The 56,047-nt window shown below is 70.8% G+C and carries 54 protein-coding genes and 1 riboswitch (1 of these 55 cut by a window edge); of the genes, 24 read left to right on the plus strand and 30 right to left on the minus strand.

The features are described from left to right. Window positions 1-142: 142 nt before the first annotated feature. Together ACIRB1_RS11595 and ACIRB1_RS11600 are read right to left on the minus strand one after the other, a co-directional pair. Window positions 143-1,231 (minus strand): BMP family ABC transporter substrate-binding protein, encoded by a 1,089-nt coding sequence (locus ACIRB1_RS11595; RefSeq protein ID WP_352182130.1) that lies wholly within the window; start codon window positions 1,229-1,231, stop codon window positions 143-145. 245 nt (window positions 1,232-1,476) lie between these two features. Next, the gene (locus ACIRB1_RS11600; RefSeq protein ID WP_352182129.1) at window positions 1,477-2,706 is read right to left on the minus strand and encodes an amidohydrolase; all 1,230 of its coding nucleotides are present in this window, start codon (window positions 2,704-2,706) and stop codon (window positions 1,477-1,479) included. A gap of 288 nt (window positions 2,707-2,994) precedes the next feature. Here ACIRB1_RS11600 and ACIRB1_RS11605 point away from each other — a divergent pair, with 288 nt between their 5' ends. Next, window positions 2,995-3,663, plus strand: coding sequence for a class I SAM-dependent methyltransferase (locus ACIRB1_RS11605; RefSeq protein WP_403465392.1), 669 nt, complete (start codon window positions 2,995-2,997; stop codon window positions 3,661-3,663). A 5-nt stretch (window positions 3,664-3,668) separates the two neighbouring features. Here the strand turns inward: ACIRB1_RS11605 and ACIRB1_RS11610 are convergent, their stop codons facing one another. From ACIRB1_RS11610 to ACIRB1_RS11625, 4 genes are read right to left on the minus strand one after another with little or no spacing between them, the layout of a single operon-like run. After that, window positions 3,669-4,757 carry a hypothetical protein gene (locus tag ACIRB1_RS11610; protein ID WP_403465393.1) on the minus strand — a complete coding sequence of 363 codons (1,089 nt, stop codon included), beginning with the start codon at window positions 4,755-4,757 and terminating at the stop codon, window positions 3,669-3,671. Between the two features lie 48 nt (window positions 4,758-4,805). Then, window positions 4,806-5,744, minus strand: a complete 939-nt coding sequence (locus tag ACIRB1_RS11615) for an N-acetylneuraminate synthase family protein (RefSeq protein WP_352182126.1) — start codon at window positions 5,742-5,744, stop codon at window positions 4,806-4,808. 14 nt (window positions 5,745-5,758) lie between these two features. Beyond that, window positions 5,759-7,060 (minus strand): N-acylneuraminate cytidylyltransferase, encoded by a 1,302-nt coding sequence (locus ACIRB1_RS11620; RefSeq protein WP_352182125.1) that lies wholly within the window; start codon window positions 7,058-7,060, stop codon window positions 5,759-5,761. Window positions 7,061-7,092: 32 nt separating this feature from the next. After that, window positions 7,093-8,421 carry a DUF6716 putative glycosyltransferase gene (locus ACIRB1_RS11625; protein ID WP_403465394.1) on the minus strand — a complete coding sequence of 443 codons (1,329 nt, stop codon included), beginning with the start codon at window positions 8,419-8,421 and terminating at the stop codon, window positions 7,093-7,095. Window positions 8,422-8,619: 198 nt separating this feature from the next. Between ACIRB1_RS11625 and ACIRB1_RS11630 the strand changes: the two genes are divergently transcribed. The 3 genes from ACIRB1_RS11630 to ACIRB1_RS11640 all read left to right on the plus strand — a co-directional run bounded on the left by ACIRB1_RS11630 (window position 8,620) and on the right by ACIRB1_RS11640 (window position 12,259). Next, entirely contained in the window at window positions 8,620-9,600 is a 981-nt protein-coding gene (locus ACIRB1_RS11630; RefSeq protein ID WP_352182162.1) for a glycosyltransferase family 2 protein, read from the plus strand. Then, window positions 9,600-10,940, plus strand: a complete 1,341-nt coding sequence (locus ACIRB1_RS11635) for a polysialyltransferase family glycosyltransferase (protein WP_403465395.1) — start codon at window positions 9,600-9,602, stop codon at window positions 10,938-10,940. The genes ACIRB1_RS11630 and ACIRB1_RS11635 overlap by 1 nt, the downstream gene beginning before the upstream one ends. Window positions 10,941-11,083: 143 nt before the next feature. After that, window positions 11,084-12,259, plus strand: a complete 1,176-nt coding sequence (locus ACIRB1_RS11640; protein WP_403465396.1) for an acyltransferase family protein — start codon at window positions 11,084-11,086, stop codon at window positions 12,257-12,259. 80 nt (window positions 12,260-12,339) lie between these two features. Here ACIRB1_RS11640 and ACIRB1_RS11645 read toward each other — a convergent pair whose 3' ends face one another. From ACIRB1_RS11645 to ACIRB1_RS11655, 3 genes are all read right to left on the minus strand, one after another. After that, window positions 12,340-13,689, minus strand: a complete 1,350-nt coding sequence (locus ACIRB1_RS11645) for a polysialyltransferase family glycosyltransferase (protein ID WP_352182121.1) — start codon at window positions 13,687-13,689, stop codon at window positions 12,340-12,342. Continuing rightward, window positions 13,686-14,672 carry a glycosyltransferase family 2 protein gene (locus ACIRB1_RS11650; protein WP_403465397.1) on the minus strand — a complete coding sequence of 329 codons (987 nt, stop codon included), beginning with the start codon at window positions 14,670-14,672 and terminating at the stop codon, window positions 13,686-13,688. Before ACIRB1_RS11650 ends, ACIRB1_RS11645 begins: the two co-directional genes overlap by 4 nt. Before the next feature lie 122 nt (window positions 14,673-14,794). Continuing rightward, window positions 14,795-15,445: a TetR/AcrR family transcriptional regulator C-terminal domain-containing protein gene (locus ACIRB1_RS11655; protein WP_403465398.1), complete on the minus strand. Its 651-nt coding sequence runs from the start codon at window positions 15,443-15,445 to the stop codon at window positions 14,795-14,797. A 72-nt stretch (window positions 15,446-15,517) separates the two neighbouring features. Here ACIRB1_RS11655 and ACIRB1_RS11660 point away from each other — a divergent pair, with 72 nt between their 5' ends. Then, window positions 15,518-16,930 (plus strand): FAD-dependent oxidoreductase, encoded by a 1,413-nt coding sequence (locus ACIRB1_RS11660; RefSeq protein ID WP_403465399.1) that lies wholly within the window; start codon window positions 15,518-15,520, stop codon window positions 16,928-16,930. Window positions 16,931-16,966: 36 nt separating this feature from the next. Here ACIRB1_RS11660 and leuE read toward each other — a convergent pair whose 3' ends face one another. Further along, entirely contained in the window at window positions 16,967-17,623 is a 657-nt protein-coding gene (gene leuE / locus ACIRB1_RS11665; protein WP_403465400.1) for a leucine efflux protein LeuE, read from the minus strand. A 214-nt stretch (window positions 17,624-17,837) separates the two neighbouring features. On the opposite strand from leuE, the gene ACIRB1_RS11670 reads away from it, so the two are divergent. Then, window positions 17,838-18,650: a L,D-transpeptidase family protein gene (locus ACIRB1_RS11670; RefSeq protein ID WP_352182112.1), complete on the plus strand. Its 813-nt coding sequence runs from the start codon at window positions 17,838-17,840 to the stop codon at window positions 18,648-18,650. A gap of 194 nt (window positions 18,651-18,844) precedes the next feature. Here ACIRB1_RS11670 and ACIRB1_RS11675 read toward each other — a convergent pair whose 3' ends face one another. The 8 genes from ACIRB1_RS11675 to ACIRB1_RS11710 form a co-directional block, all read right to left on the minus strand. Further along, window positions 18,845-20,011 carry a hypothetical protein gene (locus ACIRB1_RS11675; protein WP_403465401.1) on the minus strand — a complete coding sequence of 389 codons (1,167 nt, stop codon included), beginning with the start codon at window positions 20,009-20,011 and terminating at the stop codon, window positions 18,845-18,847. Further along, window positions 20,011-20,673 carry an RNA polymerase sigma factor gene (locus ACIRB1_RS11680; protein ID WP_403465402.1) on the minus strand — a complete coding sequence of 221 codons (663 nt, stop codon included), beginning with the start codon at window positions 20,671-20,673 and terminating at the stop codon, window positions 20,011-20,013. The genes ACIRB1_RS11675 and ACIRB1_RS11680 overlap by 1 nt, the downstream gene beginning before the upstream one ends. Before the next feature lie 262 nt (window positions 20,674-20,935). Beyond that, window positions 20,936-21,166, minus strand: a complete 231-nt coding sequence (locus tag ACIRB1_RS11685; RefSeq protein WP_403465403.1) for a hypothetical protein — start codon at window positions 21,164-21,166, stop codon at window positions 20,936-20,938. Continuing rightward, window positions 21,159-21,794, minus strand: a complete 636-nt coding sequence (locus tag ACIRB1_RS11690) for an RNA polymerase sigma factor (protein WP_352182108.1) — start codon at window positions 21,792-21,794, stop codon at window positions 21,159-21,161. The genes ACIRB1_RS11685 and ACIRB1_RS11690 overlap by 8 nt, the downstream gene beginning before the upstream one ends. Window positions 21,795-21,985: 191 nt before the next feature. Then, window positions 21,986-23,461 (minus strand): MFS transporter, encoded by a 1,476-nt coding sequence (locus ACIRB1_RS11695; RefSeq protein WP_403465404.1) that lies wholly within the window; start codon window positions 23,459-23,461, stop codon window positions 21,986-21,988. Between the two features lie 130 nt (window positions 23,462-23,591). Beyond that, window positions 23,592-23,996, minus strand: coding sequence for a hypothetical protein (locus ACIRB1_RS11700; RefSeq protein WP_403465405.1), 405 nt, complete (start codon window positions 23,994-23,996; stop codon window positions 23,592-23,594). A gap of 112 nt (window positions 23,997-24,108) precedes the next feature. Then, window positions 24,109-24,678 carry a hypothetical protein gene (locus tag ACIRB1_RS11705; protein WP_403465406.1) on the minus strand — a complete coding sequence of 190 codons (570 nt, stop codon included), beginning with the start codon at window positions 24,676-24,678 and terminating at the stop codon, window positions 24,109-24,111. 189 nt (window positions 24,679-24,867) lie between these two features. Continuing rightward, entirely contained in the window at window positions 24,868-26,496 is a 1,629-nt protein-coding gene (locus tag ACIRB1_RS11710) for a glycoside hydrolase family 20 protein (protein WP_403465776.1), read from the minus strand. Window positions 26,497-26,628: 132 nt separating this feature from the next. Between ACIRB1_RS11710 and ACIRB1_RS11715 the strand changes: the two genes are divergently transcribed. The 9 genes from ACIRB1_RS11715 (at window position 26,629) to ACIRB1_RS11755 (ending at window position 33,342) form a co-directional block, all read left to right on the plus strand. Then, complete coding sequence (locus ACIRB1_RS11715) at window positions 26,629-27,255, plus strand: 2-oxo-4-hydroxy-4-carboxy-5-ureidoimidazoline decarboxylase (RefSeq protein WP_403465407.1); 627 nt, start codon at window positions 26,629-26,631, stop codon at window positions 27,253-27,255. Window positions 27,256-27,512: 257 nt separating this feature from the next. Next, a complete protein-coding gene (gene sdhC, locus ACIRB1_RS11720; protein WP_078652359.1) occupies window positions 27,513-27,893 on the plus strand; it encodes a succinate dehydrogenase, cytochrome b556 subunit in 381 nt (126 codons plus the stop codon). 5 nt (window positions 27,894-27,898) lie between these two features. After that, complete coding sequence (locus tag ACIRB1_RS11725; protein WP_266771770.1) at window positions 27,899-28,378, plus strand: succinate dehydrogenase hydrophobic membrane anchor subunit; 480 nt, start codon at window positions 27,899-27,901, stop codon at window positions 28,376-28,378. A gap of 24 nt (window positions 28,379-28,402) precedes the next feature. Then, a complete protein-coding gene (gene sdhA, locus ACIRB1_RS11730; protein WP_352182103.1) occupies window positions 28,403-30,157 on the plus strand; it encodes a succinate dehydrogenase flavoprotein subunit in 1,755 nt (584 codons plus the stop codon). Then, window positions 30,157-30,936, plus strand: coding sequence for a succinate dehydrogenase iron-sulfur subunit (locus ACIRB1_RS11735; protein WP_328829524.1), 780 nt, complete (start codon window positions 30,157-30,159; stop codon window positions 30,934-30,936). Before sdhA ends, ACIRB1_RS11735 begins: the two co-directional genes overlap by 1 nt. 167 nt (window positions 30,937-31,103) lie before the next feature. Continuing rightward, a complete protein-coding gene (locus tag ACIRB1_RS11740) occupies window positions 31,104-31,514 on the plus strand; it encodes a VOC family protein (RefSeq protein ID WP_403465408.1) in 411 nt (136 codons plus the stop codon). A 96-nt stretch (window positions 31,515-31,610) separates the two neighbouring features. Beyond that, on the plus strand, window positions 31,611-32,018 hold the full coding sequence (locus ACIRB1_RS11745; RefSeq protein WP_352182101.1) for a hypothetical protein: 408 nt from the start codon (window positions 31,611-31,613) through the stop codon (window positions 32,016-32,018). Then, window positions 32,015-32,536, plus strand: coding sequence for a thiol-disulfide oxidoreductase DCC family protein (locus ACIRB1_RS11750; protein ID WP_403465409.1), 522 nt, complete (start codon window positions 32,015-32,017; stop codon window positions 32,534-32,536). Before ACIRB1_RS11745 ends, ACIRB1_RS11750 begins: the two co-directional genes overlap by 4 nt. Window positions 32,537-32,547: 11 nt before the next feature. Continuing rightward, the gene (locus ACIRB1_RS11755; protein ID WP_352182100.1) at window positions 32,548-33,342 is read left to right on the plus strand and encodes a TetR family transcriptional regulator; all 795 of its coding nucleotides are present in this window, start codon (window positions 32,548-32,550) and stop codon (window positions 33,340-33,342) included. Window positions 33,343-33,408: 66 nt separating this feature from the next. Here the strand turns inward: ACIRB1_RS11755 and ACIRB1_RS11760 are convergent, their stop codons facing one another. After that, a complete protein-coding gene (locus ACIRB1_RS11760; RefSeq protein WP_403465777.1) occupies window positions 33,409-35,811 on the minus strand; it encodes an MMPL family transporter in 2,403 nt (800 codons plus the stop codon). A gap of 196 nt (window positions 35,812-36,007) precedes the next feature. On the opposite strand from ACIRB1_RS11760, the gene ACIRB1_RS11765 reads away from it, so the two are divergent. Both ACIRB1_RS11765 and ACIRB1_RS11770 read left to right on the plus strand, forming a co-directional pair. Beyond that, on the plus strand, window positions 36,008-36,694 hold the full coding sequence (locus ACIRB1_RS11765; protein ID WP_352182099.1) for a response regulator transcription factor: 687 nt from the start codon (window positions 36,008-36,010) through the stop codon (window positions 36,692-36,694). Further along, window positions 36,691-38,145: an ATP-binding protein gene (locus tag ACIRB1_RS11770; protein ID WP_403465410.1), complete on the plus strand. Its 1,455-nt coding sequence runs from the start codon at window positions 36,691-36,693 to the stop codon at window positions 38,143-38,145. Before ACIRB1_RS11765 ends, ACIRB1_RS11770 begins: the two co-directional genes overlap by 4 nt. 25 nt (window positions 38,146-38,170) lie before the next feature. Here the strand turns inward: ACIRB1_RS11770 and ACIRB1_RS11775 are convergent, their stop codons facing one another. From ACIRB1_RS11775 to ACIRB1_RS11790, 4 genes are all read right to left on the minus strand, one after another. Next, on the minus strand, window positions 38,171-38,575 hold the full coding sequence (locus tag ACIRB1_RS11775; protein WP_352182097.1) for an ATP-binding protein: 405 nt from the start codon (window positions 38,573-38,575) through the stop codon (window positions 38,171-38,173). A 128-nt stretch (window positions 38,576-38,703) separates the two neighbouring features. Continuing rightward, window positions 38,704-40,260 (minus strand): ABC transporter substrate-binding protein, encoded by a 1,557-nt coding sequence (locus ACIRB1_RS11780; RefSeq protein ID WP_352182096.1) that lies wholly within the window; start codon window positions 40,258-40,260, stop codon window positions 38,704-38,706. A 196-nt stretch (window positions 40,261-40,456) separates the two neighbouring features. Further along, entirely contained in the window at window positions 40,457-41,764 is a 1,308-nt protein-coding gene (locus tag ACIRB1_RS11785; protein ID WP_403465411.1) for a metallophosphoesterase, read from the minus strand. Window positions 41,765-41,768: 4 nt separating this feature from the next. Then, a complete protein-coding gene (locus ACIRB1_RS11790; protein ID WP_352182094.1) occupies window positions 41,769-42,008 on the minus strand; it encodes an SCO4848 family membrane protein in 240 nt (79 codons plus the stop codon). 91 nt (window positions 42,009-42,099) lie between these two features. On the opposite strand from ACIRB1_RS11790, the gene ACIRB1_RS11795 reads away from it, so the two are divergent. Beyond that, window positions 42,100-43,386, plus strand: coding sequence for a D-alanyl-D-alanine carboxypeptidase family protein (locus tag ACIRB1_RS11795; protein ID WP_403465412.1), 1,287 nt, complete (start codon window positions 42,100-42,102; stop codon window positions 43,384-43,386). On the opposite strand, the gene ACIRB1_RS11800 is transcribed toward ACIRB1_RS11795, so the two are convergent. Next, a complete protein-coding gene (locus ACIRB1_RS11800) occupies window positions 43,337-44,287 on the minus strand; it encodes a YihY/virulence factor BrkB family protein (RefSeq protein WP_403465413.1) in 951 nt (316 codons plus the stop codon). The two genes, ACIRB1_RS11795 and ACIRB1_RS11800, sit on opposite strands and share 50 nt — an antisense overlap. 275 nt (window positions 44,288-44,562) lie before the next feature. On the opposite strand from ACIRB1_RS11800, the gene ACIRB1_RS11805 reads away from it, so the two are divergent. Further along, on the plus strand, window positions 44,563-45,318 hold the full coding sequence (locus tag ACIRB1_RS11805) for a decaprenylphospho-beta-D-erythro-pentofuranosid-2-ulose 2-reductase (RefSeq protein WP_403465414.1): 756 nt from the start codon (window positions 44,563-44,565) through the stop codon (window positions 45,316-45,318). Between the two features lie 34 nt (window positions 45,319-45,352). Here ACIRB1_RS11805 and ACIRB1_RS11810 read toward each other — a convergent pair whose 3' ends face one another. The 3 genes from ACIRB1_RS11810 to ACIRB1_RS11820 form a co-directional block, all read right to left on the minus strand. Next, the gene (locus ACIRB1_RS11810) at window positions 45,353-45,934 is read right to left on the minus strand and encodes a 2'-5' RNA ligase family protein (protein WP_352182090.1); all 582 of its coding nucleotides are present in this window, start codon (window positions 45,932-45,934) and stop codon (window positions 45,353-45,355) included. Between the two features lie 163 nt (window positions 45,935-46,097). After that, window positions 46,098-47,111: a tryptophan--tRNA ligase gene (gene trpS, locus ACIRB1_RS11815; RefSeq protein WP_352182089.1), complete on the minus strand. Its 1,014-nt coding sequence runs from the start codon at window positions 47,109-47,111 to the stop codon at window positions 46,098-46,100. A 129-nt stretch (window positions 47,112-47,240) separates the two neighbouring features. Beyond that, window positions 47,241-48,695, minus strand: a complete 1,455-nt coding sequence (locus tag ACIRB1_RS11820) for a glycine hydroxymethyltransferase (protein ID WP_403465415.1) — start codon at window positions 48,693-48,695, stop codon at window positions 47,241-47,243. 31 nt (window positions 48,696-48,726) lie between these two features. Next, window positions 48,727-48,816: riboswitch (ZMP/ZTP riboswitch) on the minus strand. A gap of 91 nt (window positions 48,817-48,907) precedes the next feature. On the opposite strand from ACIRB1_RS11820, the gene rocD reads away from it, so the two are divergent. Both rocD and ACIRB1_RS11830 read left to right on the plus strand, forming a co-directional pair. Then, window positions 48,908-50,113, plus strand: a complete 1,206-nt coding sequence (gene rocD, locus ACIRB1_RS11825) for an ornithine--oxo-acid transaminase (RefSeq protein WP_403465416.1) — start codon at window positions 48,908-48,910, stop codon at window positions 50,111-50,113. Between the two features lie 180 nt (window positions 50,114-50,293). Beyond that, window positions 50,294-51,145 carry a hypothetical protein gene (locus tag ACIRB1_RS11830; protein WP_403465778.1) on the plus strand — a complete coding sequence of 284 codons (852 nt, stop codon included), beginning with the start codon at window positions 50,294-50,296 and terminating at the stop codon, window positions 51,143-51,145. Window positions 51,146-51,272: 127 nt separating this feature from the next. Here ACIRB1_RS11830 and ACIRB1_RS11835 read toward each other — a convergent pair whose 3' ends face one another. Continuing rightward, window positions 51,273-52,658 (minus strand): PLP-dependent aminotransferase family protein, encoded by a 1,386-nt coding sequence (locus ACIRB1_RS11835; protein WP_352182086.1) that lies wholly within the window; start codon window positions 52,656-52,658, stop codon window positions 51,273-51,275. Window positions 52,659-52,705: 47 nt separating this feature from the next. Here ACIRB1_RS11835 and ACIRB1_RS11840 point away from each other — a divergent pair, with 47 nt between their 5' ends. Genes ACIRB1_RS11840 through ACIRB1_RS11850 form a run of 3 tightly spaced genes read left to right on the plus strand, consistent with a single transcriptional unit; the run spans window position 52,706 to window position 54,128 of the window. Continuing rightward, window positions 52,706-53,230: a carboxymuconolactone decarboxylase family protein gene (locus ACIRB1_RS11840; protein ID WP_403465417.1), complete on the plus strand. Its 525-nt coding sequence runs from the start codon at window positions 52,706-52,708 to the stop codon at window positions 53,228-53,230. Then, window positions 53,227-53,406 carry a hypothetical protein gene (locus ACIRB1_RS11845; protein WP_352182084.1) on the plus strand — a complete coding sequence of 60 codons (180 nt, stop codon included), beginning with the start codon at window positions 53,227-53,229 and terminating at the stop codon, window positions 53,404-53,406. Before ACIRB1_RS11840 ends, ACIRB1_RS11845 begins: the two co-directional genes overlap by 4 nt. Beyond that, window positions 53,403-54,128, plus strand: a complete 726-nt coding sequence (locus ACIRB1_RS11850; protein ID WP_352182083.1) for an isocitrate lyase/phosphoenolpyruvate mutase family protein — start codon at window positions 53,403-53,405, stop codon at window positions 54,126-54,128. Before ACIRB1_RS11845 ends, ACIRB1_RS11850 begins: the two co-directional genes overlap by 4 nt. Window positions 54,129-54,134: 6 nt before the next feature. Here the strand turns inward: ACIRB1_RS11850 and ACIRB1_RS11855 are convergent, their stop codons facing one another. Both ACIRB1_RS11855 and ACIRB1_RS11860 read right to left on the minus strand, forming a co-directional pair. Then, the gene (locus ACIRB1_RS11855; protein WP_403465418.1) at window positions 54,135-55,091 is read right to left on the minus strand and encodes an ABC transporter substrate-binding protein; all 957 of its coding nucleotides are present in this window, start codon (window positions 55,089-55,091) and stop codon (window positions 54,135-54,137) included. 1 nt (window position 55,092) lies between these two features. Continuing rightward, window positions 55,093-56,047, minus strand: the end of a protein-coding gene (locus tag ACIRB1_RS11860) for an ABC transporter permease (protein WP_403465419.1). The gene runs 1,001 nt beyond the window's last position; 955 of the gene's 1,956 nt are visible here — the last part of the coding sequence; its start codon lies off the right edge, out of view — the gene reads right to left on this strand; its stop codon occupies window positions 55,093-55,095.

The raw sequence follows: 56,047 nt of genomic DNA on the forward strand, positions 1-56,047 counted from the left end.
AAAACACTCGGCTGGAAAACCCCAGCCGAGCGCCTGCGTGATCTACTGACAGCCGCGTAAGCCATCAGGTGTTGCGAGGACCCCAAGAATCCGCCTCACGGCCCGGGGCTCCCTTGTCAGCGTGCGGAGACCGACGTCATCGTCACTTGGTCGTGGTGGCGACCGTGACCTTGCCGTCGATGATGTCCTGCTTCGCCTTGTCCACCGCGGCGACGGCGTCCGTCATGGCCTTGTACTTCGGGTTGGTGTCGGAGAAGCCGACGCCCTCATTGTCCAGGCCGTAGCGGATCACGCCGGTCTTGGGCTTGCCCTCGTACACCGACTTCACCAGGTCGTAGACGGCTCCGCCGACGTTCTTGAGCGCCGAGCCGAGGATGGAGTCCTTGTACTTGGCCAGCGCCTTCTGCTCGTACTGGTCGGAGTCCACGCCGATGGCCCATACCTTCTTGGCGGAGGCCTCGGAGATGACGCCCTGGCCGGACAGACCGGCTGCGGCGTAGATGACGTCCGCACCCGCGTCGATCTGGCCGCTGGCCGCGTCCTTCCCCTTGTCCGGGCTGGCGAAGCCACCTTGCTCCGCAGTCTGGGTGAGGTACTGCGACTCGATCTTGATGCTGGGGTTGACCGACTTGGCGCCCTGGTCGAACCCTGCCTCGAACTTGTGGATCAGGGGTACGTTCACGCCGCCGATGAAGCCGATGTGGTTCTTCTTCGTCGCCTTGGCCGCGGCCACACCCGCGAGGTAGGAGGACTGCTCCTCGTGGAAGACGAGGTCGGCGACATTGGCGGCCTTGATCTGCTCGTCGTCGACGATGCCGAACGTAGTATTCGGGAACTTCGCCGCCGCCTCCTTGACGGCCGGCGCGTAGGCGAAGCCGACACCGATCACCGGGTTGTAGCCGGCCGTGGCGAGGCTCTCCAGGCGCTGCACCTTGTCCGCGTCGGACTCGTTGTCCTGCGGCTCGATGTCGCGGCCGGTGAGCTTGAAGTCCTTCTCGGCCTTCTGGAGACCGGCGTACGCGGCGTCGTTGAAGGACTGGTCGCCCTTGCCGCCGACGTCGTAGGCGAGGCCGATGCCCTTGCCGGTGTACTTGCCGGACGAGGACGACGAGGTGTCGCTCGCCTTGTCGGCGCTTTTGCTGGAGCTACCGCAGGCGGTGGCCGCGAGGGCGATGACCGTGACGGCCACCGCAGCTTGGGAGAACTTCGTCCTCCGAGATGTCTGACGCACAGCAAGCACTCCTTCGTCCCCACGGCACCGTCACCGGACCGCTTCCCCAAGCCGCCGCCTCTGTGGCGATTTCCGCGCACAGTAACGCGCGTAGACGAGGAGGGGAACGGGGTTTCTCCGTGCCGTTACCGGATCGTGCCGCCGACGCGTTACGTTCACGCGCCGGTGGTTACACCCGGGTGACACAAGGGGACGTAAAGGCACCGAACGGGCACCCTTGCGTCCCCCGGGTCACGGCGTGCCGGTCAGATCGCGCCGTCGATCAGGGCGGCGGCGGTGAACAGTTCCACGCCGACCGTGATCGCCGACTCGTCGACGTCGAAGTCGCCCTGGTGGAGGTCCCGTACGGTGCGCTCCCCCGGCGTGCGGACGCCGAGCCGGGCCATGGCGCCGGGCACGTGCTCCAGGTACCAGGAGAAGTCCTCGCCGCCCAGGCTCTGCTCGGTGTCCTCGACGGAGAGGGGGCCGCGGCGGGCGGTCATGGCGTCCCGGAGCAGTTCGGTGACGAGCGCGTCATTGACGACGGGCGGCACCCCGCGGACGTACTCGATCACGGACTTGGCGCGGTACAGCCCGGCGACCTCGTCGATCGCCGCGTGCACGACGTCGGGTGCCTGCCGCCAGGCGGCGAGATCGAGACACCGCACGGTGCCCGACAGTTCCGCGTGCTGCGGGATGACGTTGGGCGCGTGGCCGGACTCGATGCGCCCCCAGGTCACCGACACCCCACTGCGCGCGTCCATGCGGCGGGAGACGATCGCGGGCACGTCGGTGGCGACGCGGGCGGCGGCGGTGACGAGGTCGGTGGTCAGGTGCGGCCGGGCGGTGTGGCCGCCGGGGCCGTCCAGGGAGACCTCGATGCGGTCGCAGGCCGAGGTGATGGGGCCGATGCGCAGCCCGATCCGCCCGCTGTCCACCTTGGGGTCGCAGTGCACGGCGATGATCCGCCCCACCCCGTCGAGCACCCCGCACGCGATGGCGTCGGCGGCGCCGCCGGGCAGGACCTCCTCGGCGGGCTGGAAGAGGAGGCGGACGGCCCGCGGGAGCAGGCCCTGCTCGTGCAGCCGGGCGAGGACGAGGCCGGCGCCGAGCACGACGGTGGTGTGCACGTCGTGGCCGCAGGCATGGGCGCGGTCGGGCACGGTGGAGCGGTACGCGCAGTCGCTCTTCGTGTCCGGGACGGGCAGGGCGTCGATGTCGGCGCGCAGCGCGAGCATGGGTACGGCGGGGTCGCGGGGGCCGATGTCACAGACGAGGCCGGTGCCGACGGCGAGGACGCGCGGTTCGAGACCGGCGGCCTCCAGCCGTGCCTTGATCGCTGCGGTGGTCCGGAACTCCTGGTTGCCCAGCTCGGGGTGCATGTGCAGGTCGCGGCGGAACGCGACGAGTTCGGCACGCAGGAGCTCCGGCAGGGTGCCCGGGAGCACGTTCCCGACGGGTTCGACCTCGGACTCTGCCTCGGACTCTGCTGACATCAATTGCTTCACCCTCTGAAGGGTAGGGCGCCCGGGTGGTCAACTGACCCTCGATCAACAAAAGTTCAACCCGTTAGTCGAAGAAAATCTGACCGCCGGCCGCATAGCCGCCTGTGGAGGTGGGTAAACTCCCCGCTCCTTCTGGGATACCACGGCTCGCCACAGCCCGGCTCGACCCGTCCGCATCCCGGAATCCGTACTGCCGTACAACAGTGGCAACACCGCTACGCAGTGTGAGATTCCCGGACCCGCGTGTCCGTGGTGGTTGCCTTGGTAGGGTCCGCCGACGTGACCGACCCGAACGCGGACTTCATAGAGGCCACCCGCTCCTCCTACGACGCGATCGCGCCCGCGTACAGCGCCGAGCATCCGGACGGCCTGGGCGACGGCCCCGTCGAGACCGGCCTGCTGAACGCCTTCGCCGAACTGGTCCGTACGGCGGCGGACGAGCCTCGGGTGGCGGACATCGGCAGCGGCCCCGGCTATGTGACCGCCCGCCTGAACGCCCTCGGCCTCCAGGCCTTCGGCATCGACATCTCCCCGCACATGGTGGCCCTGGCCCGCGAGGCGCATCCCCGGCTCCGGTTCCAGGTCGGCTCGATGACCGCTCTGGACGTCCCGGACGCGAGCCTGGCCGGCGTGTTCGCGCTCTACTCCACGATCCACATCCCGGACGCCGACCTGCCCGGCGTCCTCACGGAGTTCCACCGGGTGCTGCGCCCGGGCGGCTACGCCCTGCTCGCGTTCCAGGCCTCGGACGGCGAACACATCCACATGGCGGAGCGCTACGGCCAGGACATCTCGCTGGACTACTACTTCCGCACCCCGGCCGAGGTGGCGACGTACCTCACGGAAGCGGGCCTGAGCGTGTACGCCCAGGCCCGGATCGAGCGGCAGGGCCGGCAGAAGTGGGGCCGGGCCTTCACCCTGGCCCACAAGCCCCCGGCCGCCGGCTGAACCGCCTACGCCGCCGTCACCGCCGACAGCCGGTGCACGTCCCGCGCCGTCCCCGTGACCCCGGACAGGAAGCCCTGCGCGCGGGGTGAGGCGTTCTCGGTCAGCCAGGCGGGGTCGATGTCGCACACGGCGACCCGGACCTCGGTGCCCATCAGTGCCAGCGGCAGGGTGTGCACCACGGTCGAGGGGAAGCTGAGGATCGTACGGCCGATGGGGCCCCTGCGGGCGATCAGTTCCAGGGGCAGGTCCGGGCGGACGATCTCCAGGCCCGTCTCGACCGCCAACCGGTGGAGTTTCTCGGTGCTTTCGCGGCGGTGGGCGAAGTAGCGGGTCGCGCCGTGGGTCTTGGCGAGGGCGGAGACCGCCTCCAGGTAGCGGTCGTTGTCGACTACTCCCGTTTCCACCAGGGACGTTCCGACCATGTCCGCGCCCTTGGTGATGCGGGGCGGCCCGAAGGTGGCGCGGGTCCAGGCGAACTCGTTCGGGGTGATCGTGACGCCCTCGGGGGTGGTCTCGATCGGCATCGAGGAGAAGACCTCGACCGTGCGCCGGGTGCTCGGGGTGAGGCGGCGGCGGGCCGCCGAGGAGACCGGGGCGAAGATCAGGTCGCGGGGGCCGGGGCGGCCGCCCTTGCGGTGCCAGCGCACCAGGCGTTCGCCGCTGGCCAGTTGGGCGACGAACTCCATCGTCGCGGTGCCGTCGTCGACCACCACCAGCTCGCGTGCCCTGGTGATGGTCAGCAGGAGCTGTACGTAGCGGGAGAACGGGTCTCCCATGACGATCCGGTCCGCCCTGCGCAGGAGCCGGGTCAGGCCGCCGATGGTCTGGAAGGGGGCCGCGGGTCCGCCCCGCGCCTCCTCCCAGCGCACGGTGTGGCCCTCGTCGCGGGCGAGGTCGGCCATGCGGCGCAGCTGGCCGCGGGTCATCGGGTCGGTCGGCGACAGGACCACGAGGGTGAGCCCCCCGCCGGGTGCCTCCTCGGCCCTGGGCGCACGGAGGTGCGCCCACTCCAGCACGTTCAGCAGCTGTACCGGACTCTCCACGAACGCGAGAGTGTGGGGGGTGAGGCCGGCGGTGCCGGCATGAGGGCTCATTGTCGTACGACCGTCCCGTGACCGTAAGTGGCGCTTAATGGCTCAGACTCAGACCGAGACCGGCTCGCCCGCGGCCGCGGCGATCTCCGCCTCGGCGACCACACCGGTGACGCGGCGCAGCTTCTTCATCGGGCCGAGCTCCGACTCGTAGACCTTCTTGACGCCGTCGCCGAGGGAGGCCTCGATGGTGCGGATGTCGCGGACGAGGCGGGTCAGGCCCTGCGGCTCGACGGAGGCGGCCTGGTCCGAGCCCCACATGGCGCGGTCGAGGGTGATGTGACGCTCGACGAAGGTGGCGCCGAGCGCGACCGCGGCGAGGGTGGTCTGGAGGCCCGTCTCGTGACCGGAGTAGCCGATCGGGACGTTCGGGTACTCGGCCTGGAGGGTGTTGATGACGCGGAGGTTGAGCTCCTCGGCCTGCGCCGGGTAGGTCGACGTGGCGTGGCACATCAGGATGTTGTCCGAGCCGAGGACCTCGACCGCGTGGCGGATCTGCTTCGGGGTCGACATGCCGGTGGAGAGGATGACCGTACGGCCGGTGGCGCGCAGCGCGCGGAGCAGCTCGTCGTCCGTGAGGGACGCGGAGGCGACCTTGTGGGCCGGGACGTCGAACTTCTCCAGGAATGCGACGGCCTCGGTGTCCCACGGGGAGGCGAACCAGTCGATGTTCTTCGACTTGGCGTACTCGTCGATCTGGCGGTACTCGTCCTCACCGAACTCCACGCGGTGGCGGTAGTCGATGTAGGTCATGCGGCCCCAGGGGGTGTCGCGCTCGATGTCCCACTGGTCGCGCGGGGTGCAGATCTCCGGGGTGCGCTTCTGGAACTTGACGGCGTCGCAGCCGGCCTCGGCGGCGGCGTCGATCAACTTGAAGGCGTTCTCCAGCTCACCGTTGTGGTTGATGCCGATCTCGCCCACGACGTAGACGGGCTGGCCGGGGCCTGCGGTCTTCGAACCGAACTGGCGCAGACGGGAGTTGATGCTCATGACAGCGGGTTTCCTTACTTGGTGAGGGAATCGAGAGAGGGGCCGAGGATCCAGCTGGCGATCTCTCGGACAGCGCCGTCGCCACCGGCCACGGTGGTGACCGCTCGTGCGGCGCCGCGTACGACGTCGTGGGCGCTCGCGACCGCCACGGGCCAGCCCACGAGGGCGAAGCACGGGAGGTCGTTGACGTCGTTGCCGACGTAGAGCACGCGCTCCGGCGCGATGCCCTGCTCCTCGCACCACTGCTTGAGTGCGAGGTCCTTCCGGTCGATGCCGTGCAGGACCGGGAGTTGGAGCTTCCGGGCCCGGGCGGCGACGACCGGGTTCTGCTCCGAGGACAGGATGAGCATCTTCAGGCCGCTTCTGCGCAGCGCAGCGATGCCGAGTCCGTCGCCGCGGTGCACGGAGACGAACTCCCGTCCGTCGGAATCGATCAGCACCCTGTCGTCGGTCTGGGTGCCGTCGAAGTCGAGTACGACCGCGTCGATGTCGTCGGCGGTCGGGAGCGAGCCGGGGCGGTCCGCGTCGAACAGCGGGGCCAACGCCCGTGCCCTGGCCAGCTCGTGGGGGTCGTCGATCTCCAACACCCGCGCGGGGTCGGTCCGGACGAGTTCCGTGCGGCCGAAGAAGCGGTGGCCGACCTTGCGGAAGCCGGCCGCGTCCATGCCGTAGACGGCGCCGGTCTCCAGGAAGTCCTGGGGGCGGTCCTGGCGGCGCGGCCGGAACGACTTGTCGTGGTTGACGCCGTAACCGCCGCTGGCCACGGTCGAGTTGGCGACCTTGGTGGCGCCCCCGACCTCTTCGCTGCGGGCGGGTTCGACGACCGCCGTGGCCTCGTCGTCGGCGTCGCGCCAGACGAAGCCGTGGAAGGGGGCGACGGTGTGCGCGGTGTCGGCGCCGTTCGCGACGATCGCGTTGACGATGCCGTCGACGTCCTCGCGGACGATGAAGGGGCTGGTGCACTGCACGAGCAGGACCACGTCGACGGCCGCGCCGTGCAGCGCCTCGTGGGCGTCCATGGCGTGCAGGACGGCGGCCTCGGAGGTCGCGGTGTCACCGGCGATGGCGGCGGGCCGCAGCACGACCTCGGCGCCGGCCTGGCGGGCGGCGGCGGCGATGGCCTGGTCGTCGGTGGAGACCACGACATCGGTCACCAGCCGGCTGGCACGGCACTCGCGCACCGCGCGGGCCACCAGTGGCACTCCGCCGACGGGGGCGAGGTTCTTGGCGGGGACGCCCTTGGAGCCGCCGCGCGCGGGGATCACCGCGAGCACCCGGCGCACCGAAGCGCCTTGGCCCGCTTGCGGGTTGGACATGGGCTCTACTCCTTGAGCGGAAGTCTCGGCGTTCACAGCTCCCCCATCCGGCGGATGACGGGCGCCACGCGCTGCACTCCGTGGCGGTAGGCGCCCCGCGCGGCCCGGCGGACGATCTGCCGGACGGGACCGGGCTCCTTGTCCGCGGCCGGGGCGCCGGGCAGCGGGGTGCCGTCCGGGCCGAGGTGGTGGCGGGCGAGGATGCCGGGCAGATAGCCGGGGGCGGTCTCGGGCGTGTAGTACGGGGCCAGCGGCGCCATCCCGTCGGCGGCCAGCAGCTTGACGATCCGCTCCCTGGCCGCGTCGAAGGCCGTCTCGTACGACCCTCCCCCGGAAGCGGGACCCCCAGCCCCGACCCCCTGCCGGGCCACCCACTCCGCGTCCGGCACCGGCTTGTACCCGGCGTCCAGCTGCTCCCAGGAGGCGAGGCACCCGGAGCCCACGAAGTGGTGGTTGCCGAGCCCCTCGCGGATGCCGAGGTCGGTCAGCACGACGGTGGGGATACGGCGGTGCAGGGACTCCAGGGCGGCCGTCGAGCTGACGGTCACCAGGAGGTCGGTGCGGTCGAGCACATCGCCCATGTGCCCGTACACCAGGCTGAAGTTGGCGGGGAGGTCCTTGCCCTGGACCAGCTTCTGGTAGGGCAACTCCTCGATGTGCGTGGTGTGTTCGCCGGGCTTGGAGCGCAGCTTGAGCAGCACCTCGCGGTGGGGGTGGAAACGGGCGTGCTGGATCGCCCGGTTGAGCAGGTACTCGCGGTCCCTGCGGTTGTCGGGCACCGAGGGCTGCACCGCGAAGACGACCGTGTACGGGTCGTGCTCACCGGTGTAGGCGGCCCCGCCGAGGAACGGCAGGGCGACCTCGGTGACCGCGCCGGAGTCGGCGCCGACGCCGTCGTAGACCGCCTTGAAACGCTCCGCGTCCTGGCGGGAGTTGGCGAGCACGAGGTCCGCGCCGTGCCGCAGCAGCAGGCCGTCGGTGAGCTTCTCGTAGACGACGCCGACATAGCCGGTGACGACCACGGGCCGCTTGCTGCGCCCGTCCCAGACGCGGGCCAGACCGTGCAGCATCGCCTGGACCCCGCCGCCGACGAGGGAGAGCACGAGGATGTCGTAGGACTCCTTCTCCATGGCGCGCAGGAACTCGACGGCGGTCACCTCGCGGAGGGAGTCGGCGGTGACGCCGACTTCCTTCAGCTGGCGGGCTGTTGGGGTGGCACGGCCCCGCAGGAGGTACCCGTCCAGAGAGATGTCCGAATTCGGCGGAGCGATACGGTTCGCGGTGAGCGAACCCCATTTCCACCGGGTGTCGGAATCCGCGAGGACGGCGACTCGCAGGGTCTGCGTTGCACTTGCTGGCACACCGAAGACGCTAGGAAGCCATTCCGTTGATCGGCCCAACCAGAAGGCAACAAACGGTTAACAGCACACCGCCGAATGGCGAATCAGGGCGTGGCGCGGCCCTAAAAATTCCTGGTTCACAGGTTCGCCACGTGGCGTTCACCCGACATCAAACCAATGGTAAAGACCGATGCCGGAGCGACCTCTAACGTCATGCGGGTGGTCAAGCTCTCCGTCATCGTGCCGTTCTACAACGTGCAGCAATACGCGCCCGACACTCTGAAGAGCCTGCGTGGGAACACACGGGAGGACTTCGAATTCATCTTCGTCGACGACTGTTCGACCGACGAGACCCCTGACATTCTCGCGCGCGCGGAGCGGGAACTGCCAGGCGTCGTGCTTGTCAGACACCAGAAGAACGGAGGGCTGGCGACCGCCCGCAACACCGGCATCGACGCGGCACGTGGCGAGTATCTGACGTTCCTGGACGGCGACGACTGGCTCGCCCCGGACTACTTCCCGCGCCTGCTGGCCGCCATCGAGGAACTCGGCTGCGACTTCGTGCGCACCGACCACGTGGTGTGCACGGCCAAGGCCCGCTCGATCGCCCGGGTGCCGCAGGGCCGGCGCGGTGTGGTGATGAACCCGCGGGACGCGATCCTGCCCGCCGACCGCTCCACGTCCGTGGACTACGCCTACGCCTGGGCGGGCATCTACCACCGCAGACTGGTCGACCGGGGCCTGCTGCACTTCACCGACGGGCTGCGCACGGCCGAGGACCGGCCGTGGATCTGGAAGCTGCACCGGGAGGCGGAGTCGTTCGCCACCGTGGGGCTGCTCGGGGTGTTCTACCGGCGCGGTGTCGCCTCGTCGCTGACCCAGATCGGGGACGTGCGGCAGCTCGATTTCATTCGTGCGTTCGACCAGGTAATCGAGGAGACGGCGGCTGACCGCGACGCCGGCGAACTGCTGCCCAAAGCGGTGCGCACCTATTGCGCGATCATGGCTCATCATCTCGGAGCGATCGAGAGGTTCGAACCCGCCGTGGCTCGAAAACTGCGTTCACTGAGTTCCGCCGCGCTCAAGCGCATGCCGCAGGACGTTCTCGCGGAGGTCATGGACTCGATGGACCCCCAGCGCGCCGGCCGGCTGCGCCGACTGCGCCGCCGTCCCACCTCGGCCCGGACGGTGGCCGCCTGATGCCCCGCACCACCCAGATCCTGTGCGCGTCGACCCTGTACGGCGCCGCGACGCTGGCCGCCGCGCTGGACGCCGGGCTCCTCGGCGAGGCCGACCGCAGGCTGCTGCTCATCACCAACAACGCGGCCACCCCGGAGACCACCGCGTCGGTGGACACCATGCCGGGCTTCGACCGGCTCCGGGAGCGCTTCGACGACGTCCTGTCGTGGAACGAGACCATCTCCCCCTTCCACCCGAGCGGTTGGAGCCCGCGGGGCGACGACGTCCCGATGTGGGAGCGGTACGTACGGCTGCTGTGGAAGCTCGGCGACGACGAGATCCGGCTCGCCGTGGAGTCCGTCCAGGTCAACCCGTCGCTCGCGCTGTGCCAGCTGTTCACCGGCGCCCCGGTCGACGTCTACGCGGACGGCCTCATAAGTTACGGCCCCACGCGCGACAAGATCGACCCGCTGGTCGGCACCCGCATCGAGCGGCTGCTGCACCTCGATCTCGTCCCGGGCCTCACCCCGCTGCTGCTCACCGAGTTCGGCGTCCCGCCGGAGCTGGTGCCGACCGAGGTCTTCCTCAAGGTGCTCGGCGAACTCGCCGCGTCCGAGGAGGAGTTGCCGGCCGTCGAGGGCCAACCGGCCCTGCTGCTCGGCCAGTACCTCGCCGCGCTCGGCATCCTCACCGACCAGCAGGAGGAGGAGCTGCATCTGCGCATGGTGCGCGGTGCCGTCGCCCTCGGCCATCGCGAGCTGGTCTTCAAGCCGCACCCGGTGGCACCCTCCCGCTGGTCGCGGCTGCTGGAGGACGAGGCGAAGAAGCTGGGCGCCCGTCTCACGCTGCTGGACCGGCCGGTGCTCGCCGAGGTCGCCTTCCAGCGGCTGCGGCCCGCCCTGGTCGTCGGCTGCTTCTCCACCGGGCTGTTCACGGCGGCGGGGCTGTACGGCATCCCGGTGGCGCGCGTCGGCACCGACACCGTGCTGGCCCGGCTCACCCCGTACCAGAACAGCAACCGGGTGCCGCTGACGATCGTGGACGACGTGCTGCCCGACCTCGGCGACAAGGCGGCGGTGACGGAGTGGCGGATGCCGTCGCCGGAGCGGGTGGCCGAACTGGCCGGACTCCTCAAGGCCGTCGGCTTCGCGATGCAGCCCAGGATCTACCCCCGGCTGCGCGCGGACGCCGAGCGCTATCTCTCGGCCCACCTGAACCCGCACACCTGGCGGTACTTCAAGCGCCGGCGGCTGACCGCGCTGGCGCTGCCCGGCGCCGTACCGGCACAACTGTCGTTCATCCCGCGGAATCAGACGGTCCGGCGCATCGCGCGTCGCGCCCGTGCTTTGTCCGGACGTTAGCGTCCATTCAAATTGTTCATCCGGGCGACATGTAGGAGACCCCTGTGTGTCGCCGGTGAATTGCCTTTCATCCGTCGAACGTTCGTAGCGTCACATCGTTCCGTCGCGGAACAGCCATTCGACGTCGGCGAGAAAGGCCCAGGATGAACGCGGTTGACCAGGCCCTGGCACCCACCCTGCGGGGCCAGGACCCTGGGCAGGAACCGGAGCAGCCACCCGTCGCCCCGTCCCGCCCGCCCCGGGAGCACCGGCTGCGCGCCCTGGACGGACTGCGGCTGCTGGCCGCGCTGATGGTGTGCCTGTACCACTTCACCGGCAAGAACGGCGAGGTGGCCTCCTCCTGGCACCAGTCCCCCGGGAACATGTTCCCCACCCTGTCCCAGGCGGGGACCTACGGCTCGCTCGGGGTGCAGTTCTTCTTCCTCATCAGCGGCTTCGTGATCTGCATGAGCAGCTGGGGCAAGTCGATGGGTGAGTTCTTCCGCTCCCGCATCGCCCGCCTCTACCCGGCGTACTGGGTGGCGCTGATCCTGGTGGGCACCGCGTCGGTGCTGATGCCGGTGGTCGTCAAGCCGCTGCGCTCGGACGAGTTCCTCGTCAACCTCACCATGCTCCAGCAGCCGATGGGCGTGCCCCGCGTGATCGGCGTCGACTGGACGCTCTGGGTGGAGATGCGGTTCTACCTGTTCTTCGCGCTCTTCGTGATCTGGAAGGGCGTCACCTACCGCCGGGTGGTGACCTTCTGCATCCTGTGGACGATGGCCGGCTGCTTCGCCCGGGTCGCCGACAACCCGCTGACGACCGAGCTGGTCATGCGCGACCACGCGCCGTACTTCATCGGCGGCCTCGCCTTCTACCTGATCTACCGCTACGGCAGCGACCTGCTTCTGTGGGGCATCGTGGGGATGTCCTTCCTGCTGGGTCAGCGCTACTCGGTGACGGCGCTGTGGCATCCGGGCATGACCGGCGACTTCCACCGCAACCCGCATGTCATCCAGGCGATCGTCTTCGTCGCCTTCGCGGCGGTCGCGGCGGTGGCGCTGGGCTGGACGAGCTGGGCGAACTGGAGCTGGCTGACGCTGGCGGGCGCGCTGACGTACCCCTTCTACCTGATCCACGAGCACCTGGGCTGGTTCGCGATCCGCGTGCTGCACCGGGGCTTCGGGCTCGGCCCGTACGAGACGCTGGCGCTGACCGTGCCGGGGCTGCTGTGTCTGGCGTATCTGATGCACCGCTTCGTCGAGAAACCGTTCGGACCACGGCTGAAGCGGACGATGTCGCTCCAGTCGAAGCAGCTGGCGGCCAAGCTCGGCAAGTGACCCCGCACCACGGAAGGGGGCCCTCGACACAGGTCGAGGGCCCCTTTTTTTGTGCGTGTCGGTTTTTCTGTGCGCGTGCGTCAGGCCTGCGCGGCCCGGATACGGCGCACCACGCGCCGTACGGTCGGGTTGCGGCGCAGCGACTCCGCGCGGACCGCGCTGCCGCCGGGGAGGCGGAGGCTGGTCAGGCGGCGCTTCTTGAAGTACTGCGGGTACTCGTCGAGGTGGACGGCGAGCCAGGCGGACACCTCGTCGCGCATCGCGTGGTGCTTGAGGGCCTGCATGCAGTAGCCGACGGCCCGCACCAGCGGCGCCAACTCCGCGGCCAGGGTGCCCAGTTCGAGGGGCTGCCCGACCTTGTCCTTCTCGGCGTCCGGCAGGATCGCGTCGATCACGGTGAGCGGGATGCGGTTGCTGTTCTCGTACGGCGTGATGCGTTCGAGGAGCAGTCCGGTGCCGACGCGGGCGACGGGGATGTCGTAAAGAGCGGCGGCCGTCATCAACGCCGTGGAGAAGCAGCCGATGACCAACTGCGGGCGGAGATGGGCGAAGACCGTCTCGGCGAGGACCGGCTCGCGCAACACCGTGAGGCGGACGCCGAGTTGGTCGGCGGTCTGCTCGAGCGAGGTGCTGTAGACGGCGGGTGCGCTGGGGTGGGGCTTGAACAGGACGTCCTGGTGGCCCGCCTTCGCCGCGGCGCGCAGCATGCGGACGTGCAGCTGCTCCTCCTCGTCCTGGGTGATCAGGTCGATGGCGGAGAGGTACTGGCCGAGCATGACGGCCGTGGGCCGGTTCTCCTGGGGCAGCCTGTCGGCGAGGATCTGGGCGCCGGCCTCGCCGATCTGGGCCAGGACCTCGACGATCGCCTCGTTCGGCACGGGCTGCGGCTCGACCCCGTACTCGGACAGCAGCATCGGCCGCAGCCCGGGTATCAGGTCGAGGTGCAGCACGCGGGCGATGCGGCTGTTCAGGTTGTGCGGGATGCGGTTGCGGGTGGGGCCGTAGCTCATCAGGCCGTCCGCGTACACGTGCACCGGGCTGTCGGCGAAGATGTCGGCGACCGCGCGGGAGGGGTTGGCCTGGATGGACTCGCAGGCGATCTCCACGTCCTCGTCACCGAGGTTCCAGGCGAGGCGTACGGCCTTCTCCCACAGGGCCGCGTCCTGGGCGCGCGGGGACCAGCCGGCCGGGTGGAAGGGGGAGATGAACTCGTTCCACGAGCGGACCTCGTCGAACTCCGGGCGCAGCTTCTCGAAGCCGGGCATCCGGTCCAGCGGGGTGCCGACCTCGGGGACGGCGGCCGTGTTGCTGACCACGAGGATGCGGCGGTGGGCCGCGCGCGGGCCGAAGAAGCCGGCGCGGATCGCGGCGGTGACGGTCGCGGCGGCGTACTGCGTGGCCGAGAAGAAGATCTGTGTCGTGCCGCTCATGCCGCGACTCCCTTCATGCCACCGCGGATGCGCCGCAGCGTGTGCACACGTTCCTCGCCCATGCCGACGAGTGCTTCGTTGAGTTCGGTCTCCGTCATCCGGCCGAGCGCCTCGGCGGCCATCTGACGCAGTTTGGCGTGCACGCTGCGCTCGAAGCGGCCCCGGTCCAGGAGCTGGTGGGCGATGACGACGCAGTAGTTGCGCAGCGCCTTCTTGCGGAGCTTCGCGGCCTCGGGGTCGTCGGCGAGTTCGGCGAGGACCAGGTCGAAGGAGCGGAAGAAGTCCAGCTGGCGTACGTCGCCGATCTGGGTCAGCGAACCGGCCAGGCCCCGGCGGTAGAAGACCCCGCGCAGGCTGGCGGCGACGTAGGACTCCGCCTTGCGGTGCAGTTCCCAGATCCAGGGGCGGTCCTCGGCGGTGCGCAGGCCGTCGTGGAAGCGCAGCAGGCCGCGGTCGAGGAGGCGGCGGTGGTAGATGCCGGCCCAGGCGTACGGGTAGTCGACCATCGTCGTGTCGTCGACGGGGAGGATCGCGCTGCGCGGGTCGAGCGGGGTGTGCCTGCGGCCCTCGGGGGAGCGCTGGATGGCGCGCTCGACGCCGGTGACCGTGACGTGGTCGGTGCGCACGAAGTCGACGTCGAAGCGCTCGATGACGTCGACCAGGTCGGCGAGGTAGCCGGGCGCGAGCCAGTCGTCGCCGTCGAGGAACGTCAGGTAGCGGCCCTCGGCCGCGTCGATCCCGGTGTTGCGGGCGGTGGCGAGGCCGCCGTTCTTCTCGTGCCGGATGACCCTGCTGTTCGGGAGCCGCTTCGTCAGCTCCAGGAGAGCCTCATAGGTCTTGTCCTTGGTCGAGCGGTCCTCGACGAACAGGAACTCGAACTCGTCCCGTGCGTTGTTGATCAGGCTCGTCACCGTTTCCGGGACATATGCCTCGATGTTGTAGCAAGGGACGATGACGGACAGTGTTGGGGGGCGGTTGGTCACGCGTACACCTGGGCTCTCTCCGGGGCGGATTCTTGTGACCGTAGGAGATGTTCGAGCCCGGATATCAACCCTGCCGGGGCCAACAGGTGAACGCACGGTAACGGCCCGGCCTCTTCGGGCGTTCAATTGCCGCCCAAACGGACCTCGATGCCCGCGATCAGCAGGTCGAGCCCCTCCTCGAAGTGCTTCCCGTACTCCTCGAAGATCTCCGCGCCCGCCGCGGCCGACAGCGGGAACCCGGCCATCAGGCGGGCGCGTTCGTCCACGCCGTAGCCCTCACGGCGCTCGTCCGGCAGCGGCTTGACGCCCTGTTCCTCGCTGACGAAACCGATCGTGTAGAGGTACGAGGTCGAGATCGCGCGGACCGCCTGGGCGAGGGTGAAGCCGGACTCGGTGAACAGGCGCAGGGTGCGTTCCATCTCCACGGCGTGCAGCGTGCCGGTGAAGCGGGAGCCGCTGAAGACCTTGGCGCCGTCGCGGTAGCCGAGCAGCGCGTCGCGCAGTCCGCGGTTGGCCTTCAGCAGCCGCTCCTGCCAGGTGTCCTCGTCGGCGAGCGGGGCGCCCGCGACCATCCGCCGGTACATCTCCGTGGCCATCTCGTCGAGCAGCGCCTGTTTGTCCTTGAAGTGCCAGTACAGCGCGGGCGCCTTGACGTCGAGTTCCCTGGCGATGGCGCGCAGGGTCAGCCCGTCGAGGCCGACCTCGTTCAGCAGTTTCAGGGCGGTGTCCGCGACGCGCTTGCGGTCGAGGGGGATGCGTCGTTCCGTGCTCACGCTTGACAACTTAACACCGTTAAGGCCACTCTCGGAGCCAACGGAACTTAACAACGTTAAGGAGAGTGGGTCATGACCGAACATGTGGACGTACTGATCGTGGGCGCCGGCCCCACCGGACTCGCCCTCGGCGTGGACGTCGCCCGGCGCGGGGTGGACGCGCTGGTCGTGGAGCGCGGCCCCGGCCTGTCCCCCGGCTCGCGCGGCAAGGGGATCCAGCCGCGCACGATGGAGGTCTTCGACGATCTCGGCGTCCTGGACGCGATCCTCGCGGCGGGCGGCGAGTATCCCGTCGGGATGATCTGGCAGGACGGTGAACGGGTCGCCGAGCAGAGCATGTTCGACCCGGCCGAGACCACCGAGGACTCGCCGTACGGCGCCCCCTGGATGGTGCCGCAGTGGCGCACCCAGGAGATCCTGCGGGCCCGGCTCGACGAGCTGGGCGGCCGGGTGTCCTTCGGCCGCGAGGTCACCGGCCTCACCCAGGACGAGGACGGCGTGACGGTCGGGTTCGCGTCCGGCGCCCCCGTCCGCGCCCGGTACGTCGTGGCCGCCGACGGCGGCCGTTCGGTGATCCGCCGCGGGCTCGGCATCGGCATGGCCGGCGAGACCGTCGACCCGAACCCGATCCTGGTGGCCGACGTCCGGATCACCGGCCTGGACCGCGACAACTGGCACACCTTCCCGCCGCGCGGCGACGACGGCTTCCTCGCGATCTGCCCGCTGGCCGGGACCGAGGACTTCCAGGTGATCGCCCAGATCCTGGACGACAGCGCACCCGACCTGTCCCTCGACGGCGTACGGAAGATCGTCGCCGCCCGCTCGCACCTCGCCCCCGACGACCTCACCGATATCAGCTGGGCCTCGGACTTCCGCCCCCGCGCCGCCCTCGCCGACCGCTTCCGGCGGGGCCGGGTCTTCCTCGCGGGGGACGCGGCGCACGTCCACTCGCCGGCCGGCGGACAGGGCCTCAACACCAGCGTCCAGGACGCCTACAACCTCGGCTGGAAGCTGGGCGCTGTCCTGCGCGGCGAGGCCCCCGCGGGCCTTCTCGACACCTACGAGGAGGAACGGCGCCCGAACGCCGCCGAGATGCTCGGCCTGTCCACCAAGGTGCACCGCGGCGAGGCCCGGCGCGGCGAGGCGACCCGTCAACTGGGCATCGGCTACCGGGAGTCGACGCTCACCACGGACACGCGGGCACCGGGTGAGGGCCTGCGCGCCGGTGACCGCGCGCCCCACCGCACCGTCGCGGGCGTACGCCTGCTGGACGCCTTCCGTGGCCCGCACTGGACCCTGCTCGCGCTGGGCACGGAGGCACCGGCGGCCGGTGACGGGGCCGCGGTCCGTGTCGTGGAGGGACCGGCGGCCGAGACGTACGGCGCCGGTCTCTTCCTGGTCCGTCCCGACGGCTACGTCGGCTGGGCGGGCGACACGGACCGCGGTCTGACGGAGTACACCGGACGCTTCGGCCTGACCGGCTAGTTACGCGGAGCCCGTCCGTTGCGCGGAGCCCGCCGGTTACACCGAGCCGGCCAGCGACAGCTTCACCGCGAAGCCGAGGAACAGCGCCCCGGCGGCCGAGGTCGCGCCGGCCGCGAGGCGCCTGCGGCGGCGGAAGGCGGTGGCGAGCCGGGTGCCGCTGAAGATGAGGGCGCTGAGGTACAGGAAGCTCGCCAGCTGCGCGAAGGCGCCGAGCACGACGAAGGACAGCGCGGGGTAGGCGTACCCCGGGTCGACGAACTGCACGAAGAAGGCGACGAAGAACAGGATCGCCTTCGGGTTGAAGATGCTCACGACGAAGGCGCGGCGGTACGGCCGCTCCTCGGCCGCCTCGGCGGCGGGCACCGGTTCCGTGGCCGCCCGCTCCTTGCGGCCGCGCCACATCGACCACGCGGCCTGCAGCATCCCGAACGCGAGCCAGGTCAGATACCCGGCCCCCGCGTACTTCACGATCCCGAACAGCACGGCGTTGGCCTGGAGCAGCGAGGCGACCCCGGCCGCGGAGAGTGTCATCAGCACGGTGTCGCCGCACCAGACACCGGCGGCCGCCGTGTACCCGGCTCGGGTCCCGCGCCGGGCGGCGACCGAGAGGACGTACAGCGAGTTGGGACCGGGCAGCAGGACGATCAGGACCAGGCCCGCGAGATAGGTGGGGAGATCGATGACACCGAACATGAGCACGAGTGTCGCACGCGGGCGCACGGCCTCACAGGTGCGGAAAGGCTGTGGTCTTTCCTAACCGCCGACCTCGACGATGACCGGTTAGAAAAGACCACAGCCTTTCGAGGTACCCGGTCCCGGCCGCCGTTCGCGGCCCGGCATCCGGGGGTACGTGTCGGGGGGTACGACGCCGGTGAGACGACGGGGGTGCGTGATGCGTACTACGGGCATGGGGAGAGCACTCGCCGCCACGGCGGCCCTGTCGGCCCTGGTGACGGTGTGCGGCTGCACGGCGCAGGGCACGGACGGCGGACACCATCTGCCCGTACGTATCCAGCTCCCCCAAAGCGGCGGCACCAAGGTCGGCGGCGACGGCAAGTCCTCCGCCACCCCGGCCCCCGCCCGCGCCGCGAACGTCCTGTGGGCGCGCGGCGACAGCGGCATGGACGTACGCGAACTCCAGGCGCGGCTACGGCAGGTCGACTGGCTCTTCGACGGCCCGACCGGGACCTACGACGACCTCACCGAGCAGGCCGTCGCCGGGTTCCAGGGCAAGCGCGGGCTGCCGAAGACCGGGCAGACCGACAGCGTCACCTGGCAGCGGCTGGTGCGGATGACGCACGAGCCGGGCAAGTGGGACCTGTACCTGATGGGCGGCCAGCCGGCCGGCGCCCCCGACCCGCGCTGTCTGACCGGCCGGGTGCTGTGCATCGACAAGACGAGCCGCACCCTGCGCTGGATGATCGACGGCCGCACGGTGTCGACGATGGCGGTCCGGTTCGGCGCGCAGTACACCCCGACCCGCGACGGTGTGTTCCACGTCTACTGGAAGGCCCGGAACTGGGTGTCCACGCTCTACCACTCCCCCATGCCGTACGCGATGTTCTTCAGCGGCGGCCAGGCGGTGCACTTCTCGTACGACTTCTCGATGCGGGGCTACGCGGGCGGCTCGCACGGCTGCGTCAACGTACGCGACGAGGCGGCGATCGCGAGCCTCTTCGCACAGGTACGGACGGGCGACAAGGTCGTCGTCTACAAGTGAGCGGGGTTATGAGGCGCGGGCGGGACCGGGGGAACGTGTCCCGCCCGCGCCAAGTGCACGAGCCGTAGGTACGGGGGGAACCCCGGCTCAGTGCGTTCGGCCGATGACCAGTCGGCTTATTCAGTACTGCGCCACGCGGGCCGAAAACGTCACACCTCGCGCGAAGAAAATTCCACGGCCTACGAAAGCGCAGGTCAGAGGGCGCTGTACGTCGGGCTCGGCGCAGGGGTCCGCCCGCCGGCGGTGGTGTGCGCCGACGGGTGCCGGGTGAGCGGCGCGAACCCCGAGGAGCCCGGGGAGCCGGCCGAGCCCGGAGCGGCGGCGCCGTTGTCCAGATGCCCGCCACCACTGCCCCTGCCGCTGCCACCACTACTGCTGCCGCCGCTGCCACCGGGTGCGATCGGGGATATGTGCCCGTCGTCGTCACCGCCCTGGCCGCCGCCGCCCTGGTCGCCGGAACCGTTCTGGTCGTTGCCCTGAGCGCCGCCGTTCTTGCCGGTGCCCTTGCCGTCCTTGCCGTCGGAACCGGCGCCGGTGTGCCTGAGGAGGCCCTTGCAGTACGTCCACACATGGGACGTGCCGCCCGCCGCGCCCTCCAGGGCACGCTTGCGGCCGGGGGTCAGGGCCGTGCCGTCGCGCACCGCACGGCAGGACGAGGCGACACCGCCCCACCAGGTGCCGGACCCGGCGGACTTGCCGTCACCGGCCTCGGTGGACGGCGTCGGCTGCGCGCCGCCCCCGACCGCCTCGCCGGAGGAGTCGTCCGCACCGCCGCCCGGCGTGGGCGTGCCCGAGCCGCGCGTGCCCGTCGGCGAGGGCGAGACCAGGGTCCGGTCGGGCGGCACGGCGGCGGAGATCGAGGCGGCGGGCGTCGGATCGTCGTCGAAGGGTGAGGGCAGGGCGCCGGTGCCGGCCGCGACCGCGACCCCGCCGAGCATCCCGGCGGCGAGCACGGCGGTCAGCCCGAAGCGCACGGGTCTTCCCCAGCGCGAACCCGGCACGGCCGGGGCGGGCCGCCCGAGCCGGACGAGCCCGGCGTCGGAGGAGTGCGCGGGGCCGCGCCGGCCGAAGCCGGCCCGCTCGACATCGTTGCCGCTGCGCGCGGCCCGGAACGCCGTCAACGCGGCGTCCTCGCCCGGGAGTTCGACCTTGGTCTGCGAGGGTTCCACGGCCAGCGCGCCGAGGGTTCTGGCGAGCCGTTCGGCCTGGTCGCGGGTGGCCGGGTCGACGGACTCCAGGGACTCGCCGCGCAGCAGCAGCTCGGCGGTCTCACGGTCCAGCCATCGGCCGGGGGCCCGGCCCGCGGCGGAACCGCCGGCGGACTCGGTGTCTCCCGGAAAAGCAGAGCGCTCGTCGGCCATCACATGTCCTTCTGCGTCCGCGCACGCGTATGCGTCACAGTGGCGGACGTCACCGCGCGGTCGCGCGGGAGTCGCTGGGGCGGCAGGGCGTCGAGGGGTCCGGCCGATTCCGCCTCGCCGCCGAGCAGTTCCGCGAGCCGTTTCAGACCGCGGTGCGCGGCCGTGCGGACGGCGCCGGGCCGCTTGCCGAGGGTCTCCGCGGCGGTCTTGGCGTCGAGGCCCATCACCACCCGCAGGACGACGGCCTCGGCCTGGTCCTGCGGCAGCTGGGCGATGAGGGAGAGGGTGGTGTCGGTGGCGAGCGCCTCGATGGCCTCGCCCGCGGTGTCGGACTCGGCGGCGCGGCCGGTCAGTTCGGTCTCGTCGCCGCCTATCGCGGGGCGACGGCCGCGCATCCGTATGTGGTCGAGGGCGCGGTTGCGGGCGATCCGCGCCGCCCACCCGCGGAACCGGTCCGCGTCCCCGCTGAACCGGTCGAGGTCCCGGGCGATCTGAAGCCAGGCCTCGGACGCGACGTCCTCGGCGTCCGGATCGCCGACCAGCGTCCGTACGTATCCGAGCAACCGTGGATGCACCGTGCGGTACACAGTCCGGAACGCGGTCTCGTCCCCGTCCTGTGCCGCAAGCACCGCGGCGGTCAGCTCCGCGTCGTCCCCCAGCACGTGGTCCCTCGAATGGTGTCGGTCGCGTCCGCACTCCGGCGCGAAAGGCACGTTACGACCTGAAACTGTTCCTCGTCCATGTCCGTACAAGGTGCAACTACCTGGTTCACCGTCACGGTGTGACAGAAAACGCACTCCCGGCGCTGTAGAAAATACGGGCCGCCGCGCGGCCCGTACCGCGCGACGGCCGGGGCCTCTCCTGTGGGGGGTGGCGGCTCCGGCCGTCTCCGCGATGACCCCCGCGGACACCAGGGCCGCACCCCTATCCGGCACCGCCCGGCCGCCAGTCGTCCTGCCTGCGCGTCGGCGCCGAAGGACACCCCGCGTCCCGTACGGCCCGGAAGGCGGCCACCGCCCGCCGCTCCGCCTCGCGGTCCACCTCCCCCTCACGCAGCGCCGCACCCAGCAGCGCCGGGAGAGCGGGAAGCGCCGGGCCCGCCGGAGGGCCGGCGTGATCGGGAGGACCCGTGCATCCCGTGTCGTGATCAGCCATGTCCGTCCCCATCCCTTTCCGGTTCCCGCGCCGAGCCCCTCGCCGAGTCCCTTTCCCCGACGCCCAGTTCGCGCGCCAGCCGTCTCAGCCCCCGGTACGCGGCCGTCCGCACCGCCCCCGGCCGCTTGCCCAGCACCCGCGCGGCGCCGGGCCCGTCGAGCCCCACGACCACCCGCAGCAGCACGGCCTCGGCCTGATCCCGCGGCAGCCCCCGGAGCAGCCCGAGGGCGTACTCGGTGGAGAGGGACTCCAGCGCCTGGTCGTGGGTGCTGTGCGGGCCGGGCAGTTCGAGTACGTCCTGTTCGAGCGCCGCCGGCCGGGGCCGTACCCGCTGCCGCCGCAGATGGTCGAGCGCCCGGTGCCGGGCGATGGTCGCCGTCCAGCCGCGGAACCCCGCCCCGTCGCCCCGGAACCGGCCCAGGTCACGGGCGATCTCCAGCCACGCGTCGGACGCCACGTCCTCGGCCTCGTCGCCGACAAGACCGCGCAGATACCCGAGCAGCCCGGGCTGCACGAGCCGGTACGCGACGGCGAACGCCCGCTCGTCGCCCTCCTGGGCCCGCGCGACCGCCGCGCCCAGTTCCCCGTCGTGCGCGTGCCCGCGCCGGGGCTCGCCTGTCTGGCCCAAGGACTGTCCTCGTCGGTACCGGTGCGCGAAGGCCCGTACCGAGTACGGCAGGACCCGTGCCGGGCGCGACGGTCCCCCCGCACCCCTCATCGCCCTCAGCGCCGCCCCCGACAGAAACGTCACAGCGCGCGGCCCGCCCGACCCTGACCTCGTCGACCTCGTCGCCTGCTTCGATCAGGGGGGCAGCGGCCCTAGAGGGTGGTGTCCACGGGCTGTTGAGGGGTCTCCTTCGCCGTCGTGTCCGGTGTGGGCACGCGGTCGGCGTTCACCAGGACGCCCGCGATGAGGGCGGCCAGCAGGATCGAGGCCATCGCCCACCAGGTGGCGACGTTGAAGCCGTGCACGGCGGCCTTCGCCTCCAGGAGCCGCCGGTCGGCGCCGGGGGCCGCGTGGGCGGTGGCGTAGCGGGCGGTGACACTGGCGGCGATCGTGTTGAGGAGGGCCGTACCGATCGAACCGCCCACCTGCTGGGCCGTGTTGAAGGTCGCCGAGGCCGCACCGGAGTCGCGGGGTGCGACGCTGCCGGTGGCCAGCGACACCGAGGTCATCATCGCCGTACCCATGCCGAGGCCGAGCATCAGCATGCCGGGCAGGATGTACGTGGCGTACGCGGGCTCCACCCCGACCTGGGCGATCAGCGCGAGCGCACCCGCCGCGAGCAGCAGTCCCGGGACCATCAGGGTGCGCGGCGGCACCTTGTTGAGCAGCCGGGCCGCGATCTGGGTCGAGCCGGTGATCATGCCGACCGTAATGGGGAGATAGGCGACGCCCGTCTTGACCGGCGAATAGCCGAGGACGCGCTGCATGTAGTAGGTGAGGAAGAGGAACACACCGAACATGCCGATGGTGACGAACAGGATGGTCAGGAACGCCCCGACCCGCTGACGGTCCTTCACCACCGCCATCGGCAGCAGCGGCACCCGCGCCCGTGTCTGCCAGAACCCAAACGCGCCGAGCAGGACGACCCCGGCGCCGAGCAGTGTCAGCACCAGGCCGTCGCCCCAACTCCTGGACTCCGCCTCGGAGAAGCCGTAGACCAGCGTCAGCATGCCGAGGGAACCGAGGAGCGCGCCCGGTATGTCGAGGTGCGCGTCGGGGTGCCGGGCGCTGTCGCTGAGCAGGACCCAGGCACCGGCGAAGGCGACCAGCGCGATGGGCACGTTGACGTAGAGGCACCAGCGCCAGTCGAGGTACTGGGTGAGGAAGCCGCCCGCGAGGAGCCCGACCGCCGCGCCCGCGCCGACGATCGCGCCGAACACGCCGAACGCCTTGCCCCGGTCCTTCGGGTCGGTGAACGTCGTCGTGAGCAGGGAGAGCGCGGAGGGGGCGAGCAGGGCGGCGAAGACTCCTTGCAGCGCGCGGGCGCCGAACAGCATGCCCTGGTTGGCGGCGGCACCGCCGAGCGCGGACGCGGCGGCGAAGCCGATCAGCCCGATCATGAAGGTGTTCTTGCGCCCGGCGAGGTCAGCGATCCGGCCACCGAGCAGCAACAGCCCGCCGAACGCGAGGGTGTAGGCGGTGATGACCCACTGCCGGTTGCCGTCCGACATGTGGAGATCGACCTGCGCGGAGGGCAGCGCGATGTTGACGATGGTCATGTCGAGGACGACCATCAACTGCGCGAGCGCGATGACGACCAGCGCCCACCAACGACGGTTCTCGGCCATATGCCCTCCCCGGTCCGACGGCCGCCCTCATCGTCCTCCCGGACCCGGCCCATGGGGAACGCAGGCGTTTCTTATTACGCCGATTTTGCCGAATTCCCGGTCCGCGCAACTCCCCTGCCGCCGTGGGCCGTTACCGCCGTACGCCGTTCATCGCGTCCCGGCACAGCAGCCTCAGCGAGCCGTCCCCGCCGAAGCACCGCCGCGCCTCGTCGATGGGGTCCCACAGCCGCCCCTCCGGCGTCCGCAGCCAGTGCTCACCCCCGGTCGCCCACCACTCGCCGCCGGTCTGCCGCGCGATCACCTCACCGGCGTAGGCCCCGAACCCGCGCAACTCGCTCTCCATGGCGGCGTACGGCGCGCCCTCCCGCCGTATCTCCTCGATCATCCGGTCGACCCGCCACAGGCTAGGCGCCGAGTAGTCGAGCCGTACCCGGGCCCCTTCGCGCATGGTCGCCACGGTGTCCGCGGCCCATCGCACGGGCTGCGCGGCGGCGGAGGGCCGGCGCGTCGTCTGCTCTGTCAGCTGCTGTGTCATCACACCAGGAGAAGCATGGCGGGGCGGTGTTCCGGCACCCCGATCCGGACATTTCCCCGGACCCGCGCAGGACCGCCCCACGCCCACCGCACGACGGTCACAGACCCGCCGCTCAACTCCGCCCGCGCGCCCGCCGCGAGACCACCGCGCGCAGCACCCGCCGCCCCTCGGTCGACACGGCGAGCACCTGCCGCAGTCCGCCCGCACCGGTCCCGGCGAGGAGTTCGAGAACGGCGATCTGCCGGCGCAGCTCGGCGGCGACGAGAGGTGACATGCCGTCGGTACGACCTTCACGGCGGCCCTCGACGTCATCGGCGTCGCCGGCCGGGGTCATGACCTCCAGCAGTCGGTGGACCCGCAGCGAGTCGAGCGAGCAGGCGTCGGCCCACGCCCGCACCTCGGCCCCGGCCGGGACCGGCGGCGCGGCCGCGAGCATCGTGCGGGCGATCCGGACGGCCCGGTCCTCGCCGGGCTCCTCGAACAGGGCGGGGAGCTTGGCACGGGCCTGCTCCAGGGACTCGCCCCACGTCTCCCCCTCGGCGCCGTCCGCGAGGCTCGTCCACAGCGGGCGCAGCACCTCGTCGTCCCCGCCCAGCAGCGGCACGCACCGATCCAAACAAGCCAGTCCGCCTGCGGCCAGTGCGCGATCGTCGGCCTGCGCGATCAGTTCCACCAGACTCATCCAGACCTCCCTCGGCGGGGCCCCTCCCCTATGAGACCCGCATCTCCCCTGGCGGCGCGCCTCACCCCGGGAGTGTCACACGGGACGCCCTCGCGCAGACAGAGAAAACGGAAGAAGAGGTTTTCGGCCAACTGGGCCGGGTTCTCCGCAGGCCGGCCGCCCGCGCCGGCCCCTCTTTCTCCGCGCCCCTCAACCCACCTTGTCCGCAAGGGACTTGAATTGGGTCCAGGTCAGTGACGGCGTCCCCGGGTCCCAGAGTTTCTGGATCGTGGCGCGCAGCGGCATGCGGATGCCGGCCGCGACCTGGTTCTGGGTCTGGGAGCCCGCGAGGTCGCACCAGACGGCGAAGGAGCCGCCGAGGATCTGGGCGTCGTACTTCGCGGGGACCGCCGTCGTGCCGCGCAGCACGCGCGGGGTCCAGTGCTCGTAGATCCGCTGTCCCGTCGGGTAGACGAAGGTCTGCGGCTCGCCGAGGACGTAGTACATGTACTCGTCGTTGTAGTTGAGGACCTTGCGCCCCGCGCTCAGATACGCGACGGGCTGCCGGGCGCCGATCTCCTTGCCCGTCCAGTACGCGACCTGGAGGTCCTTGGCGGCCTGCACGGACGTGCCGGCGAAGAAGCCGTCGTTCCACACCCGCATCGTGCGGTCGTGGTTGCGGATCGTGTCGGCGCGGTCGTTGAGCCAGCCGGTGGTGAGGTCGGCGACGGTGCCGCCGGAGCCGTAGGCCTTCACCGCCTCGGCCGCCAGCTGCGGGAAGGACGCCTGGGGGTTGGCGACGGTCAGCGCCTGGTACTCGTCGCCGCCGAGGTGCCACTGGTCGCCGGTGAACAAACCGGCGTACTCGTCGAGGAGTTCGTCGACGATCGCGGCGGACGCGTCCTTGGAGATGTCGATCGCGCCGCGTGTGGCGACCCCCGACACGTTCCGCAGTTGCAGCTCCGGATGGGCGGCGATCACCGCGCCCAGGTGTCCCGGGGAGTCGATCTCGGGGACGACCGTGATGTGCCGGCTGGCCGCGAGGTCGACGATCCGCTTGACCTGCGCCTTGGTCAGATGGTCCTTCGACACGATCTCGGGGTGAGTCGTGGACTGGATCCGGAAGCCCTGGTCGTCGGAGAAGTGCAGCCCCAGCTCGTTGAACTTGAGGTCGCCCAGCTCCCGTACCCGGTCCTCGATCCAGCCCGCGGTGAACGGCTTGCGCGCGATGTCCAGCATGAACCCGCGCCGCGGCTTGGCGGGCTGGTCGTGCACGACGCCCTCCGGCGCCGTACCGCCCCCGTGCACCTCCTGCTTGAGCGTGCGCGTCCCGTAGAACACGCCCGCGTCCGAGGGCCCGCTGATGGTGACCCGCCCGCCGCGCACGGTCATCGCGTACGACTCCGGGTTCGCGCCCTCGTCGTCGTTCAGCGCCAGCCGCACGTCCCCGGCCCGCACGTCACTCGACGCGCCGCCGTATGTCAGTCCCAGCTCACCGGCGATGAGCCGCCCCTCGTCGGCGAGATCGGCGTCGTCGACGACGACCCGCTCCCCCTTCGCGGGCCGCCAGCCGGGACCACGCGCGGGGGTGTGCGAGCGCACGGCCGGGATGGTGCGGGGCGCCTGCGACAGCGGATACGACCGCGTCGGACTCGGCGTCGGCGACGCGGAGCGGGAGGCCGCGCCCCGCGAGGCGGCGGAGGTCTCGTCGCCGGACCCGACCGACGCGCCCCCCTCGTCGCCGGAGGCCGCCCACAGCCCGAGGCCCACTCCGCCCGCGACCACCGCGGTGGCTGCGGCGACCGCGATCAGCCCTCGCTTCTGCTTCCCCTGCTTCACCTGCTTCGCCGACGAGCGGCGCCTGTGCTGGCTCACGGCGCCAACCTACGGCCCCGAGCGGATCGCGGGTGTCCACCACGCGTTCCGAAACTCTCCCGTCCGGGTGAAATTCGGGCATCCGTCGGACACGTCATGACCACTCCCGATAATCTGCCGACGCACCTTTCACTACCTCCCCTGCCGCACCATCCGCGACGCGAGGACCCCACCCTGCCTGCGCACCGCCTTCCCCAGCTCCCCGACCTTTCCGGCCGAGTGGCCATCCCGGCGCTGCCCGAACAGTCCCGCACCTCGCCGTCCCCGCGCTCGCTGGACGCCTTCAACACCGCGCCCGCCGACGACGTACGGCACACCCTGCTCACCTGTCTCCGCAGCCACCGCTGGTCCCACCGCCTCACCGACCACCGCCCCTACCCCGACCTCGACGCCCTACTCGCCGCGTCCGACGAGGCGGCGTACGACCTGACCCCGGGCGACCTGACGGAGGCACTGGCGGGCGAGTCCCTCCCGGCCCTGCCCGAGGACACGTACGAGGCGGCCCACATGGCCCTGGACGCGGCCCACGCCGCGTACGAGGCGAGGTTCGGCCATGTGTTCGTCATCTGCGCGGACGGAATCGCCACGGACGAGGTACTGGACCACGTGCTGGCGGGAATCCGCTCCCGCCTGACGAACGACCCGGAGGAGGAACGGGTGGTGGTGGCAGAGGAGCTGCGGCGCCTCGCAAAAGGGCGGCTGCGGGCGGTTTTCGGCTTTTAGGGGCGCGGGGAACTGCGCGACCAGCCACAAACGGCGCGCACCCGGCGAACAACATGAACCACCCACCTCCACCAGCCGCCCGAAACTAGCCCGTACGTGCACCTTTGGGTGCCAGTTTGATCACACAGGCAGGCCCGCCGTAAGACCGGCGTCAACGGCTGGATACGATGCTGAGGGCCGGAGGACCGTACCCGGCCGGGCCCGACCGACAGAGAAGCCGGCGCGGCCCTAAATCCCCGCTCCCGGAGGGTTCTTCCGTGCCGGCTGGAACGCTGTACCGCGGCCGGGAAGGAATGTGGTCATGGGTGGCTCATCGAGTCACCGGCGTCCTCATCTTCTTCTTCCTGTTCGTACACGTGCTGGACACCGCTCTTGTGCGTGTCTCCCCCGAGGACTACGACAAGGTCGTAGCCACCTACAAGACGCCGATCGTGGCACTGCTGGAGTACGGCCTCGTCGCCGCGATCCTCTTCCACGCCCTCAACGGCCTGCGCGTCATCGCCGTCGACTTCTGGTCGAAGGGCCCGCGCTACCAGAAGCAGATGCTCTGGTCCGTCGTAGGCCTGTGGCTCGTGCTCATGCTCGGGGCGATCTACCCCGTGCTCGGCCACGCCGCTCGTGTTCTGTTCGGGAGCTGACGCAGATGTCCACGACTGAAACCGCGTCGGGCATCGGCCCGGTCGAGAGCGCGTCCGTCTACACCGTAGACAACCCCGCGCCGCTCATCGAGGCCCCCCGCAAGCGCACCCAGAAGACCCCGAAGTCCACCCGGGGCAACTTCGAGATGTACGGCTGGCTCTTCATGCGCCTGTCCGGCGTCGTGCTGGTCGTCCTGGTCCTCGGCCACCTGCTGATCCAGCTCGTGCTGGACGGCGGTGTCTCCAAGATCGGCTTCGCCTTCGTGGCCGGCCGCTGGGCCTCGCCGTTCTGGCAGGTCTGGGACCTGCTGATGCTGTGGCTCGCGATGCTGCACGGCGCCAACGGCCTGCGCACGGTCATCAACGACTACGCGGAGCGCGCGAACACCCGGCTGTGGCTCAAGGGCCTGCTCTACACCGCCACGGTGTTCACCATCCTGCTGGGCACGCTGGTGATCTTCACCTTCGACCCGAACATCCGTTAGGCAACGGGGCTGAGGAATTTCCTGATGAAGATCCACAAGTACGACACCGTCATCGTCGGCGCCGGCGGCGCCGGTATGCGCGCCGCGATCGAGTCGACGAAGCGCAGCCGCACCGCGGTCCTGACGAAGCTCTACCCCACCCGCTCCCACACGGGCGCCGCGCAGGGCGGTATGGCCGCCGCGCTCGCCAACGTGGAGGAGGACAACTGGGAGTGGCACACCTTCGACACGATCAAGGGCGGTGACTACCTGGTCGACCAGGACGCCGCCGAGATCCTGGCGAAGGAGGCCATCGACTCGGTCCTCGACCTGGAGAAGATGGGCCTGCCGTTCAACCGGACGCCCGACGGGACGATCGACCAGCGCCGCTTCGGCGGTCACAGCCGCAACCACGGCGAGGCCCCGGTCCGCCGGTCCTGCTACGCGGCCGACCGCACCGGCCACATGATCCTCCAGACGCTGTACCAGAACTGCGTGAAGGAGGGCGTCGAGTTCTTCAACGAGTTCTACGTCCTCGACCAGCTGATCGCCGACGTCGACGGCGTGAAGACCTCGGTCGGCGTGGTCGCGTACGAGCTGGCGACCGGCGAGATCCACGTCTTCCAGGCGAAGGCCGTGATCTACGCGTCCGGCGGCTGCGGCAAGTTCTTCAAGGTGACGTCGAACGCGCACACCCTGACCGGTGACGGCCAGGCCGCGGTGTACCGGCGCGGGCTGCCGCTGGAGGACATGGAGTTCTTCCAGTTCCACCCGACCGGCATCTGGCGCATGGGCATCCTGCTGACGGAGGGCGCCCGCGGTGAGGGCGGCATCCTCCGCAACAAGGACGGCGAGCGCTTCATGGAGAAGTACGCGCCGGTCATGAAGGACCTCGCGTCCCGTGACGTCGTGTCCCGCTCCATCTACACGGAGATCCGTGAGGGCCGCGGCTGCGGTCCCGAGGGCGACCACGTCTACCTCGACCTCACGCACCTCCCGCCGGAGCAGCTGGACGCGAAGCTCCCGGACATCACCGAGTTCGCGCGCACCTACCTCGGTATCGAGCCGTACACGGACCCGATCCCGATCCAGCCCACCGCGCACTACGCGATGGGCGGCATCCCGACGAACGTCGAGGGTGAGGTCCTCACCGACAACACCACCGTCGTCCCGGGCCTGTACGCGGCCGGCGAGGTCGCCTGTGTGTCGGTGCACGGCGCCAACCGCCTCGGCACCAACTCGCTCCTGGACATCAACGTGTTCGGGCGCCGGGCGGGCATCGCCGCGGCGGAGTACTCGCAGAAGGCGTCCTACGTCGAGCTGCCGGAGAACCCCGCGCAGCAGGTCATCGACCAGGTCGAGCACCTGCGCAACTCCACGGGCACCGAGCGCGTGGCGGTCCTGCGCCGCGAGCTCCAGGAGACCATGGACGCGAACGTCATGGTGTTCCGCACCGAGCAGACCATCAAGACGGCGGTCGAGAAGATCGCGGAGCTGCGCGAGCGCTACCGCAACGTCTCGATCCAGGACAAGGGCCGCCGGTTCAACACGGACCTCCTGGAGGCCATCGAGCTGGGCAACCTGCTCGACCTCGCCGAGGTCATGGCGGTCTCGGCGCTCGCCCGCAAGGAGTCCCGCGGCGGTCACTACCGCGAGGACTACCCGAACCGCGACGACGTCAACTTCATGCGCCACACCATGGCGTACCGCGAGGTCGGCGACGACGGCACCGAGTCCATCCGTCTCGACTACAAGCCGGTCGTCCAGACCCGCTACCAGCCGATGGAGCGTAAGTACTGATGGCTACCCCTGTTCTGGACAAGGCGGAAGCGGCCGGCCAGCCCGAGCCCGGCTTCGCCGACTCCCCCTACATCACGGTCACCTTCCGGATCCGCCGCTTCAACTCCGAGGTCTCGGCGGAAGCGGTCTGGGAGGACTTCCAGCTGGAGATCGACCCCAAGGAGCGCGTCCTCGACGGTCTCCACAAGATCAAGTGGGACCTCGACGGCTCGCTGACGTTCCGCCGCTCGTGCGCGCACGGCATCTGCGGTTCGGACGCGATGCGGATCAACGGCAAGAACCGTCTCGCCTGCAAGACCCTGATCAAGGACCTCAACCCCGAGAAGCCGATCACGGTCGAGCCGATCAAGGGTCTGACGGTCCTGAAGGACCTGGTCGTCGACATGGACCCGTTCTTCCAGGCGTACCGCGACGTCATGCCGTTCCTGATCACGCACGACACGAACGAGCCGACGCGGGAACGCCTCCAGTCGGCCGAGGACCGCGAGCGCTTCGACGACACCACGAAGTGCATCCTCTGCGCCGCGTGCACGTCCTCGTGCCCGGTGTTCTGGAACGACGGCCAGTACTTCGGCCCGGCCGCGATCGTCAACGCGCACCGCTTCATCTTCGACAGCCGTGACGACGCGGGCGAGCAGCGCCTGGAGATCCTCAACGACCGTGACGGTGTGTGGCGTTGCCGCACGACCTTCAACTGCACGGACGCCTGCCCGCGCGGTATCGAGGTCACGAAGGCGATCCAGGAAGTGAAGCGGGCGCTGATCACGCGACGCTTCTGAGGTTGTTCTCCGTACGGCTTCGAGGGCCCCGTTCCCAGGTTGGGAGCGGGGCCCTCTGGCGTGCGGCGACCCGTGCGGGCGAACGTGATCGTCCGCGAGGCGGCACTGACGATCCCGTCCCGTCGGCAATGCCGGGCCCGCGCCGATCATCGCCCTAATCTGATGGCATGTCAGATGAAGAGTCGTACGAACTGCTCGGCTTCGACAACGTCCTCCTCCCGGTCGGGGATCTCGCCGAGGCCGTCGGCTTCTACGGGCGCGCGGGGTTCACCGTCGGGTTCCGGCTCGACGAGGCCGGCATCGCACTGCTGAAGGTCGGCGGCGAGACCCCCGGGGTGCTGCTGCGCCAGGAAGAGGGGCTCGGACACCGGCCGCCGCCGTGGCCCTCGTCGCGCGTGTGGCTGGAGGTGCCGGACGCGCGGAGGGCCGCTCAGCACCTGACCGCGGCCGGTCTCGCGCTGCTCGATCCGCCGTTCTCCGTGGCCACCGGGTGGACCGTCGAGTTCGCCGATCCCTGGGGCAACGTCCTTGGTCTCACGGACTATTCGAAGCGCCCGGAGCTGGCGCGGCGGGTGTGACACAGGTCCCAGGGCAAGCAAGTTGAACGCGTTCAGAAATGCTCCTACAGTTCTTCCTGTCAGCATTTTTGAACGTGTTCAAGAAGGGGGAGGCGCATGGACCGCACGGTCATCGCCTACGTCATCTATCTGATCGTCAGCATCGGACTCACCGTCTGGGTGGCCCGCACCCTCAGCCGCAACGGACGGATCTTCCTCGCCGACGTCCTCCGGGGGAACGAGAAACTCGCGGAGGCCGTGAACCACCTCCTGGTGGTCGGCTTCTACCTCGTCAACCTCGGGTTCGTCGCCCTCTACCTGAGCGGCGACGGCACCATCGACGACACCCGGGGCATCTTCGAGGCCCTGTCGACGAAGGTGGGCGTGGTACTGCTGGTGCTCGGGGTGATGCACCTGGGGAACGTGTTCGTGCTGAACAAGATCCGGCGGCGCGGGGTCATGGAGCGGGAGCAGATACCGCCCATCGCGCCGCAGGGCTGGGTTCCGCCGACGGCCGGGGCGTGACGGGGGTGGCCCCGGCCGTCGGCGGGACCCGGGACCGGGACGCCTCGCGCGTCCCGGTCCACGGGCTCACCGTCCTCTACGACGCCGACTGCTCCCTGTGCACCTTCGTCCGCGACTGGCTCGTACGGCAGCCGCAGCTGGTGCCCCTGGAACTCGTACCGGCGTCCTCCGAAGAGGCCCGGCAGCGCTTCCCCGGCCTCGACCACCGCGCCACCCTCGACGAGGTCACCGTCATCGGCGACTCCGGGCAGGTCTACCGGGGTGCCGCCGCCTGGATCGTCACCCTGTGGGCCCTGCGTGAACAGCGGCCCCTGGCACACCGGCTGAACACCCCGGCCGGGGCCCGGCTCGCCCGGGGCGCCGTCCTCGCCGCCGCCAAGTGGCGCGGGGCGCAGTGGGGCGCCGGCCGGTGGGGCGGCGGGGTGTACCGGCAGGGGGACGGCTGGTCGTACGACCCGCACCAGGGGTGGAGCTACACCGCGCCGGGCTGCGCGGACGGTTCCTGCCCCACTGGATAGGCTCTCCTTCCGTGCCCGCGAAGAACGACAGCCCCCGAGCGGACGGCGGTACGCCCGCCAGGTCCGCGAAGTCCGAGCAGACCCGTGCGCTCATCCTGGAGACGGCCATGCGGCTGTTCCAGGAGCACGGCTACGACAAGACGACGATGCGGGCGATCGCCAAGGAGGCGGGCGTCTCGGTCGGCAACGCGTACTACTACTTCGCCGGCAAGGAGCACCTGATCCAGGGCTTCTACGACCGGCTCGCCGAGGAGCACCGGGTCGCGGTCCGCGAGGTGCTGGACCGGGAGACCGACCTGGAGGCGCGGCTCGCGGGCGTGCTGCGGGTGTGGCTGGACATCGCGACGCCGTACCACGAGTTCGCGGTGCAGTTCTTCAAGAACGCCGCCGACCCGGACAGCCCGCTCAGCCCGTTCTCCGCGGAGAGCGAGCACGCGCGTGTGCAGGCCATCGGCGTCCACAAGGAGGTGCTGCACGGGGCGAAGACCAAGGTGGCGCCGGAACTGCGGGACGTGCTGCCGGAGTTGATGTGGCTCTCGCAGATGGGGCTCGTGCTGTATTGGGTGTTCGACCGCACCGAGGGCCGCGAGCGGAGTTACCGGCTGGCCTCGCGCGGGGCCCGGCTCACCGCGCGCGGGGTGTCCCTCGCCCGCTTCCGGGTGCTGCGGCCGCTCGTCCTTGAGGTGCACGACCTGTTCACGGACTTCCTGCCGGGCATGACCCACGCGCTGCCCGACCCGGCGAAGGCGAAGAAGGAGAAGCGCGGGGCGCCCGCCGCCGGACCCGCCGACGACGAGCGCCCCTGAGACGCCTTGCCGTGAAACACCCTCCCGGGGAGCCCGCCCAGACCTCCGGCAGGCGCCCTTCGCCGGTCAGTTGACGGCGTCCACCCCGCCCTCCGCGAGCTCGACGTCGTGGATCAGCGGACCGTCCGTCACCGCCACATGGCGGGCGATCGAGCTGTACGAAGCGGCCGTCGTCGCCAGGAGATAGGTCCCCGGGCCCGGCACCGACACGATGTACGAGCCGTCCGCGAGGGTCTCGACGCGGTCCAGCTGACGTCCGCCCGCCGACAGCAGTGTCACCGCGGCGCCCTCCAGGGGCTCTCCCTCGGCCGTCCGGACGAAACCGTGGACGGCCGACGCCGGGCCCTCCGGGGCGGCCTGTACGGGCTCCTCGGCGGGTTCCACGGCGAGGTGCGGCAGCGCCTTGTCCAGCCAGCCGGGCAGCCACCAGTTGGACGCGCCCAGCAGGTGCATCGCGGCCGGCACCAGGGCCGTCCGCAGGATGAAGGCGTCGAGGGCGACCGCGGCGGCCAGGCCGACGCCCGCCGTCGCCGCACCGGAGTTGCCGCTCAGGACGAAGGCCAGGAAGACGCAGACCATGATCAGGGCCGCGCTGTTGATGACACGGCTGGTCTCCGCGAGCCCGACGCGGACCGCGCGGGCGTTGTCCTTGGTGTGGACCCACTCCTCATGCATCCGGCTCACCAGGAACACCTGGTAGTCCATGGAGAGGCCGAACAGCAGGGACAGCATGATGACCGGCAGGAAGGCGTTGATCGGGCCCTCCTTGCCGAGGCCGAGCATGTCCAGGCCCCAGCCCCACTGGAAGATCGCCACCAGGACACCGAAGGAGGCCGCCGCCGCGACGAGGTTCATCAGGGCGGCCGTCAGCGGGACCACCAGCGAGCGGAAGGCCAGCAGGAGGAGCAGGAAACTCAGGCCGATGATCGTCGCGACGAAGAGCGGGAGACGGTCGCCCGTGACGGTCGCGAAGTCCTTCGAGATCGCCGTCACACCGCCCACGTGGCCGGTCGCACCGGCCCCGGGTATGACCTTGTCGCGCAGGGTGTCGATCAGGTCGTCCGTCTGCTGGGACTGCGGTGAGGTCTTCGGGACGACCTGGATCACCGTCACCCCGTGCGCGGGCGGCAGCGCGGCGACCCGGGCCACGTCCTCCGTCCCCTGGATGTCCTTGACCAGGGTGGCCGTGTCACCGCTCGAAGTGACCACCTGGAGAGGGCCGTTGAAGCCGGGGCCGAAACCGTCGGCAAGGAGGTCGTACGCCTGCCTGGTGGTCGTCGAGGAGTCGTCGTTGCCCTGGTCGGTGGCGCCGAGACGCAGCGACAGGACCGGGAAGGCGAGCACGGCCATGACGACGAGCGCGAACGCGGCGATCCGGCGCGGCCGCTTCTGCACGGCCGCCGACCAGCGGACCGCGAGGTTGTCGGTGCGCTCCGGCTCGACGCCGTTCGCGGCCAGCTTGCGGCGCTGCTTGCGGCTGAGCACCCGCATGCCCAGAAGGCCGAGCAGGGCGGGAAGGAGCGTCGTGGCGGCGAGCACGCTCAGGACCACCGTGAGCGAGGTGCCGATGACCACGCCGTCCAGGAAGCGCAGGTTCGTCACCAGCATCCCGGCGAGCGCGATGCACACCGTGCCGCCCGCGAACAGCACCGCGCGTCCCGAGGTGTTGAGGGCGATGACCGCCGACTCCTCGGGGTCCAGGCCGCGTTGGAGGCCGCGTCGGTGCCGGGTGACGATGAACAGGGCGTAGTCGATGCCGACGCCCAGACCGATCAGGGTGGCCAGCAGCGGGGCCAGGTCGGGGATGTCGGTGGTGTGGCTCAGGAGCTGGGTGGAGAACAGGCCCGTGCCGACGCCGAAGACCGCGACGCCGATCGGGAGCAGGGCCGCGTAGAACGAGCCGAAGGCCAGGAACAGGACGACGGCCGCCGCGAGGATGCCGACGCCCTCGGCGATGCCGCCCGGCGGCTCCTCGACGCGCTGGACGGCCTGGCCGCCCAGTTCGACCTGGAGGCCCTTGCGTTCGGCGTTCTGGGCGGTGTCCACGACCTTCTGGACGAGGTCCTTGGGGACGGCGTTCGCCTGGTCGGCGAAGGTGATCTGCGCGTACGCGATCGTCCCGTCGGAGCTGATCTGGCCCGCGCCCCGGGCACCCGAGTAGGGGCCGGTGACTCCGCCGACGCCCTTCATGCCGGCGATCTTGTCGAGCGCGGGCTGGATGCGGGACTGCACGGACGGGTCCTTCACCGAACCCGAGTCGACCTTCCAGACGACCGTGTCGGTGTCACCCGAGGTGGTCGGGAAGGCCTTCGCCATCTGGTCGTACGCGCTCTTGGAGTCCGTGTCCGGGAGGGAGAAGACGTTCGCGTAGTCCGTCCCGGCCGTCGAGGCCGACAGACCCAGGCCGAACAACGCCCCCACCCACAGCAACAGGACCACCAGCCGGTGCCGATAGCACCACCGTGCCAATGCCGCCACGCTCAACGCTCCTTATTCGCAACCGAGTTGAATCGGTCGATCTGTCGATCGGTCGGATGGTCCCCCAGGTCCTGGGCTACAGAATTGGCGGCGGCACGCACGCGTGGACACGTATCGGCCATGACTCTCAAGGAACTCCAAAGACCGAACCGGCCCGACTGTCGGTGCCGCGGCCGATACTGGGGGCATGACGGCTCCAGGAACCGTGCTGGTGGTGGAGGACGAACCGAGCATCGCCGACGTCCTCGCCATCGCGCTGCGCTACCACCGCTTCGAGGTGATGGTCGCGGGCACCGTGCGCGAGGCGCTCGCCCTCGCCGAGCGCACCCGCCCCGACTGCGCGCTGCTCGACGTGATGCTCCCGGACGGCGACGGCCGCGCCCTGGCGCGGGAACTGCGCGCCCGCAGGCCCGACCTGGCGCTGGTCTTCCTCACCGCGCGGGACGCGCCGGCCGAGATCGTCGGCGCCCTCGGCTTCGGCGACGACTACATCACCAAGCCCTTCGACATCGACGTGGTCGTCGCCCGCATCACCGCCGTCCTGCGCCGCACCCGCCCCGCCGACGTCCTCCCCCAGCGCCCGCCCCTGCGCTACGGCGACCTGGAGCTGGACGAGACGACGTACTCGGTGCACCGAGCGGGCAACTCGGTCGAGCTGACCCCCACGGAGTACGCCCTGCTGCGCTTCCTGGTGCGCAACGGCGGCCGGGTCGTGCCCAAGGAGCAACTCCTGCGCCACGTCTGGCAGTACGAGCACACCCCGCCGGAGTCGACCGTCGTGGAGACCTACATCAGCTATCTGCGGCGCAAGCTGGAGACCCTGGGACCGCCCGTGATCACCACGCGGCGGGGCGTCGGATACGGCCTGGCATGAACTTCCGCCTGCCGAACTGCGAGCGCGGCGCCCACTCCCTGCGCGCCAAGCTGACCCTGGCGAACCTCGTGCTGCTGGCGCTCGGCATCGTCATGGCCACCGCCGTCAGCCTCATGGGCATGCGGCACTATCTGCTGGCCCAGGTCGACACCGAGCTGACCAAGTCCCGTGACTCGCTGAGCGGTTCGCAGCTCACCATGGCCCAGCTCAACATGCTGAGCACCCTGTCGGGCCTCGGCGGCCAGCTGATGTCCCAGCGGAGCGCCGCCTCGGCGAGCCCGGACAAGGTGTTCGCGGCGGTCGACGCCCACGGCAAGGTGCTCACCATCGCCGGTTTCGCCCCGACCGCCGACCAGCGGGCGCTCGCCGCCCTCTTCAGCGACCCGGCCGCGCTGGCCGCCGACGGCACACCGCGCGACATCTCGCTGGGCGACGACCCGTACCGCGCGATCGGGACCCGGCTCGCCGACGGCACGTACATCCTGATCGCCGCCTCCACCGGCGGCCTCCACCACGCCATGGCCAAGGCCCTCAAACTGGACCTCGCCTTCGGCAGCCTCCTGCTCGTCCTGCTCGCCGCGCTGACCATGATGAGCGTGCGCCGCCGGATGCTGCCGCTGGAGGACATGGTCGAGACCTCGACGGCCATCGCGGAGGGCGATCTGACCCGCCGGGTGCCCTCCAGCCACCATCCCACCCAGGAGGTCGAGCAGCTGCGGGTCGCCCTCAACTCCATGCTCCACCAGGTGGAGTCGGCGTACCGCACGCGCGAGCGCACGGCGGCCCAGCTGCGCCGCTTCGTCGCGGACGCCTCGCACGAGCTGCGCACCCCGCTGTCGGCGATACGCGGCTACCTCCAGCTGTACGACAAGGGCATGCTGACCGAGCCCGGCGAGCGCAAGCGGGCCTGGGACCGGATGAACGCGGAGGCGGACCGCATGGGCCGGCTCGTCGACGAACTCCTCATGCTGGCCCGTCTGGACCAGCGGCCCGAACTGCGCTTCCGCAGCGTCGATCTGAGCCGCCTGGTGCGCGACGCCGCCGAGGACCTCCGGGTACAGCAGCCGGAGCGGCCCGTCACGGTCGGCGCCGACGGCTCCCTCCTGGTGCGCGCCGACGAGTCGGGCCTTCGCCAGATACTCGGCAACCTGGTGACCAACGTCCGCACCCACACCCCCGCGGACGTGCCCGTGCGACTCGGTCTGGAGCGCGAGGACGGCGTGGTACGGCTGTGCGTCGCGGACCAGGGTCCTGGGCTGTGCGAGGACGACGCGGCGCGCATCTTCGACCGCTTCTTCCGCGCGGGCGGCGGCGCGGGCAGCGGTCTGGGGCTGGCGATCGTGCAGGGCGTCGTCCAGGCGCACGGCGGGGATGTGGCGGTGCGGACGGCGCCGGGCGAGGGGCTCGCGGTGACGGTGACCCTGCCGACACGGACGCCTGTGCCGTCGTAGGACGGCGTGGGTGGCGCAACCGCTGTCAGGGGGTGCCGGCCTGGACCAGGGCCCACACCGTCTTGCCGTGGGCGCCGCGGCTCCAGACGCCCCAGGCGGCCGCGATGCCTTCCACTAGGTGGAGTCCGCGGCCGGCCTCCTCCAGGTCCGTCACGGCCCGCAGCCGGGGTTCGGCCCGGCCCTCGTCCGACACCTCTATGAGGCAGGAGCCGTCCGCGAGGGCCGTCACCGCCACCTCGAACTCCCGCTCCAGGACCGGCCCGTGGCGTACGGCGTTGGTCGCCAGCTCCGACACGAGCAGCACCGCGTCCAGGAGCGCCGGATCATCGCTCCGGTGCCCCCAGTCGGCCAGGTGGTCCCGGACCCGGCGCCGGGCGAGACCCACGGAAGCCGGGTGCCGGGGCAGCCGGAAGGAGTTGCGTCTGACCACGTCGGCTCCTCACCCCACGCACACCTCCGTCACATGGTGCTGCCTGCGCCCGCCGTCCGGTGTCACTCGGACAGAAGATCGAACGAAGGTCAACGGAGCGGGAGCCCGCCCGAGGGGCCGCGACCGCCTCAGATCCAGTCCAGCGCCCACAGCCGGAACACGCCGGTGCCGTCCGTGAGATAGGAGATGCCGCCGACGTCCTCGCTGCTCACGACGTACTCCTTGCGCTGCCACAGCGGGATCAGCGGCACATCGCCGGCCACGTCCGACTGGAGGGTGCGGAAGTCGTCGTCGACGCGGCTGCGGTCGGCGAACTTCTGGCTGCTGAGGATCAGTTGGTCGACGAGCTTGTTGCTGTAGCCGGTGTTCATCGTCGACCCGGTGCCGACGAGCGGCGAGCCGAAGGTGTCCGGGTCCGGGTAGTCGGCGACCCAGCCGACGGCGTACGCGTCCAGCTTGCCGGTCGCCCAGCGCTTCTGGAAGTCGGTCCACTCGTAGCCCTTGACGTCCACCTTGAACAGTCCGCTCGCCTCCAGCTGCTTCTTCAGCTCGGCGGCCTCCTCCTTGCCCGCGCCGTGCCCGATGCCGTAGCCGTAGGTGAAGCGCACCGGGAGGGAAACGCCGGCCTCTTCGAGGAGTGCCTTCGCCTTCTTGGTGTTCTGGGAGGGATAGTCGTCGAAGAACGACGTCGTGTGGCCGACGATCCCGGTGGGGATCAGCGAGTACAGCGGGTCGACCGTGCCGTCGTACACCGTGGCGGCCAGTTGCTCGCGGTTGATCAGCCAGGCCATGGCCCGCCGTACGAGGACGTCGTGCAGGGGCGTGCCCTTGCGGGTGTTGAGGTACAGGTTGCGGGTCTCGGAGCTGTCCGCCTCCGACACGCGCTGGTTCGGGTCGCTCGCGGAGAGCCCGGAGAGCATCTTCGGGGGCAGCTGCCGGGTGGCGACCTGGACCTGCTTCGCCTGGTACCCCTTCTGGAGCGCGTCCGAGTCCGCGTAGTAGCGCAGCTCGATCGGGCTGCCGGTCTTCTTGACGGCACCCTTGTAGTGGCTGTTCGGCGAAAGGACCGCCTTCTTGTCCTTCGTATACGCGGACAGGGTGTACGGCCCGGTGCCGTCTACCTGGTAGCCGTTGCGCGGGGCGTCCTTCGGGTACTTGGTGCTGTCGACGATCGCGCCGGCACCGGTGGCCACCTTGAACGGGAACGTGGCGTCCGGGGACGACAGATGGAAGGTGACCGTCATCCCGGAGGCCTCGACCGAGCCGAGCGTGGAGAGCAGCGACGACGGACCCACGTCCGAGTTGATCTTCTTGACCCGATCGAAGGAGAACTTCACGTCCTCGGCGGTCATCGCGCGCCCGCTCGGGAACGTGAGCCCCGAGCGCACCACACAGCGGTACGTCGACAGCCCGCCGCCCACGAAGGCGCAGCTCTTGGCCGCGTCCGGCACGGGAGTCGTACCCCCGGAGTCGAACGTCATCAACGACTGGAAGACGTTGCTGTACAACGCCCAGGAACCGGCGTCGTACGCGGCGGCCGGGTCGAGGGACGTGACCGCGTCCGTCGTGCCGACCGTGATCGTCCTGTCCTTGCTCCCGTCCGACGGCAGCAACTGCCAGCCCCCGACTCCCACGGCCGCGAGAACCAGCAGCGTCGCGAGAATCCGTATGCGAACCGACCGCATCGGTGTGCCCTCCCAAGGGCCCTCCCGGGCCCCTCACATACGCCACTCCCCTAGTGGCGCGGATCACCTAACCACAGGAGTTTCATCCGAGGGAAGAGGGTTCTGCCGAGATGAGAAAGAACTTACCGACGCGTGTTAAATGCCCGTTTCACAGCCGGTTCCCGGCCGGCGCGCGGGCCTCCGTCCACACCGGCAACTAAGCCTGTTTCGAGGCCAGTTGGACGACCGTGATGTCCGAAGGCGCCCCCACGCGCGTGGGCGGCCCCCAGGCGCCCGCGCCCCGGCTGACGTACAACTCGGTGTCGCCGTACCGCTCCAGGCCCGCGACGGTCGGATTGGCCGCCGCCGCGATGAAGTTGCCGGGCCACAGCTGGCCGCCGTGGGTGTGCCCGGAGAGCTGGAGGTCGACGCCGTGCCTGACGGCCTCGTGGATCTGCACCGGCTGATGCGCGAGCAGCACGCACGCGCGCGTGGTGTCCCGGCCGCCGAGCGCCCTCCCGAAGTCGGGCCCCTGGCCCTCGCTCTCGCCCTGGAGGTCGTTGACCCCGGCGAGGTCGAATCCGGCGAGTTCGGTACGGGCGTTCTCCAGGGGATGGATTCCCAGCGTGCGGACCTCTTCCAGCCATTGCTGGGCGCCGGAGAAGTACTCGTGATTACCCGTGACGAAAAAGCTGCCGTGACGGGCCTTCAGCCCGGCCAGGGGTGCCGCCGCGGGCCCCAGGTTCTTGACACTGCCGTCGACCAGGTCGCCGACGACCGCGATCAGGTCGGGCTGGGTCGCGTTGATCGTGTCGACGACCTTCTGCGCGAAACCCCGGCCCAGGAGCGGCCCCAGATGGATGTCGCTGACCACCGCGATCCTGAACCCATGCGCGGACCGCGGCAGTTTGGCCAGCGGCACGGTGACCCGCTTGACGCTCGGCCCGCGCAGCACGCCGTAGGTGCCGTAGCCGACCGTCCCGACGGCCGCGGCGGCGGCAGCGCCTCCGACGACACGGGAGACGAACAGACGGCGGGAGGGGGCGCTCTGCGGCGTTTCCGGGGCCGCCTCGGAGGGGCTCTCCTCGGAGACCGGCGTGGAAGGGGCTACTGCGGAGGCCGCCTCGGAGGGGGCTTCTTCGGAGGCCGTTGCGGAAGGGGCCTGCGGGTCGCCGTTCGGCGCTGCCGTCCCGGACTGTCCGCGCCGTTCGAGGAACCGGCGCAGCAGCGGCCGTAGGACCTCTCCGGCGAGGACGGCCAGCAGCAGGTAGATCGCCAGGGCCATCCACAGGAAACCGGGCCAGCCCAGGGTCTGCTGGAGCCAGAAGGGCGCGCCGCCGCGTTCGGCGGCCAGGGCGGCGATCATCAGCACCGGGCCGGCGACGAGCACCACCGTGCCGGTGACGCGGGCGGGGCCCCACGCGCGCGTGGTGTCGCGGACGAGGCGGCGCCAGACGTACCAGTGGAGCCCGCCGAGGACGGCGACGGCGACCAGCGCCACGAGCGCGATCACGAGAACGGCCACTTCTTTATGAGGTCCGGCGCAGTGCGCGCAGTCCACGCAACCCGAGGCCCCCGATGACCGTCCCCCATACGAAGGACACGATGGCGAGGGTCAGATGCACCCAGAAGTACGCCGTCGGATGGCCGTCGTCGAAGGCCAGTCCGCTGCTGTCTTTGACCAGGTTTTTGATGAAAGTGACCCAGATGACCCAACTCCACACCCCGAAGGCGAGCAGGAACCAGGAGACGGGGCGGCTGAGCTTCATGCGTCCAGTATCGCCGTCGTCCCCGGGGGCCCGTGTCCGGGGTGGGGCGGGTGACGGGACTTCGGGTCCCCCGGCATGTACGTTCTCGTCCGTGCCCGCTCCGCTACAGACCATCAGGCGATCCCTGCTGGTGCTCTCCGCCGCCCTGTCCTCCCTCGCGCTGACCGCGCCCGTCGCCCTCGCGGCCCCGACCCCGGGTTCGTCGGCGACTCCCACGGCGACTCCCCCGGCGAACATGTCGTCGGTGGGCGGTGCCCGCCTCGGCCTGGCGGGGACGCAGGTCAACCTGACGTCCGGGGTCCCGGTGCTGCCGAAGGACGTGACCGCGCGGTCGTGGATCGTGAGCGACGCCGAGTCCGGCGCGGTGCTCGCCGCGCACAACGCCCATTGGCGGCTGCCTCCGGCGAGCACCCTGAAGATGCTGTTCGCGGACACCGTGATGCCGAAGTTCCCGAGGACGACCGAGCACAAGGTGGTCCCGTCCGACCTGGCGGGGATGGGCGCCGGTTCCAGCGTGGTGCCGATAAAGGAGGGCGAGAGCTACACGGTCCACGACCTGTGGCTCGGGGTCTTCCTGCGCTCCGGGAACGACGCGGTGCACGTCCTGTCGCACATGTACGGGGGCGTCGACAAGACCGTCGCCGACATGAACACGCACGCCCAGGACCTCCAGGCGCTGGACACGCACGTGGTGACGCCGGACGGCTACGACGAGCCGGGGCAGGTCTCGTCGGCGTACGACCTGACGCTCTTCGCGCGCTCCGGGCTCCAGAAGAAGGACTTCCGGGAGTACTGCTCCACGGTGAGCGCGAAATTCCCGGGCGGGACGACGAAGCAGAAGGGCAAGTCGGTCCGCGGGACCTTCGACATCCGCAACACCAACCGGCTGCTGAGCGGTGACGCGGACGTCTCGGTCTACCCGGGCATCGCGGGCGTCAAGAACGGCAACACCACCAACGCGGGCGCGACCTTCACCGGCGTCGCCGAACGCGGCGGCAAGGTGCTCCTGGTGACCGTCATGAAGCCGGAGAAGAAAGAGCACAACGAGGTCTACAAGGAGGCCGCGAAGATCCTCGACTGGGGCTTCCAGGCGGACGGGAAGGTCCAGCCGGTGGGTGAGCTGGTCCCGCCGAAGAACGTTCCGCAGGCGAGCGCGCAGCCGGGCGCGACGGCCTCCGGGGAGGCGGGCGGCGACACGTCCACGAAGCCGGCCGCCAGTGGACCGGCCTCGGCGGCGGCCTCGGAGGACGAGGGGTCGAGTGGCGTCGGGATCGCGCTCGCCGTAGCCGGCGGGCTGCTGGTGCTGCTCGCGGCCGGTGTCTTCCTGGTCAACCGGCGCTGGCCGCTGCCGGACCTGGTTCGGCGCCGTCGTCCCTGACCTTGGGGTTCTCGGTCTCGTCGGCCGGGTCGTAGGCGTCGTCCTCGGGGTCGTCCTTGCTCGGCGTCGCTGTCCAGGCGGCGCAGAACAGGACCAGCTTCGAGGTGAAGTTGATCCAGAGCAGCAGCGCCACGGGGACGCCGAACGCGCCGTACATGCTCTTCGCGGCGACACCCTGGATGTAGCCGCTCAGCAGCAGCTTGAGCAGTTCGAAGCCGACCGCGCCGATCAGCGCGGCCACGGCGAGCCGGCGGCGCGGGGGTTCGACGCCGGGCAGCAGCGTCAGGACGTACAGCAGAAGCAGGAAGTCGACGAGCACGGCGACGGCGAACGCGACGATGCGCAGCAGAATCCCGCCCCAGCCGCCCTCGGCCAGGCCCATTTCGCGGCTGATCCAGCCGACCAGGGCGGAGGCGACGGTCGAGACGGCGATCGTCGCGAGGACGGCGCCGCCCAGCCCGAGCAGCACTCCGGTGTCGATGAGCTTGCGCAGCAGGGGGTTCTCGTCGCGGTCGGGCAGCTCCCACACCGCGCGCAGACACTCCCGCATCGAGCCGACCCAGCCGATGCCGGTGAACAGCAGGACGGCACCGGCGATGAGGCCGATGGTGCCCGCGTTGTCCACCAGGGAACCGATGTTGAGCTGGTCGGAGATGCCGGGGACCTGCTCGGCGATCTTGTTCTGAAGGTCGTGCTGCTGGTGGGTGCTGAGGGTCGCGGCGGCGACCGCGGCGGCCACGGTCAGCAGCGGGAACAGCGCGATGAAGCTGATGAACGTCATGGCGGCGGCCAGCTGCGTCCACTTCACCCGGTCCAGCCGCTCGTACGACCGCCATGCGTGCGTGAGCATCAGGCGCGCCACCAGCGGCCCGATGACGGGGAGCTTCTTCAGCCAGTCCATGATCCGATTCTGCCCTCAGTCCATGACCTGAATGCGACCTCCCTCGCGGAGGACCGGTGTCCGGGTACCCCAAGAACGCGCACGTGCCACACGACTGGGCCGAACTTCCCCCATAGTGCGCGACATCCGACTAATCACCCATCTCGGGGAGGGCGCCGACGACGCACGGCGTATCGCCCATAAGGTGACGATACGGTCACAGGCATGGCTGCCGACTCCGCTCCCGTCCCCGATCGGCCCGGACCCCTCATCGAATCGCACCCCCAGGAGCTGTCGTGAAGGACGTTTTCGGTCTCCCCCGGTCCCTGCTCGTCCTCGGTGGTACGTCCGAGATCGCGTTGGCCACCGCCCGCCGGCTGATCGCCCGCGGCACCCGCACGGTGTGGCTGGCGGGCCGTCCGTCGCCGGCCCTGGAGACGGCCGCCTCGGAACTGCGTGTCCTGGGGGCCGGGGTCCACACCCTCGCCTTCGACGCGCTCGACCCCGACTCCCACGAGGTCGTGCTCGGCAAGGTCTTCGCGGAGGGCGACGTCGACATGGTGCTGCTCGCCTTCGGGGTCCTCGGCGACCAGGCGCGGGACGAGCGCGAACCGGCCGCCGCGGTGCATGTGGCGCGGACCAACTACCTCGGCGCCGTGTCGTCCGGTCTGGTCAGCGCGCGGGCGTTGCAGACCCAGGGGCACGGCTCCCTGGTGGTGCTCTCCTCCGTCGCCGGGGAACGGGCCCGCCGCGCGGACTTCATCTACGGCTCCAGCAAGGCCGGCCTGGACACCTTCACCCAGGGGCTGGGCGACGCGCTGCACGGCACCGGGGTGCACGTCATGGTCGTACGGCCGGGGTTCGTGCGGTCGAAGATGACGGCCGGCCGGGAGGAGACACCGCTCGCGACGACCCCCGGCGCTGTCGCCACGGCCATCGAACTGGGCCTGCGCCGACGCTCGGAGACGGTCTGGGTGCCCGGGACGCTGCGCGTGGTGACGGCGGTGCTGCGGCATCTGCCGAGGGCGCTGTTCCGACGTCTGCCGGTGTGACCCCTCGGGCGGCGGGCCGCGCGTCGTCGACGGTCTACTGGTGGCTGGGGATCGTGCCGCGCTCGGTGTGGGCCGCCTGGGGCGGTACGACGGCTCCCCCGAAGGCGAACTCCCGGAGCTTGCGCCAGACGCCGTCGGCACCCTGCTCGTAGAGCGCGAAGCCGGTGCACGGCCACTCCGCGCGGTAGTCGGCGAGCGCTTCGAAGGCGCGGTCCATCAACGCGTCGTCGATGCCGTGCGCCACGGTGACGTGCGGGTGGTACGGGAAGTGCAGTTCGCGTGCCATCGGCCCGGAGGCGTCGCGGATCCGCTTCTGAAGCCAGTTGCAGGCCGCGGCGCCCTCGACGATCTGGACGTAGACCACCGGGGACAGCGGCCGGAAGGTGCCGGTGCCGGACAGTCGCATCGGGAAGGGGCGCCCGGCGGCGGCGACCTCGACGAGATGGGCCTCGACCGCGGGCAGTTGCGAGGCGTCCACCTCGGTCGGCGGCAACAGCGTGACGTGCGTGGGGATGCCGTGAGCAGCGGCGTCGCCGAAGCCCGCGCGCCGCTCCTGGAGCAGGCTGCCGTGAGGCTCCGGGACCGCGATCGACACACCGATCGTTACGGTCCCCACGTCGTCTCCTGTCGTCCTGTAGAGGGTGCTGGTGGTGAGCGGGGGCGGCCACGCGTGCGGCCACCCGGCTATCGACTGTACGGCCACGACCGAGTTGTGGGCAGGCGCAACCGTAGTGATGTGCAGCGCTCTGCCCAGTGGTACTCCGGCGCGGTCCTGCGCCTCAGTGCTTGGCGGGCAGGAAGCCGACCCGGTCGTACGCCTGGGCGAGGGTCTCGGCGGCGACGGCGCGCGCCTTCTCCGCGCCCTTGGCGAGGATCGCGTCGAGCGTCTCCGGGTCGTCCAGATACTGCTGGGTCCGCTCCCGGAAGGGCGACACGAACTCGACCATGATCTCGGCGAGGTCCGTCTTCAGCGCGCCGTACATCTTGCCCTCGTACTCCCGCTCCAGCTCGGCGACCGACTTGCCGGTGAGGGTGGAGTGGATGGTCAGGAGGTTGCTGACGCCCGGCTTGTGCACCGCGTCGTAGCGGATCACGGTGTCCGTGTCGGTGACCGCGCTCTTGACCTTCTTGGCGGTCGCCTTCGGGTCGTCGAGGAGGTTGATGAGGCCCTTCGGGGTCGACGCCGACTTGCTCATCTTGATCGTCGGGTCCTGAAGGTCGTAGATCTTCGCCGTCTCCTTCAGGATGTACGGCTTCGGGATCGTGAAGGTCTCGCCGTAGCGGCCGTTGAAGCGCTCCGCGAGGTCGCGGGTCAGCTCGATGTGCTGGCGCTGGTCCTCGCCGACCGGGACCTCGTGCGCCTGGTACAGCAGGATGTCGGCGACCTGGAGGATCGGGTACGTGAACAGGCCGACGCTGGCGCGGTCGGCGCCCTGCTTGGCGGACTTGTCCTTGAACTGGGTCATGCGGGACGCCTCACCGAAGCCGGTCAGGCAGTTCATGACCCAGGCGAGCTGGGCGTGCTCGGGTACATGGCTCTGGACGAAGAGCGTGCAGCGCTCCGGGTCCAGTCCGGCGGCCAGCAGCTGAGCGGTGGCGAGCCGGGTGTTGGCGCGCAGGTCCGCCGGGTCCTGCGGGACCGTGATCGCGTGCAGGTCGACGACCATGTAGAACGCGTCGTGGGACTCCTGGAGGGCCACCCACTGGCGCACGGCGCCGAGGTAGTTGCCGAGGTGGAACGAGCCTGCGGTGGGCTGGATTCCGGAGAGCACGCGGGGTCGGTCAGAGGCCATGCTCACCATTCTCTCAGAGGGGGAGGGGGTGGTTGGCCCGGTGGGTGGGGAGCGGTTTCGGGGCGCGGGGGACTGCGGGCCGTATGTGATTGCCCGCGCAGTTCCCCGCGCCCCTGGAAGCAGGCCGGCTCAGCCGAGGTCGATCTCCGGGTACAGCGGGAAGCCCGCGACCAGGTCTGTCGCCCGCTGGGCGATCTCCGACGCGACCTTCTCGTCCAGGACGTGGGCGGCCTTGCTCGGGGCGCCCGACTTCGTCGTGCCCGGCTCGGTGGTGGTCAGGACGCGGTCGATGAGGCCCGCGACCTCGTCCATCTCGGCGGTGCCCAGACCGCGGGTGGTCAGGGCGGGCGTGCCGATGCGGATGCCCGAGGTGTACCAGGCGCCGTTCGGGTCGGCGGGGATGGCGTTGCGGTTGGTGACGATGCCCGAGTCGAGCAGGGCGGCCTCGGCCTGGCGGCCGGTCAGGCCGTAGGAGGAGGCGACGTCGATCAGGTTGAGGTGGTTGTCGGTGCCGCCGGTGACGAGGGTGGCGCCGCGGCGCATCAGGCCCTCGGCCAGCGCGCGGGAGTTGTCGACGATGCGCTGGCCGTAGTCCTGGAAGGAGGGCTGCCGGGCCTCGGCGAGGGCGACGGCCTTCGCGCCCATCACGTGCGCGAGCGGGCCGCCGAGGACCATCGGGCAGCCGCGGTCGACCTGGTCCTTGAGGGAGTCGTCGCACAGGACCATGCCGCCGCGCGGGCCGCGCAGCGACTTGTGGGTGGTGGTGGTGACGATCTGGGCGTGCGGGACCGGGTCGAAGTCGCCGGTCAGCACCTTGCCCGCGACCAGGCCGGCGAAGTGCGCCATGTCCACCATCAGGGTCGCCCCGACCTCGTCGGCGATCTCGCGCATGATGCGGAAGTTCACGAGCCGCGGGTAGGCGGAGTAGCCGCCGACGATGATCAGCGGCTTGAACTCACGCGCCGAGGCGCGCAGGGCGTCGTAGTCGATGAGGCCGGTGACGGGGTCGGTGCCGTAGGAGCGCTGGTCGAACATCTTGCCGGAGATGTTCGGGCGGAAGCCGTGGGTGAGGTGGCCGCCGGCGTCCAGGGACATGCCGAGCATGCGCTGGTTGCCGAAGGCCTGGCGGAGTTCGGCCCAGTCGGCGTCGGAGAGGTCGTTGACCTGGCGGACCCCGGCCTTCTCCAGGGCGGGGGCCTCGACCCGGGCGGCGAGGACGGACCAGAAGGCGACGAGGTTGGCGTCGATGCCGGAGTGCGGCTGGACGTAGGCGTGGCGGGCGCCGAAGAGTTCACGCGCGTGCTCGGCGGCGAGGGCCTCGACGGTGTCGACGTTGCGGCAGCCGGCGTAGAAGCGGCGGCCGACGGTGCCCTCGGCGTACTTGTCGCTGAACCAGTTGCCCATGGCCAGGAGGGTGGCCGGGGAGGCGTAGTTCTCGGAGGCGATCAGCTTGAGCATCTCGCGCTGGTCGGCGACTTCCTGGCCGATGGCGTCGGCGACGCGCGGCTCGACGGCGCGGATCACATCGAGGGCGGCACGGAAGGCGGTGGACTCGTTGGAGAGAGGCACAGAATTGTCGGGCATGGGGACCTCCGGACGTGGCGTTCGGCGTTCACGGTACGGCCCAGGCGCACGGCACAGATTGCAGCTCGGGCCGCTCCCCGATGGTCGGTCCCATCCCAGCGCGCCAGTCACGGCCCGCCGGTCAGCCTACCGGGCGTGCCCGCCGGTGCGGCTCCTGCGTCCACCATGCGGGCGGGGATAAGAAGGGGGCACCTTCACCCCCGGGAGACGCCGTGACCAGTACGGAAGCACTCATCGCCGCCGCCGAGGCGCACACCGCGCACACCTACCACCCGCTGCCGTTGATGGTCGCCACCGCCGAGGGCGCGTGGATGACGGACGTGGAGGGGCGGCGGTATCTCGATCTGCTGGCCGGGTATTCGGCGCTGAACTTCGGGCACGGCAATCCGCGTCTGATCGCGGCGGCGAAGGCGCAGTTGGATCGGGTGACGCTGACGTCGCGGGCGTTCCACCACGACCGGTTCGGCGCGTTCTGCGAGGAGCTGGCCGAGCTGTGCGGCATGGAGCTGGTGCTGCCGATGAACACGGGTGCGGAGGCGGTGGAGACCGCGCTGAAGACGGCCCGGAAGTGGGGGGCGCGGGTCAGGGGGGTGCCTGCGGGGCGGGCGAAGATCGTGGTGGCGGGCAACAACTTCCATGGGCGTACGACGACGATCGTCAGCTTCTCGACCGACCTGGAGGCGCGGGCGGACTTCGGGCCGTACACGCCGGGCTTCGAGATCGTGCCGTACGGGGATCTCACCGCGATGCGGGCGGCGCTCAGTGAGAACACGGTGGCCGTGCTGTTGGAGCCGATCCAGGGGGAGGCGGGGGTGGTGGTGCCGCCGGCCGGATATCTGGCGGGGGTGCGGGAGTTGACGCGCGAGCGGAACGTGCTCTTCATCGCGGACGAGATCCAGTCGGGGCTGGGGCGGACGGGGCGGACGTTCGCGTGCGAGCACGAGGGGGTGGTGCCCGACATGTATGTGCTCGGCAAGGCGCTGGGCGGTGGGGTGGTGCCGGTGTCGGCGGTGGTGTCGAGTGCGGAGGTGCTGGGCGTGTTCCGGCCCGGGGAGCACGGGTCGACGTTCGGCGGGAATCCGCTGGCGTGCGCGGTGGCGCTGGAGGTGATCGCGATGCTGCGGTCGGGCGAGTACCAGGCGCGGGCCACTGAACTCGGCGAGCATCTGCTGCGGGAACTGCGGGAGTTGACCGGTACGGGCCGGGTGACGGCGGTACGCGGACGGGGGTTGTGGGCGGGCGTCGACATCGCCCCGGAGATCGGGACGGGGCGGGAGATCTCGGAGAGGTTGATGGACCGGGGCGTGCTGGTGAAGGACACCCACGGTTCGACGATCCGGATCGCGCCGCCGCTGATGATCGGCCGGGAGGACCTGGACTGGGGACTGGCCCGGTTGCGCGCGGTGGTGGGCGTCTGACCACCAACCCGGAGTCGCCGGGGAAGGCCCCGGGGTTCTCCGGGAAGCCGCCTCGCGGTTCCGGGAGTTCGGTGAGGGGTTCCGCGAATTCGGTGCGGAGTTCTGGGAGTTCGGTGAGAGGGCGCACCTGGGAGTCCGCCGCGATCTCCGCTCCCCTAGAGTCGCTTTGTGCTCTTTGGAATGGTGTGCGCGCTCGGCGCGGCGGTCTGCTTCGGTACGGCCACGGTGTTGCAGGCGGTCGCCGCACGGGCGGCCACGACAGGTGGCGGCGGGGACGCGGCGCTGCTGCTGCGGGCGTTGCGGCAGTGGCGGTATCTGGCGGGGCTGGGGCTGGACGGGCTGGGGTTCGTGTTCCAGATCGTGGCGCTGCGGTCGCTGCCCATCTACGCGGTCGGGGCGGCGCTGGCGTCGAGCCTCGCGGTGACGGCGGTGGTGGCCGCCCGGCTGCTGGGAGTCCGGCTCAGCGGGGTCGAGTGGGCGGCCGTGGGTGTGGTGTGCGCGGGGCTGGCGATGCTGGGGCTGGCGTCCGGCGCGGAGGGGGATCGGGCCGGGTCGACGGCGTTGAAGTGGGCGATGCTCGGGACGGCGCTGGTGGTGCTGCTGCTCGGGCTGCTCGGTGGGCGGCTGCCGGAGCGGGGGCGGGCGTTGACGCTCGGTTTGGGGGCCGGGTTCGGGTTCGGGGTGGTCGAGGTGGCGGTGCGGTTGATCGATTCGCTCAAGCCGTCGACGTTGCTGACCAATCCGGCGACGTACGCGCTGCTCGTCGGTGGGGGTGCCGCGTTTCTGCTGCTGACGACGGCTCTTCAGCGGGGGTCTGTCACGACGGCCACGGCGGGGCTGGTGATCGGGGAGACGCTGGGACCGGCGGCGGTGGGGGTGGTGTGGCTCGGGGATCGGACGCGGGACGGGCTGGCGTGGCTGGCCGTGTTGGGGTTCCTGGTCGCGGTGGCGGGGGCGTTGGCGCTGGCGCGGTTCGGCGAGGCGCCGGCCTCCGGCGGTGAGGCGGGTGACGGTGCGGGTGGGTTGGGGTGAGCGTCTCTGGGGGCTGCGCCCCCAGACCCCCCTTCGGCCCCGAAAGGGCCTCGTCCTCAAACGCCGGACGGGCTGACGATGCGCGGCCCGCGCTGGGACGCCGAACCGGCTGCCCCCCCAACCCCCATCACGGCAGCACCCGGCACAACGCCTCCACCGCCCCCGCCCACGCGTGGTCCGGCGGGGTGCCGTAACCCACCACCAGGGCGTCCAGTGGGTCGGCGATGGCCTGTTCGTGGCGGTAGAAGGACAGGGAGTGGAGGGCCAGGCCCTGCCAGGCGGCGGCTTGGACCACGGACTGTTCGGTGCCGGGTGGGAGGCTGAGGACGGCGTGGAAGCCGGCGGCGATGCCGGTGACGTGGACGTCGGGGGCGTGCTGGGCGAGGGCGTCGACGAGGGTGTCACGGCGGCGGCGGTAGCGCAGACGGGCGGAGCGGACGTGGCGGTCGTAGGCGCCGGAGGTGATGAACTCGGCGAGGGTCAGCTGGTCCAGGACGCCGCAGGTGTCGATGCCGCCCTTGGCCTTGGTGACCTCGTCCACCAGGGACGGGGGCAGGACCATCCAGGCCAGGCGGAGGCCGGGGGCGAGGGACTTGCTGGCGGTGCCGAGGTAGACGACGTGGTTGGGGTCGAGGCCCTGGAGGGCTCCGATGGGCTGGCGGTCGTAGCGGAACTCCCCGTCGTAGTCGTCCTCCAGGACCAGGCCGCCGGTGCGGCGGGCCCAGTCGACGACGGCGGAGCGGCGGTCGTGGCGGAGGGGGAGGCCCATGGGGAACTGGTGGGCGGGGGTGAGGAGGACGGCCGGCTCGTCCGTCAACCGGCGCGTGTCGGTGGCCAGTTCGTCGAAGGGGAGCGGGCGGGTGCGCAGGCCGGCCTCGTCCAGGATCTGCCAGTGGGCGGTCAGGCCGTAGGACTCGACCGCGATGTCGTCGGCGCCGCGGGCGCGTAGCACCGCGCCGATCAGTCGCAGGCCGCTGGAGATGCCCGCGCTGATCAGGATGTGCTCGGGGTCGGCGCGGACGCCTCGGACGCGGGAGAGGTAGGCGGCGAGGGCGGTGCGGAGTTCGACGCGGCCGCGGGGGTCGCCGTAGCCGAGGGCCTGGTAGGGGGCGGCGGTGAAGGCGCGGCGGGCGGCCTTGAGCCATTCGGTGCGGGGGAAGGCGGCGAGGTCGGGGGTGCCGGGGACGAGGTCGTAGGCGGGGCGGCTGCGGAGGCGGCGGGGCGGGGTGGTGTCGGCGGGCGGGACGACGGCACGTTCGGCGACGCGGGTGCCGGACCCTTGGCGGGCGGTGAGCCAGCCCTCGGCGACGAGGTCGGCGTAGGCGTCGGCGACGGTGTTGCGGGCGATGCCCAGGTCGGCGGCGAGGGTGCGGGAGGAGGGCAGCCGGGTGCCGGGGGCGAGGCGGCCGGTGCGGACGGCGTCGCGCAGGGCGTCGGTGAGGCCGCGGCGGACGCCGGTGCCGGTCGGTTCGACATGGAGGTCGACGCCCAGAGTGGCCCAAGATTTCACCATGGAAATGGACCATACCCGTGGGCTGCCTGGCTTCTAGGGTCATAGACATGACCACAGCAAACGAAGCCCCTTACGCCCCCGAACACACCCCCCGTCTGGACTGGGCCCAGCTCGCCCCCGAGGTCTACAAGGCGATGGTCCGGCTCGACGTCGCCGCCCGGAAGGGTCTCGACCCGGCGCTGCTGGAGCTGGTGAAGATCCGCGCCTCGCAGCTCAACCACTGCGCGTTCTGCCTCGACATGCACACCAAGGACGCGCTCGCGGCGGGCGAGAGCGTGGAGCGGATCATCCAGCTCGGCGCGTGGGAGGAGTCGCGGCACTTCTACACCGAGAAGGAGCTGGCGGCGATCGAGCTGACCGAGGCGGTCACCGTGCTCACCGGGGGCGCCTACCAGGGCGGCTCCGGGGGAGGCTTTGTGCCGGACGAGGTGTACGAGCGGGCGGCGGCGCAGTTCGAGGAGGCCGAGCTGGCACAGCTGATCGCCGCGATCACGGTGATCAACGCGTGGAACCGGTTCGGTGTGAGCACGCGGATGGTGCCGGGGCACTACAAAGCCGGACAGTACAAGTGACCGTGCGCGCCCGGCTGTTGGACCGTGAGGTCGGGCGGGCTCCGTCCTCGGTCGGTGCCGCCGCGCACTTCGACGGGCGTCGACTCGCTCGTCTCATCGGGCTGATCACCGCCGGCACCGGCCGGAACCGGGTGATGGTCGGCCGCCGTGTCGAACCCGGGGGGTATCAGCCGTGAGTGGCAAGGTCGAGCTGTTCCGGAGTCTGCACCGGCGCCGGGTGCCCGGTGATCCGCTGGTGCTTCCCGGGCCCTGGGACGCGGTGAGCGCGCGGGCGTTGGTGGCCGCCGGGTTCCCGGCGCTCGCGACGCCCAGTGCCGGGGTCGCGGCCTCGCTGGGGTACGAGGACGGGGCGACGCCTGCGGACGAGATGTTCGCTGCGGTCGCGCGGATCGTACGGGCCGTGGACGTGCCGGTGTCCGCCGACGTGGAGGGCGGATACGGGCTCGCGCCGAAGGAGCTGGTGGAGCGGCTGCTGGAGGCGGGGGCGGTCGGGTGCAACCTGGAGGACTCCGAGGACGGGGTGCTCAAGGACCCGCGCCGGCACGCGGAGTGGCTGGCGGAGGTGCGGGCGGTGGCGGCGGACCGGTTGTTCGTCAACGCGCGGATCGACGTCTTCCTGCACGGTGACGGTGATCCCGAACGGGCCATCGAGCGGGCCGCGTTGTATGTCGCGGCCGGTGCCGACTGCGTCTATCCGATCATGGCTCCGGCGAAGGTGCTGCCGTTGCTGCGGTCCGGTGTCCAGGGTCCGGTCAACGTGCTGGCCCGGCTGGACGGCGCGGGCCCCTCGCCCACCGCACTCGGTGAACTCGGGGCCACACGCGTCACGTTCGGGCCGGGGCTCCAGCGCTGGACGGCACTCGCGCTTGAGGAGAGGGCCGTGGAACTGAAGCCCTGAGCGGGGTCAGGACAACCATGCCTTCCAGGTGGCGGGGTGGCCGTCCACCCACTTCTTCGCGGCGTCGGCCGGGGAGAGTTTCTGGTCGGCGATCATCAGGGAGACCTCGTTCTGGTCCTCGGTCGTCCACTTGAACTTCTTCAGGAAGGCCGCCGCCTTGCCGCCCTTCTTCGCGAAGTCCGTGTTGAGGTACTTCTGGAGCGGGGTGTGGGGGTAGGCGCAGGCGACCTTGGCGGCGTCGGCGTCGCACCCCTCCTTGTAGGCGGGGAGCCTGACCTCCGTCATGGGGACCTTCTTGAACAGCCACTGGGGGGCGTACCAGTAGGTGAGGAAGGGCTTCTTCTCCTTGGCGAACTGCTTCATCTGGGTGATCTGCGCGGCCTCCGAACCGGCGAAGACCACCTGGTAGTTCAGCTTGAGGTTCGTCACCAGGGCCTTGTCGTTGGTGACGTAGGAGGGCGAGCCGTCCATCAACTGGCCCTTGCTGCCGCTCTCGGCGGTGCGGAACAGCGAGGAGTACTTGTCGAGGTTCTTCCAGTCGGTGATGTCGGGGTGCTGCTTGGCGAGGTAGGTCGGGACGTACCAGCCGATGTGTCCGGTGACGCCGAGGCCGCCCGCGCGCGTGATCGTCTTCTTGTCGTCGACGTAGCGCTTCTCCTGGTCGGGGTGGCCCCAGTCCTCCATGATCGCGTCGACCCGGCCCTGGCTGAGCGCGTCCCAGGCGGGGACCTCGTCGACCTGGACGGTGTCGACGCGGTAGCCGAGCTTGTGCTCCAGCAGGTACTGCGCGACCGCCACGTTGGCCTGCGCGCCCACCCAGGACTGGACGGAGAGGGTCACGGTCCTGGCGCCCTGCGCGTTGGCGAAGGGCGAGGCCTGCTTGGTCATGTCGGCGGCGCCGCAGCCCGAGAGCAGGGCGAGGGACGTCACCGCGGCCACTGAGTAAGCCGTACGGGTTCGCATGTCACGCTCCCTTCCTGGTGCGGCGTTCCGTCGGTTGGGTCACCCGGTCGAGCATCAGGCCGAGGCAGACGATCGCGGCGCCGGCGACGAGTCCGGTGGCCAGGTCGCCCTGGGCCAGACCGAACACGGCGTCGTAGCCGAGGGCGCCGCCGCCGACCAGGCCGCCGATGATGACGACGGCGAGGACCAGGACGACGCCCTGGTTGACGGCGAGGAGCAACGCCGGGCGGGCGAGCGGGAGTTGGATCTGCCGCAGTTGCTGGGCGCTGGTCGCGCCGAGCGAGCGGGCCGACTCCAGGGCGGCCGGGTCGACCTGGCGCAGGCCCTGCGCGGTGATGCGGACGACGGCGGGCAGCGCGTAGACGACGGCCGCCGCGACGGCGGGGGCGCGGCCGACGCCGAAGAGGGCGACGACCGGGATCAGGTAGACGAACTGCGGCATGGTCTGGCAGACGTCGAGGACGGGCCGCAGGGCGCGTTCGAAGCGGTCGCTGCGGGCGGCGGCGATGCCGGTCGCGAAGCCGAGGACGAGGGTGACGGCCACGGCGGCCAGCACCTGCGACAGCGTGTCCAGGGACGGCTTCCACACGCCGAGCACGCCGATCGCGGCCATGGCGAGGACGGCGGTGAGCGCGGTGCGCCAGGTGCCGATCACCCAGGCGAGGGCGGCGACGATCAGCAGCACCGACCACCACGGCAGCCATTGCAGGCCGTCGCGTACGGGGTCCAGGACCCAGGTGGTGAAGTGGCCGGCCCAGTCGGCGGTGCCGCCGAGGTAGGGGACGCCGGAGTAGAGATGGGCGGTCATCCAGTCGACGACACGGTTCACCGGTTCGGCGATGCCGAGGGTCCAGCCGGAGGGCCAGTCCAGGGCGCCGGCGAGCCGGGCGGCCACGGCTACTGCGACGGTGGCGCCGAGGGCGTACAGCCACGGGCGGAGGTGCGAGCCCGGTTCG

It is taken from the genome of Streptomyces sp. NPDC096013, from assembly GCF_044763565.1.
Taxonomy (GTDB): domain Bacteria; phylum Actinomycetota; class Actinomycetes; order Streptomycetales; family Streptomycetaceae; genus Streptomyces.

Coding starts and splice junctions, on each gene's coding strand:
- ACIRB1_RS11600 (WP_352182129.1), bottom strand. CDS start 2,706: ATGTCAGCAGAGTCCGAGGCAGAGTCCGAGGTCGAACCCGTCGGGAAC.
- ACIRB1_RS11610 (WP_403465393.1), bottom strand. CDS start 4,757: ATGAGCCCTCATGCCGGCACCGCCGGCCTCACCCCCCACACTCTCGCG.
- ACIRB1_RS11615 (WP_352182126.1), bottom strand. CDS start 5,744: ATGAGCATCAACTCCCGTCTGCGCCAGTTCGGTTCGAAGACCGCAGGC.
- ACIRB1_RS11620 (WP_352182125.1), bottom strand. CDS start 7,060: ATGTCCAACCCGCAAGCGGGCCAAGGCGCTTCGGTGCGCCGGGTGCTC.
- ACIRB1_RS11635 (WP_403465395.1), top strand. CDS start 9,600: ATGCCCCGCACCACCCAGATCCTGTGCGCGTCGACCCTGTACGGCGCC.
- ACIRB1_RS11640 (WP_403465396.1), top strand. CDS start 11,084: ATGAACGCGGTTGACCAGGCCCTGGCACCCACCCTGCGGGGCCAGGAC.
- ACIRB1_RS11645 (WP_352182121.1), bottom strand. CDS start 13,689: ATGAGCGGCACGACACAGATCTTCTTCTCGGCCACGCAGTACGCCGCC.
- ACIRB1_RS11660 (WP_403465399.1), top strand. CDS start 15,518: ATGACCGAACATGTGGACGTACTGATCGTGGGCGCCGGCCCCACCGGA.
- leuE (WP_403465400.1), bottom strand. CDS start 17,623: ATGTTCGGTGTCATCGATCTCCCCACCTATCTCGCGGGCCTGGTCCTG.
- ACIRB1_RS11670 (WP_352182112.1), top strand. CDS start 17,838: ATGGGGAGAGCACTCGCCGCCACGGCGGCCCTGTCGGCCCTGGTGACG.
- ACIRB1_RS11675 (WP_403465401.1), bottom strand. CDS start 20,011: ATGGCCGACGAGCGCTCTGCTTTTCCGGGAGACACCGAGTCCGCCGGC.
- ACIRB1_RS11685 (WP_403465403.1), bottom strand. CDS start 21,166: ATGGCTGATCACGACACGGGATGCACGGGTCCTCCCGATCACGCCGGC.
- ACIRB1_RS11695 (WP_403465404.1), bottom strand. CDS start 23,461: ATGGCCGAGAACCGTCGTTGGTGGGCGCTGGTCGTCATCGCGCTCGCG.
- ACIRB1_RS11700 (WP_403465405.1), bottom strand. CDS start 23,996: ATGACACAGCAGCTGACAGAGCAGACGACGCGCCGGCCCTCCGCCGCC.
- ACIRB1_RS11705 (WP_403465406.1), bottom strand. CDS start 24,678: ATGAGTCTGGTGGAACTGATCGCGCAGGCCGACGATCGCGCACTGGCC.
- ACIRB1_RS11715 (WP_403465407.1), top strand. CDS start 26,629: ATGACCACTCCCGATAATCTGCCGACGCACCTTTCACTACCTCCCCTG.
- ACIRB1_RS11725 (WP_266771770.1), top strand. CDS start 27,899: ATGTCCACGACTGAAACCGCGTCGGGCATCGGCCCGGTCGAGAGCGCG.
- sdhA (WP_352182103.1), top strand. CDS start 28,403: ATGAAGATCCACAAGTACGACACCGTCATCGTCGGCGCCGGCGGCGCC.
- ACIRB1_RS11735 (WP_328829524.1), top strand. CDS start 30,157: ATGGCTACCCCTGTTCTGGACAAGGCGGAAGCGGCCGGCCAGCCCGAG.
- ACIRB1_RS11740 (WP_403465408.1), top strand. CDS start 31,104: ATGTCAGATGAAGAGTCGTACGAACTGCTCGGCTTCGACAACGTCCTC.
- ACIRB1_RS11745 (WP_352182101.1), top strand. CDS start 31,611: ATGGACCGCACGGTCATCGCCTACGTCATCTATCTGATCGTCAGCATC.
- ACIRB1_RS11765 (WP_352182099.1), top strand. CDS start 36,008: ATGACGGCTCCAGGAACCGTGCTGGTGGTGGAGGACGAACCGAGCATC.
- ACIRB1_RS11770 (WP_403465410.1), top strand. CDS start 36,691: ATGAACTTCCGCCTGCCGAACTGCGAGCGCGGCGCCCACTCCCTGCGC.
- ACIRB1_RS11780 (WP_352182096.1), bottom strand. CDS start 40,260: ATGCGGTCGGTTCGCATACGGATTCTCGCGACGCTGCTGGTTCTCGCG.
- ACIRB1_RS11790 (WP_352182094.1), bottom strand. CDS start 42,008: ATGAAGCTCAGCCGCCCCGTCTCCTGGTTCCTGCTCGCCTTCGGGGTG.
- ACIRB1_RS11800 (WP_403465413.1), bottom strand. CDS start 44,287: ATGGACTGGCTGAAGAAGCTCCCCGTCATCGGGCCGCTGGTGGCGCGC.
- trpS (WP_352182089.1), bottom strand. CDS start 47,111: ATGGCCTCTGACCGACCCCGCGTGCTCTCCGGAATCCAGCCCACCGCA.
- ACIRB1_RS11820 (WP_403465415.1), bottom strand. CDS start 48,695: ATGCCCGACAATTCTGTGCCTCTCTCCAACGAGTCCACCGCCTTCCGT.
- ACIRB1_RS11830 (WP_403465778.1), top strand. CDS start 50,294: ATGGTGTGCGCGCTCGGCGCGGCGGTCTGCTTCGGTACGGCCACGGTG.
- ACIRB1_RS11835 (WP_352182086.1), bottom strand. CDS start 52,658: ATGGTGAAATCTTGGGCCACTCTGGGCGTCGACCTCCATGTCGAACCG.
- ACIRB1_RS11840 (WP_403465417.1), top strand. CDS start 52,706: ATGACCACAGCAAACGAAGCCCCTTACGCCCCCGAACACACCCCCCGT.
- ACIRB1_RS11855 (WP_403465418.1), bottom strand. CDS start 55,091: ATGCGAACCCGTACGGCTTACTCAGTGGCCGCGGTGACGTCCCTCGCC.